The organism is Streptomyces sp. NPDC047117 (genome assembly GCF_040643545.1).
In the GTDB taxonomy this organism is placed as follows: Bacteria; Actinomycetota; Actinomycetes; order Streptomycetales; family Streptomycetaceae; genus Streptomyces.
Genome location: NZ_JBEYUN010000002.1, coordinates 514957 through 572445, shown reverse-complemented (window position 1 = coordinate 572445; position 57489 = coordinate 514957). Strand labels below are relative to the sequence as shown.

The window sequence follows — 57489 nt, the reverse complement described above, 5'->3', positions numbered from 1 at the left end:
TCGGCAATACAGGGATTTCCCACGAGATTGCCGAACTCACGCCAGAAGCGCAGGTCGTAGCCGATCAGTACGTCCAGGTCCCCACAGCGCGCCGACCGTTCCGCCTCCTCCGCACGGCGCCGGAGGGAGACCAGCGCATCGGACGTCACCCCGTGCATCAGCTCCTCCGCACGCGTACGGAAGACCCCCTCCACGACCAGCGTGCGGGCCTCGACCATGGCCCGGTAATCGGCCGCCGTGAACGTGTGTACGCAGAAACCGCGGTGCTGCTCCACGTCCAGCAGCCCCTGCGCGGCGAGGTCGAGCAGCGCCTCGCGCACCGGCGTCGCCGACACGCCGTACTGCTCGGCGATCTCCTTGACGGTGAACTGGTGGCCCGCGGGCAGCCGTCCGGCCAGCACCTCGTCCCGCAGCGCATCCGCGATCTGCTGGCGGAGCGTGCTGCGCTGGATGACTCCGCTGACCGGCCCGGCGGGCATCGTGTCCGTCTCCTTCCGCGACCGCGCGGCAGAAGCGCAGCCCTCGCTCTCACGATAGGCGAGCGGCGGGCGGGACGGGTGGGACGGTGGTGGTGAAAAGGGGTGGGGGCGGTGGTGACGGGTGGGCGTGAGAACGGGTGTGGGGTGGGGGGAAAGGCGCCGGGCCGGGCCGCCACCGAAAAAATGGTGGCGGGCCGGCCCGGCGGGGCGACTTCCGTCCGTGTGCGGTGCGGCGGGGCGTCAGACGGTGTGCGCGTCCGCCACCGTCAGGGCCTCGTCGAGGGCGGCCAGGCCCTCCTTCGCCTCCGTCTCCGTGACCGTGCACGGCGGAACCACGTGCGTACGGTTCATGTTCAGGAACGGCCACATGCCCCGCTCCTTGCACGCCGCCGCGAACTGCGCCATCGGGGCGTTGTCCGCGCCCGACGCGTTGTACGGCACCAGCGGCTCGTGCGTCTCACGGTTCTTGACCAGCTCGAGGGCCCAGAAGACGCCCATGCCGCGCACCTCGCCCACCGACGGGTGCCGCTCGGCGATGTCCTTCAGCGCCGGGCCGATGACGTTCTCACCGATCTCCGCCGCGTTCTCCACGATGCGCTCCTCCGCCATCGCGTTGATCGTCGCGACCGCGGAGGCGCAGGCCAGCGGGTGACCGGAGTACGTCAGACCACCCGGGTACGGGCGCCTGTCGAAGGTCGCGGCGATCTCCGCGGAGATCGCGACACCGCCCAGCGGCACATAACCGCTGTTCACGCCCTTGGCGAAGGTCATCAGGTCCGGCGTCACGTCGAAGTGGTCGGCGGCGAACCAGCGGCCCGTCCGGCCGAAGCCCGCCATGACCTCGTCCAGGATGAAGACGATGCCGTACCGGTCACAGATCTCCCGGACGCCGGCGAGGTAGCCGGGCGGCGGGACCATGATGCCGGCGGTGCCCGGAATGGTCTCCAGGATGATCGCGGCGATCGACTGCGGGCCTTCGAAGGCGATGGTGTCCTCGAGGTGGCGCAGCGCGCGCTCGCACTCCTGCTGCTCGTTCTCCGCGTGGAAGGGCGAGCGGTACAGGAACGGGCCCCAGAAGTGCACCACGCCGGCCGACGCGGTGTCCGAGGGCCAGCGTCGCGGGTCGCCCGTGAGGTTGATCGCCGCCGCGGTGGCACCGTGGTACGAGCGGTACGTCGACAGCACCTTGGACCGGCCGGTGTGCAGCCGCGCCATGCGCACGGCGTTCTCCACGGCCTCGGCGCCGCCGTTGGTGAAGAAGATCTTGTCCAGGTCGCCGGGCGTGCGCTCGGCGATCAGGCGCGCGGCCTCGGACCGCACGTCCACGGCGAAGCCCGGGGCGAGCGTGCACAGCTTGCCGGCCTGCTCCTGAATGGCCGCGACGACCTTCGGGTGCTGGTGCCCGATGTTGGTGTTGACCAGCTGCGAGGAGAAGTCCAGGTAGCGATTGCCCTCGTAGTCCCACATGTACGAGCCCTCGGCGCCCGCGATCGGCAGCGGGTCTATCAGGCCCTGCGCCGACCAGGAGTGGAAGACGTGGGCACGGTCGGCGGCCTTCACGGCCGCGCCGGCGGCGGGGTCTGGTTGCGTCGTGGTCACGGTCACTACCTCGGATCGCTTCGGGCCGCCAGGACATCGGGAACGCGGGAAAACGCCGTACCGGAGGACGCCGCGCTGCGCGGACGCCGTACCGCGAAGCCGCTGCATGCGCTGCCGGAGCGCTGATCAGCGAGACGCTGCACTGCGACCACCTGCGCGACGACCACGCCGTACTGCGAGAACGCGGGAACGTGGGGCGGCGGACGCTCACCAGCCTAAGGATCACCGCACCGACGCCGGTACCGACAGTGTGTATGGGTGTGGGGGGAGGCTCTGACAGGTTGTCGATGGGGGTGGGGGGCGGGGCTCGGCGGGGTGGGGGGCTGGGGGCCGGGGGCCGGGGGCCGGGGCCGTGGGGCGCTGAGCCGGGCCGGGGCCTGGGTGCCGGAGCCGAGCCGGGGCCAGCCGGGGGCCGAGGCGGGGCCGGGGGCCGGACTCGGCGGCCGAGGCGGGGCCCGGGGTCCAGCCTCGGCCCCTTCCCTACTGCCCGGGCCCGGGGGGCTCCCCTCCCTCCCCCTCCCCCACCCCGCCCCTCAGTCGTCAGTCATCCTCAGCAGTCGTCGGTCGTCCCCAGTAGTCGTCAGCCGCCCTCAGTCGTCATCGTCGTCGTCCTCATCGCTGTCGTGGTCGGCCACCGGTATGGCCTTCGGGTGGCCGTCGGTGCAGCGGATCGCGTACGTACGGTCGTCGCCGTCGTCGATCGGTTCGAACTCGATCGTGGCGGCGTCGGAGGGGCCGCGTTTCACGGTGTCCATGTGGTAGCCGGAGGCCGGGCTCCAGACAGTGAGGTAGACGGCACCGTCGGGCCGGCATTCGGCGGTGGCGCTGCCTCCGGTCACATTGACGGTGCCCACCTGCGCGGCGGAGCCGGAGGAGGTCCCGCCGGGAGTCTGCTCGGCGCCCTCGGTCGGGGTGCCGGATCCGCTCGCGTCCGGGGAGGCGGGGCCGGAGGCGTTGCCGCCGGGGTCCGGGGAGCCGTCGGGCCGGGCGGAGGTGCGCGCGGCCGCGAGCTTCTGGCGAACCCCGTCATCGTCCAGCGGCTCGGCCCGGCTGTTCCGCGACCCCATGTCGGTGTTGGCCAGGGACCATGCGCCCAGGCCGCCCGCTCCCGCGAACGCGCACACCCAGACTGCGGTCACCACCGCGCCTCGCCACTTCATCGCGCGTCCTCCTTTCCCATTCCTCTGTCCTGTGTTTTCTGATGCTGCCGGTTCGCCGGGGCCTCGTCCGGCCCCGGCGGCTGCCTGGTCCTCTGTGGTCTCGGTGGTTTCACTGTGCCTGCTCGGGCCGGCGTCGGGCGGTTTTCCACAGGGCGGATTTGCTGGGGGCCGGGCTCGATCGGGTGAGCCGGTTGTCCACAGCGTCCGCGCCCCGGCGGCGAAACCCTCCGCGACGTACGCATGGAATCCCTCGCAGCCCACCGGATCCCACCGGATCCCACCGGACCAGGCACGATCCAGACTCCCGCACCCTTCCCTAACGTCCGGTTAAGGCGGCCACAAAGCCTGTGGTCGATCGCCCGGGCGAGATCATCGCTGGTTACCGTGGCGTCATGTCCCACCTGCTCGTCGTCGAGGACGACCCCCAATTGCGCAGCGCGCTGGTGCGGGCGCTGCGGGACCGCGGTCATGCCGTGGCCACTGCCGCGACCGGGATGTCCGGCCTCGACGCCGCGGTCACCGACCGGCCCGACCTGATCGTGCTGGATCTCGGACTGCCCGACGTGGACGGCGCCCAGGTTCTGCGGATGCTGCGGGCGGTCAGCGACGTACCGATCATCGTGGCCACCGCGCGCGACGAGGAGGGCGACATGGTCGCGGTGCTCGACGACGGCGCGGACGACTACATCGTGAAGCCGTTCGGCGCCGCGCAGCTGGACGCGCGGATCAAGGCGGTGCTGCGCCGGCTGGGGACCGCCGAGCCGGAGGCGCCGCTTCGGGTCGGCGGGCTGGTCCTGGACACGGCTGCGCGCGAGGTCGTGCTGGACGGTGCGCCACTGGATCTGACGCCGCGGGAGTTCGACCTGCTGGTCTATCTCGCCCGCCGCACCGGTCAGGTGGTGTCGCGCCGGGAGCTGCTGGCGGAGGTGTGGCAGCAGCCGCTCGGCGGCGCGGACAAGACGGTGGACGTGCATCTGTCGTGGTTGCGCCGGAAGCTCGGGGAGACCGCGCAGCAGCCCCGGTACCTGCACACCGTCCGTACGGTGGGCGTCAAGCTCGCGGCCCCCGAGAGCGACGACGGCGGCGACGGTGACGGCAGTGGCGGCGGCGCGTCGCGGCGTCCGGAGTAGCTGCGATGCGTCTTCGGATTCTGCTGGTCACGGCTCTGACCACCGCACTCGTCCTCGCGGCCCTGCTGGTGCCGCTCGCGATCCTCACCCGTAGTCATGCCGCGGACCGGGCCACCGCCGATGCGACGGCCCGTGCGCAGTCGCTGGCGGCCGGTATCGGTACGGCGCTGGCGCACCCCGGCCCGGAGGGCAGTCGATCGACTGCCGCGTCGCTGGTCACGGCCGCCAATGGGCCGGATCTCCCGCAGACGTCGGTGATCCTTGCCGACGGGACGGTGCTGGGCCCGCCGTCGCGCGTCACGGATGCCGTGCGCCTGGCGCGTTACGGGCGTGCGTTCGCGTACGCGCCTCCTGGGGGCGGCCAGGTCGTGCTGGTTCCCGTGCAGGGCGCGTCGGGCGGTACCGCCGTCGTTCATGTCGCGCTGTCCGACGAGCAGTTGTACGCGGGGACGCTGCCGTCCTGGCTGGCGTTCGCCGGGCTCGGTGTCGGGCTGGTGCTGCTGGGGCTGCTGGTCGCGGACCGGCTGGGGGCCCGGCTGGTCGGTTCGACGCAGCGGCTGGCGAAGGTCGCGGACCGGCTGGCGGCCGGTGATCTGACGGCCCGTGCGGAGCCCGAGGGGCCGCCGGAGCTGCGTCTGGTGGCCGGCGAGCTGAACAATCTCGCGGGCCGCATCGAGGGCTTCCTCACCGCCGAGCGGGAGAACGCGGCGGACCTGGCGCACCGTCTCCGTACGCCGGTCGCCGCCCTGCGTCTGGATGCGGAGGGTTTGCGTGATCCGGGGGAGGCGGAGCGGATCGCGGCGGACGTGGCGGCGTTGGAGCGCAGTGTGGACGAGGTCATCCGTACGGCGCGCAAGCCGTTGCGGGAGGCCGCGGGGTACGGAGGTGCGGGTGGTCCGGGGCGTGCGGGGGCGGGTGCTCCGTGTGCCGATCTGGTGGCGGTGGCCCGTGAGCGGGCGGATTTCTGGCGGCCGCTGGCCGAGGACCAGGGGCGCACGCTGGACTTTCACGCTCCTGATGCGCCGGTGTCCGTACGGGCGGACGAGGCGGAGCTCGCGGCGGCGGTCGACGCACTCATCGGGAACGTCTTCGACCACACGCCGGAGGGTGTCGGTATGCGCCTCTCCGTGTCCGCTGCCGAGCACGGGCACGAGGGTGGGGCGGTCAGTGGCCGTATCGGGGGCGGCGGGGTGCTGGTCATAGAGGACGACGGGCCCGGCTTCCCCGAGGGGCACGTCCCGCAGCGGGGCAAGAGCGGCGGTGGTTCGACGGGGCTCGGCCTGGACATCGTGCGCCGTGTCGCGGAGGAGTCCGGGGGCCGCACGGTGCTGACCGCGGCGCGCCGGGCCGGTGGCCGGGACGCGGTTCCCGGCGACGGGGACGGGGGCCGTGGTGCCCGGGTGGAGGCGCACCTCGGCGGTCCGTCGGCGTGATGCCCGCCCGGGCCGTCCTCCCGCCGGGCCGTTGCCGTCACGCGGTCCCCGTCACGCCGCGTGCGGCTGGGCCGGGGCGAAGACCGTGCGGGTGGCGCGGCGCCAGGCGTTGGCGGTGAGGTCGGGGCGGAGGGCGGAGAGCGCGCCGCAGTACTTGGTGAACTCGGCCGGGCGGACGCCATAAGCGTGCAGCAGCCGGTCGGCTTCGGTCAGGTGGCCGTCGGTCTTGGACTCGACCAGGACGAGTCCGCTGTCGGCGCGGACGGAGCGGCCCGTGCGCGGGTCGTGGCAGACCATGCCGGCGTCGCAGGTGATGCGCTGGCCGTCGGCCACGAAGGTGGCCCGCTGGTAGTCGGTGACCAGTGAGGTGGCGAGCTCGGTGGGGGCCGCCAGGTCGTAGTTGCGGCGCAGCACCGAGGAGAGGAAGTCGCGCGGTGCCCGGTCCAGGGCGGTGTCGCCGGGGAGCATCGGCTGCCGGAACTTGACCGTTTCGCCGCGTCCGCTCTTCAGCTTGATCTCGAACTGCCGCTCGCCGGTGTCCTCGTAGAGCCGCTCCCGGATCTTGTAGCGGAGCCGCCGTCCCTGCCGGTGGTCGTGGAAGGCCCGCAGGTCGGGGGTGTCGTAGTAGAGGGAGTTGTACCGGAACCAGCGCCGGCCGTTGATGCACAGCGACTTGAAGGGGCCGCCGGGGCGCTTGGGGTCGGTGAGCCGGGCGGCGAAGTCGGCGAAGGTCTCGACGGGCACGAGGTAGCTGTTGTCGTGCCGGGCCAGCAGTTCGGCGCGGGCCTGGACCTCGGCGAGGGTGATGGGGTGGGCGGCCAGTGCGGCACGGGCGATGGCGCGTACGGCGGGGTTCACACGGTCTCCTTCGAGGCGTTGGCGGTACGTCCGGAGGGGAGTTCGGTGGTGCGGTCGGAGTGGTGCGCGGTGGTGCCGTGGTCGGGTACGTGGGGCGAGCGGTCGGCGCGGTACTGGGTTGCCGGTTCCCCGGGCGCCTGGTGGTCAGTCGCCTTGTGAGGCGTACGAGCGACGGCGAGCGAACGTTCCATCTCGCGGTAGCGGACGTCCACGACCGTCACGTCCCGGACGAAGTCGACCTGCTTGACGGTCCAGTTCAGCGGCTCGCCCACGCGGCGGGCCAGGTCGGCGCGGAGTGCGGCCGGGTCGGTGTGGACGACGTCCAGCGTGACGACCGTGCGGCGGCTCCGCGTGAGCAGCTTGGGGTGGTCGGCGCACCAGATGACGAAGAGCAGCAGCACGGTGAAGATCGCGGCGAAGCCCAGGTTCAGCTGCGGGAGCCCGCACAGCAGGCCGAGGACGAGGGTCGTGAAGTAGTACGCGACCTCTTCGTGCTGGATGGAGTCCGAGCGGAGCCTGATGATCGACAGCACGCCGAAGAGGCCGAAAGCCAGCGCTGTGCCGCCGCTGCCGTTGACCTCCGCGAGCGCCGCGACGACCGAGAAGAGCGCGACGTTCAGGGCCAGGTAGGCCGGTACCAGGTCGCGGCGCCGGTGCCGTGGGTAGTACACGGCGAAGGTGAGCACGCACACCGCGGCGAGATCGAGCCCGAGATGGGCGGCCAGCTGTCCGAGAGTAGTCATCGCTTCCTCGTCCGGTCACGGGTGGCCGACCCGTCCGGCGGCCACGTCTCCTGCGATTCGCTCCCGGGGCGCGGCGGGGGAGGCCGCGCCCCGGGAGGCACAGGAAAAACGTAGGAACCGGCGGGTTAAAGGCGCCCCCCATCGGCGTTAAGGAAGTCGAGCCGAGGGTCGACCACGGCAACGAGACGCCCCACGGGTTTCTTCAGTCCCGCCCGCCCCTGCTGTCGCTGCGGCTACTCTCCTGTTCACCACACGCAGCTCCGCCGCCGAGGCTCGTGCCGTGTGGTGCCGGGCCGCATGCCACTGGGAGGGTTCCGCATGCCCATCAGCCGTCGAGGGTTCGTCGCCGCGGCCATGGCCGGCTCCGCCACCGCTCTGCTCGCCGGGTCGCCCGCCCGGGCGCTCACGGCCCCGGCCGCCCCCGCGACCGGCCGCTCCGCCGCGGCGGTCGATCCCGCCCGGTGGATGTCCGCGCTGCCGGACGGCATCGCGCTGACCCGGCTGACGATCCCGGGGACGCACGACACCTGCGCCACGGACCCGATGAACGGTACGGAGTGGTCGCACACCCAGAACATGGGCATACCGGAGCAACTGCGGCGCGGCATACGGTTCTTCGACATCCGCCTCGGTACGCCGCCGCCGGACGTGCCCGGTGAGCTCGGCGTGTACCACGGGTCGTACTACCAGGACATCACGTTCAACACCATCCTCGATCAGTGCCGGGACTTCCTGCGGTCCTCACCGGGCGAAACCGTGCTGATGCGCGTCAAGAACGAGCACGGACTGACCGACGCCCAGCTCAGCGACGAGTTCGCCGAGTACCTCGGGCCGAAGGGGTACGGGGACCTCTTCGCCGTCCGGCCCACGCTGCCGGCGCTCGGCACGGCCCGCGGCAAGGTCGTGCTGATCACCCAGTTCGCCTCCGGGCTGAGCGCGCCCGCCTGGCCCGCCGGCGACAACGGCACCTTCTCCAACGAGTGGTTCGAGCTCCAGGACCACTACGCGACGTCGGTCGACACCAAGCGGCAGGACATCCTGCGGCACTTCGACGCCGCGACGGCCCATCAGGACTCCGGCCGGCTCTACCTGAACTTCACCAGCCTCGCCCCGGACGCGGCCAACGGCTTCCGCTGGCCCAAGCACCTCGCCGACGCGGTCATGCCCGCCGTCCTGGACTACTTGGCCGCCCCTCGGCCCGGCGTCCACCTCGGCGTCGTCATCATGGACTTTCCCGAATTCCACCCCCCTGCCGTGGAGTCGCTCATCGCCCGCAACTTCCCCCCGACCACGACTGCCTGACAACGAACCCGCCGGAGCGATCGTTCCCGCCTCGTGACGCCCCGGCTGCCCGCGTGCGATACCCGGCCGCCTACGCTCGGCTGACGATGCCGTAACGCCACAGGACGCGACGGCAACGGCAGAGCGAACGGGGAGGGTGCCGGGCATGGACGGTCTCAAGGGGCTGACGGCCGAGGACCCGCGGACGATCGGCGCCTACCGCCTGCTGGGCCGGCTGGGGGCCGGCGGCATGGGGCGGGTGTATCTGGCGCGCTCCGAGGGCGGCAGGACCGTGGCCGTGAAGCTGGTCAGGACCGAGCTGGCGGTCGAGCAGGAGTTCCGGGACCGCTTCCGGGCCGAGGTGGCGGCGGCGCGGCGGGTGGGCGGCCGGTGGACCGCGCCCGTACTGGACGCGGACACCGAGGCGGACGTCCCGTGGGTGGCGACCGGGTACATCGCGGGCCCGGCGCTGAGCGAGGTCGTGGAGAGCACGTACGGGTCGCTGCCGGAGTACGGGGTCAGGCGGCTCGCCTACGGGCTGTCCAGCGCGCTGCTCGACATCCACGGCGTCGGCCTGGTGCACCGCGACCTCAAGCCGTCGAACGTCCTGCTGACCATCGACGGCCCCCGCGTCATCGATTTCGGTATCGCGCGGGCGCTGGATGCGGTGAGCGAGCACACCCAGACGCAGGTGGGGATGGTCGCCGGCTCGCCGAGCTTCATGTCGCCCGAGCAGGTGCGCGGGGAGCGGGTCACGCCCGCCAGCGACGTCTTCTGCCTGGGTTCGGTGCTCGCGTACGCGGCGTCCGGGCAGATGCCCTTCGGGTCGCCGGCATCGGGCGTGCACGCGGTGATGTTCCGCGTCGCCGAGTCCGCGCCCGACCTGGCCTCCGTGCCGAAGCACCTGCAGGAGCTGATCGGCAGCTGCCTGGCGAAGAACCCGGAGGAGCGGCCGGCGCCGGAGGACATCGTCTCGGAGATCGGGCCGGTGAGCAGCGGTGGAGCGAGCTCGCCGTGGTTGCCGGCTCAGCTGGTCGCCCAGTTGGGGCAGCAGGCCGTCCGACTGTTGGACGCGGACACGCCGCCTTCGGGGCAGCCGGCGCGCGGACGTACGGAGGAGGCGGGTGGCGCGGCCCCTTCGGAGCGCTCGGACTCACGGACGACGGTCCTGCCGGCCGGCTCGGGAACGGCGTCGGGCAGCGCGTACGGGCCCGGCGGCGGGCCGGGCCCGGGTGGTCCGCACGGCGGCCCGGACGGCTCCGGGAGCAGCCCCGCGGTCCCCGCTCCGGCCGGGTCCCGGCGGCGCCGCTGGCCCCTGGCGCTGGGCGCTGTCGCCGTGGTGATCGCGGCCGCCGGTGTGGCGACGTTCACCGTGCCCGCGCTGGGCGGCGGCGGGCGGAGCGGCGGCGGCTCCGACATCCCGGCGGCCTACGTGGGCACCTGGACCGGTGCCGTGGAGCGGGACGGCGTGCCCACGGGGCAGCAGCGGCGGTTCGTGATCTCGCACGGGTCGGTGGGCGAGGTGGTCGCCAACAGCATCAGCCTCGGTGCCACGTACGAATGCAAGAGCGACGGGAAGCTCGTCTCCGTGTCGGACGCGGACGGGCTGCGGCTGGACACCACCGTGGTGGGCTCCGCGCCCGAGGGGCGCTGCTCGGCGCTGGGTGAGCACAGCCTGAAGCGCGGGCCCCGCGGCACCCTCGTGTGGAGCGCGGCGGGGCGTACGGCGACGCTGCGGCCCGCGGGCCACGAGGTGGTGCCGACGGCGTATCTGGGCACGTGGGAGCGGCCGAACGCCGATGGTGTGGGCACGCAGCGGGTGACGATCGAGCGCGTCCCCGTGGGCAGCGCCGCCGTGACCATCGAGGTGCGGGGCAGTGGCGGGCACTGCACGGCCCGTGCGGACTTCTACTCGGCCGACGGGAAGCTGACGGTCGGCCCCTCCGTGGTGCAGCGGCGCGCCCCCGGGTGCACGGCCAGCAGTTCCTCGTACTTCAGGATCGCGGGCGACGGCTCTCTGGTGCGCGAGTTCCGCGGCAACGACAAGCAGCCGCGTTCCTACACGAAGGTGCAGTGAACGCGGCTGCCGGCCGTCACTCCGGGGGTGGCCCGCCACGGGGCGCACGGCCCCCGTGGGGCAGGGGCCACGGGCCCCTTCGGGTGCCTCAGTCCAGGAACGAGTTGATCTGGATCGTCTCGTCGCGGCCCGGGCCGACGCCGATGGCGGAGATCGGGGCGCCCGACATGTCCTCCAGCGCCTTCACGTACGCCTGGGCGTTCTTCGGGAGCTCGGCGAAGGTCTTGGCCTTGGTGATGTCCTCGGACCAGCCCGGGAGCATCTCGTAGACCGGCTTCGCGTGGTGGAAGTCGCTCTGGTTGTGCGGCAGCTCCTCGACCCGCTTGCCGTCGATCTCGTACGCGACACAGACCGGGATCTGCTCCCAGCCGGTCAGCACGTCGAGCTTGGTCAGGAAGAAGTCGGTGAGGCCGTTGACGCGGGTCGCGTAGCGCGCGATGACCGCGTCGAACCAGCCGCAGCGGCGGTCACGGCCGGTGGTCACACCGCGCTCGCCACCGATGGTGCGCAGCGCCTCGCCGTCCTTGTCGAACAGCTCGGTCGGGAACGGGCCGGCGCCGACGCGCGTGGTGTACGCCTTCAGGATGCCGATGACCCGGTTGATCTTCGTCGGGCCGACGCCGGCACCGGTGCAGGCACCGCCGGCGGTCGGGTTCGACGAGGTCACGAAGGGGTACGTGCCGTGGTCGACGTCCAGGAGGGTGCCCTGGCCGCCCTCGAAGAGGACGACCTTGCCGTCGTCGATGGCGTCGTTGAGGATCAGGGTGGTGTCGGCGACGTAGCCCTTGATCTGGTCGGCGTAGCCGAGCATCTCCTCGACGACCTGCTCGGCGACCACCGCGCGGTGGTTGTAGAGCTTGGCGAGCACCTGGTTCTTGAAGTCGAGGGCCGCCTCGACCTTCTGGAGCAGGATCGACTCGTCGAAGAGGTCCTGCACCCGGATGCCGGTGCGGTTGATCTTGTCGGCGTAGGTCGGGCCGATGCCGCGTCCCGTGGTGCCGATCTTGCGCTTGCCGAGGAAGCGCTCCGTCACCTTGTCGACGGTGATGTTGTACGGCGTGATCAGGTGCGCGTTACCGCTGACCAGCAGCTTGGACGTGTCGACGCCGCGCTCGTTCAGTCCGCTCAGCTCGGAGAGCAGGACCGCCGGGTCGACGACGACGCCGTTACCGATGACCGGGGTGCACCCCGGCGAGAGGATCCCGGAAGGGAGCAGGTGCAGTGCGTACTTCTGGTCGCCCACAACGACCGTGTGGCCGGCATTGTTGCCGCCCTGGTAGCGCACTACATAGTCGACGGACCCACCGAGCAGGTCGGTGGCCTTTCCCTTGCCCTCGTCACCCCACTGAGCACCGAGCAGCACAAGTGCGGGCACAGGCGTACACCCCTTCCGGGCGGGGCATGTCCAACGTGCGAGCGGCTCACTGCCTGGTGCAGCCGCCGCGCGAGCCGTCGAACCGGTGCCCCGGATAGACGAAGCCCCTGGCGCAACAACGACAGGGGCTCTTGCACCGAGAGATTACCCAACATTTCTCTCGGGCGACGAACAGGACAGCCCCGGGGCGCCCGGCCGGCGCCGGGGCACGGGGGCCTGCGGCGGTCGCGACGACCGTTTTGCCCCCTTCCCGTCCGAGTCCGTTCCCCGAGAGAACGCAAGCCCTAGGAAGGACCGAGGTGTCGGCTCCAGACCTTGCCGGGCGCTCCCTGCTCGTGGTCATCGACCCGGTCGCCCGCCGTGTGGACGGCGAGTCCGTACGCATCGCCAAGGACGTCCTGTGTGCGGCCGCGACCACGAAGATCTGCTTCCCGGACGACCCCGGAGAATTCGCCCGGGTGCTCGCCCGAAGGGGGCATCGCCGCCCCGTGGTGATCGGCGACGACCGCGCCCTGATGCGCACCGTCGAGCTGCTCCACAAGGAGCGTGAGCTGGCCCGGGTGGCGCTGTCGCTGGTGCCTGTCGGGGCACCGGCCGGGGTGGCGCTGTGCCGGGCGCTGGGCGTCCCCACCGACACCGTGACCGCGGCGCGCGCCGTCCTGGACGGCCAGGAACGCGCCCTCGACCTGCTGTCCGACGACAGCGACGGGATCGTGCTGGGCGGGCTGCGCATCCCGGGCGGCGATCTGGCCGAGCAGCCGGCTCCGGAGCCGTGTGCGGCCGCTGAGGAGCCGGCCGTGCCCGCGCAGCGGTCCTGGTGGGTGCCGGCCGCGCGGACCGCGCGAGCGGCCCTCTCGCTGCTCACGACGCCCGTCCCCGGCGGCGGGGGCCGCGGCCGACGCGGTGAGCGGGTGCTGCCGCGGCTGCGGGTGGAGGCGGACGGCGTGGTGCTGGCGGATCTGGACCGGCCGGTGCACCGGGTGTCGGTCGCGCCGGTGGGGTGCACGGCGGCGCACGGCGCGGAGCCTGGCGACGGGACGGCGTGCGCGTCGCAGGAGCCGGAGGGGATGGCCGAGGTGATCGTGCAGTGGCAGGCAGCGGAGGCGCCGGTACGGGTACGGGCGCGGGCCGTGACGGTGTCCGGACCGGATTTCCGGTACCGGGCCGACGCGGTGATCGGCGGGCCGGTCAGGACGCGGACGTGGACGGTCCAGCCGTCCGCGTGGCGGCTGACCCTGCCCCGGACGTGATCTTGCGGCGGAGGTGACGCTTCTCACGCCCGGGACAGCGGCAACGGAGAGGCCCGAGCGCCCGGTCGCGGGCGCACGCCCTCACCGGGGAAGGCGGCCCTCGTCCTCGGCATCCTGCTGGGCGCGCAGCTGATCGCGGTGCGCCCGCCAGCGCTCCATCATCACCGTCAGCTCCTGCTGCATGAACTCGAAGAACGCGAGGGTCTCGCCGACCCGTCGCCCCGCCGGTGAGCTCTCGCCGAGGCTCTCCACACCCTCGCGCAGCGCGGTCTCCAGGCGGGTCATGTTGCTGTCCTTGCGGGTCAGCGCCTCGTGCCACTGCTCGCTGTGCACCCGGTACCGGTCCCGCCGGGAGCCGGGCTCGCGCTCCCGGCCGACCATGCCGACCTGCGAGAGGTAACGGATCGCACCGGAGACGGCGGCGGGGCTGATGTGCAGCCGCTCGCTGATCTCCGCGGAGGTGAGCACGCCGGAGTCCGAGGCGAGCAGGCAGGAGAACACCCGGGCGGGCATCCGCTGCATCCCCGCGTCCACGAGCTGCGCGGCGAAACGCTCCACGAACTGGGAAATGGCCTCGTCGTCCCGCCGTTCCACCCTCTGCTCCTCGCTCATCTGCTCATCCTCTCCCGAACCCCCGGCGACCGGCGTCGCGCACTCCGGCTCCGCCGCGCGTCCCTCAATTTTATACGCTTCCTTAACTTCACAAATTTGTGAAAGTAGCGTATGTTCAAAATCATGACCACAGCAACCGACCCAGCAGCGGCGGTCCACGTCGCCGGTCTCCACAAGTCGTTCGGGCGCACCCGCGCGCTCGACGGTCTCGACCTCACCGTCACCCCCGGCGAGGTACACGGCTTCCTCGGCCCCAACGGCGCCGGGAAGTCCACCACCATCCGCGTCCTGCTGGGCCTGCTGCGCGCCGACCGAGGAGACGCCCGCCTGCTGGGCAAGGACCCCTGGCACGACGCGGTCGCGCTGCACCGCCGCATCGCGTACGTACCCGGGGACGTGACGCTGTGGCGCAACCTCTCCGGCGGCGAGGTCATAGACCTGTACGGCAGGCTCCGCGGCGGACTCGACAACACCCGCCGGGCGAAGCTGCTGGAGCGGTTCGAGCTCGACCCCACCAAGAAGGGGCGCACCTACTCCAAGGGGAACCGGCAGAAGGTCGCCCTGGTCGCCGCCTTCGCCTCCGACGCCGACCTGCTGATCCTCGACGAACCGACCTCCGGCCTCGACCCGCTGATGGAGGAGGTCTTCCAGGAGTGCGTCCTGGAGGCACGCGACCGCGGGCGCACGGTCCTGCTCTCCAGTCACCTCCTGTCCGAGGTCGAGGCGCTGTGCGACCGGGTCAGCATCATCCGCAAGGGCCGGACCGTGGAGAGCGGCTCCCTCACCGACCTCCGCCACCTCACCCGCACCTCCGTCTCCGCCGAACTGGCCGGCCCGCCCAATGGGCTGTCCCGCCTCCCCGGGGTGCACGACCTCGACGTCCAGGGCAGCCGGGTCCGGCTCCAGGTCGACACCGACAAGCTCGACGCGGTGCTGCGCTCCCTCACCACCACCGGAGTGCGCAGCCTGACGAGCACGCCGCCGACGCTGGAGGAGCTGTTCCTGCGGCACTACCAGGACGAGTTGGGCGACGAACCGGGCAATGGGGGCCGTCCCGCCGCCGACGGCACGGCCGCTGCCGCCGAGGCCCCCGGCACCACCACGTCCGAAGCCGAAGGGGTGACCTCGCGATGACCGCCGTGCTCGCCGGGCCCACCACCCGGAGCGGGAGCCGCGACCTGGCCGGCACCGGCACCCTGCTGCGTCTCGCGCTGCGCCGCGACCGGCTGATGATCCCCCTGTGGGTACTGCTGCTCGGCATGACGATGGCCAGCCTCGGCGGCTCCTTCGAGGCGCTGTACGACACCGCGGCCAAACGCGCCGAGCTGGCCCACTCGATGAACGCCAACGCCTCGATGCGCGCGCTGTACGGGCCGGTGTTCGGCGACTCGATCGGCGGGCTGGTCGCCTGGCGGATGGCCGGCTTCGGGGCAGTGCTCGCCGCCGTGATGAGCCTGCTGATCGTCGTACGGCACACCAGGGAAGAAGAGGAGACGGGCCGTCAGGAGCTGCTGTCGGCCGCCATGGTCGGCCGCCGCGCGCCGATCACCGCCGCACTGCTGACCGCGCTCCTCGCCAACGCCGCGCTGACCCTGGTCATCGCCGCCGGACTCACCGCGTCCGGCCAGCCGGCAGCGGGATCGCTGGCACTGGGCCTGGCCGTCGGCGGCAGCGGCATCTTCTTCGCGGGCGTCGCCACCATCGCCGCCCAGCTCACCGAGAGCGCCCGGCTCGCCAAGGGACTGACGGGCGTGGTCGTGGGCCTCGCCTTCGTCCTGCGGGCCGCGGGCGATGCCGCGACCGCCGATGGCTCCTCGCCCCTGACCTGGATATCGCCGATCGGCTGGTCCCAGCATCTGCGTGCCTACGCCGGCGAACGCTGGTGGGTGCTGCTGCTGTTGGCCGCCGGCACCGTCCTCACGGCCTGCGCGGGGTACGCACTGACCGCTCGGCGCGACATCGGGATGAGCTTCCTGCCCGCACGACCGGGACCTGCCCGCGCGCCGGCTTCGCTGAACGGTGCGTTCGGCCTCGCCTGGCGGCTGCAGCGCATGACACTGCTCGGCTGGGCGGTCGGATTCGCGGTGGCCGGCGGGGTGTTCGGCGGGATCGCCGACGGTGCCTCCGACATGGTCGGCGACAACGAACAGACCCGCCGGATCCTGGAACGGATGGGCGGCGCCCAGGCGCTGACCGACACGTTCCTGGCCACGATGGTCGGCATGCTCGGGATGGTCGCGGCCCTCTACGCGACGGGCGCGGTGCTGCGGCTGCGCGCGGAGGAGACCGGCGACCGGGCCGAACCGGTACTGGCCTGCGCGGTCGGGCGGTTGCGCTGGACGGCGAGCCACCTGCTGATCGCTTTCCTCGGCACGGCCGTGGTGCTGGCGGCCGGCGGAGTGGGACTGGCGATCGGGTACGGGAACACCGTCGGCGACATGGGCGGACGGTTCGGCTCGATCATGGGTGCGGCGCTGGCACAGATACCGGCGGTCTGGGTCCTGACCGGGCTCGCCACGTTCCTGTTCGGCGTCCTCCCGAAGTGGACGACGGCGGCCTGGGGGCTGGTCGGCGCGTCCTTGGCCCTCGGCTGGATCGGCCCCGCGCTCGACCTCGCGCAGTGGGCGATGGACCTCTCCCCCTTCAGCCACCTCCCGAAGCTCCCGGGCGGCGACGTGACGGCACCCCCCTTCCTGTGGCTACTGCTGATCGCCGCCGTGAGCACGGCCATCGGCCTGGTGGGGGTGAGGCGCCGGGACATGGGGTGACGACGGGACGTGGGCGACCTTTGAGGGCGGCCCATGGGAGCGGCTCACGGGGGCGGCCCACGGGAGCGGCTCACGGGGGGAGGCCGGGGGCGGGCGCCCGGGGGAGGACGCAGGGGCGGGCCCGGGTACGGGGGTGGGGCCCCGCCCCTCATCGGCCTCTCCTTACACCTCCCACGGGTGCTCGCTCGCTGACCCACAGCGATATCCACACCCTGTGGATATCGTTCGAGGTTTCAGCGGCCGGCGGTCCCTGGAGGGGGCGCGAGTGGGGGGATGGGAGTGGGAGGCGGGAGTTGGGGAGGGGTGGGTGTGGGAGTGGGGGTGGCGGGGTGGGGGGGAGGGGGTGGGGGGAGGGAAAGAGGAAGGGTCGGAGTCCTGCGGCAGGGGGCGGCTCAGAGGCCCGGTGTCACCAGGCCGGTTTCGTAGGCGAAGACGGCGGCCTGGGTGCGGTCGCGGAGGCCCAGCTTCACCAGGATGCGGCTCACATGCGTCTTGATCGTGGATTCGGCGATGACGAGATGGGCGGCGATCTCACCGTTCGACAGGCCCTGGGCGACCAGTACCAGGACCTCCGTCTCCCGTTCCGTGAGGTCGCCGACGCGGTCCTGGGCGGGCGGCCGGGGCGTGCCCAGCCGGGAGAACTCCGAAATCAGCCGCTTGGTGACGGTCGGCGCGAGGAGCGCTTCGCCGGACGCGACGATCCGTACGCCCTCGGCCAGCTGGCCGGCGGAGGCGTCCTTGAGGAGGAAGCCGCTGGCTCCCGCGCGAAGCGCTTGGTAGACGTACTCGTCCAGGTCGAACGTGGTCAGGACCAGCACCTTGGCGTCCGCGTCGGCGGCGACGATCTCGCGGGTGGCGTCGAGGCCGTTGACCTCCGGCATGCGGATGTCCATCAGGACGACGTCCGGGCGGAGTGCGGCGACCTGTTCGACCGCGTCGCGGCCGTTCACCGCCTCGCCGACGACCTCGATGTCCGGCATCGCGTTGAGGAGGACCGAGAAGCCCTCGCGGACCATCACCTGGTCGTCGACGATCAGGACTCTGATCATTCCTGCGGCCTCTCCGGCGAGGTGTTGGTGTCCGGCTTGTTCAGCGACACGGTGGGCTGGGACGGGTCAGTGGGCTGGGAGGCAGCGGGTGGGCGAGCGGTGGGGTACCGCGGAGTGGGGCGCCGCATCGGGCGGGTGAGGGATGGCGACGGCTCCTTCGTATCAGAAGACGCGGGCGTTCCCGTCGCACCGAGGCCGGACGGTCCCCGTCCCTGGTCGCGAGTTTCTCCGGTCTCCCTCGGGGCTTTGGTCTCCCTTGGGACTCCGGTCTCCCTCGGGGCTCCGGTCTCCCTCGGGGCTTTGGTCTCCCTCGGGGCTCTGGTCTCCCTCAGGGCTCCGGTCTCCCTCGGGGCTCCGGTCGTCGCCGACGAGTCGGACGGTTCCGGGGTGGGGGCTGCCGGGAGGAAGACCGTGACCTCGTAGCCGCCGTCCTCTGTCGGGCCGTTGGTCATCTCGCCGTTGAGCATGCCGACGCGTTCGTGCATGCCGAGGACGCCGTGGCCCGCGCCGGGCGAGGGCTTGGCCAGGCGGTTCGCAGGGCCGTTGACGATACGGAGGCCGAGACCGCCGAGGACGTACGCGACTTCCACCCGGGCCTCGGCGCCCGGCGCGTGCCGCAGGGCGTTGCTCAGCGCCTCCTGGATGATCCGGTACGCCGACAGTTCGACGCCCTGCGGCAGTTGCCGTACCGCGCCGGTGACGACGGCCGTGACGTCGAGCCCCGTACCGCGCACGCTGTCCAGCAGTCCGTCCAGGTCGGCGAGGGTGGGCTGCGGGGCCTCGGGGCCGGCGAAGGCGTCCGGGTCCTCGGAGCGCACGACGCCGAGGATGCGCCGCAGTTCGGTGAGCGCGGCCACGGCGTTCTCGCGGATGGTCGAGAAGGCGGTGACCAGTTCGGGAGGCGTGTCGGTCACCCGGTACGGCGCGGCCTCCGCCTGGATCGCGATCACCGACATGTGGTGCGCGACGACGTCGTGCAGCTCGCGGGCGATGGTCGCGCGCTCTTCCAGCGTGGTACGCCGCGACCGCTCCACCGCGGTGACCGTACGGGTCTCCTCGACCTGCTGCCGTTCCTCGCGCCACGCGCGGACGGCCGCGGCCGCCAGCAGCACGACCCCGCTCGCCACCGCCACCTGCGGCAGCAGGGAGGTGTCGGAACCGAGGATGGCGGTGCCGGGCGTGAGCACGGCGAACGTCACCGTCCACATCGCCGCCGCCAGGCGGGGCCGGGTACGCAGGACGACCAGGGTCATCGTCGCGAGGTGCCCCATGACGGCGAGCCCCCAGGCGCCTCCGCCGCCGCCCAGCATCCCGAAGCACACGGCCAGCAGCGACACCCAGAACGCCCCCACCGGGCGGACGAGTGTCATCGCCGTCGGGCCCGCCACGAGCACGCCGAAGATCAGCGTGAACAGTGACGGCCCGATGGGGCTCACCTCCATGGCGATCATCAGCAGCACGAAGGCGTAGCCGAGAACCACCGCGTGCGGTGTCCAGCGCAGACAGCGGCCCACCCGGGGCGGCAGCCACGGCACCAGGGCCGCCACCCGGTCGGCGTCCAGCGGGGGCAGCGGGCGGAAGGCGAAGGGGTGGGAGAACAGGTCGCGGCGGAGGCCGCTCAGCACGCCGCTCACGATGCGCGCTTCGGGGTTCGGGCCGGTCCGGGCGTACCCGGCATCGCCCTGCTTCCGGCGGGTGCCGTCCACAAACTGAGGAGTCTCGTTCACGCACACCACCGTATGTACGGGGGCGGTCGGCGGCGTCCGGCCCGATGGGGATCTGTGCGGGTCCGTCTCAAGTACTACATGCCACCGGCGGCGCCCGGCCCGCCGCCTCAGCTCCCCTGACCCCTGCCCCTGACCCCTGCCCCTGGCCCCCGGCACCGGCGCCCGGAGGCCCGGCGCTCCCCCTCAAACCTCCACCAGGAGTTCCTGTACCCCCCTGATCACGAAGTTCGGCTTCCAGGTGGGCTCGGTGGTGAGGCGGAGGGTGGGGGCGGCACGGAGCAGGGCGCCGAAGGAGGCGGCCAGTTCGAGGCGCGCGAGCGGGGCGCCCAGGCAGTAGTGGATGCCCGCGCCGAGGGCGACGTGCGGGTTGTCCGGGCGGGAGAGGTCCAGCTCCTCCGGCCGGTCGAAGCGCGCCGGGTCGCGGTTGGCCGCGCCGAAGAGGAGGGCGACCTCCGCGCCGCGCGGGATGACCGTGCCGTCGAGCTCGATCTCGTCGAGCACCCAGCGTTCGAAGAGCTGGAGCGGAGTGGCGTACCGCAGCAGTTCCTCGATGGCGGTGGGGAGCAGCGCGTCCGGGGCCGCGCGGAGTGCGGCGAGCTGTCCGGGGTTCCGGAAGAGGGCGAGCCAGCCGTTGGTGGTGGTGTTGACGGTGGCTTCGTGGCCGGCGTTGAGGAGCAGCGCGCAGGTGGAGATCATTTCCTGTTCGGTCAGCCGGTCGCCCTCGTCGTGGGCGGCGATCAGGCCGCTGATCAGGTCTTCGCCCGGCTCCTTGCGCCGGGCGGCGATGAGTTCGCGGAGGTAGGCGGAGAATTCGAGGGACGCCTCCACCGCGCGGTGTGCCGTCTCCTCCGGCGGGTTCAGCTCGTACATGCCGCAGATGGCACCGGACCAGGGGCGCAGCAGGTGGCGGTCGGCCTCGGGGATGCCGAGCATCTCGGCGATGACCGCGACCGGGAGGGGTTCGGCGACCGCGGTCAGCAGGTCACCGCCGCCCGCCGCGACGAAGTCGTCGACGAGTCCCTCGGCCAGTGCACGGACGACAGGGACCAGCTGCTCGACGGTGCGGGGCGTGAACGCCTTGGACACCAGACGGCGCAGCCGGGTGTGGTCGGGGACTTCCGTGTCGAGCAGGGAGTTGCTGTTGAGGGCGTGGAAGGGCTCGTGTGCGGGTGGGGGCGGGGTGCGGCCGAATTCCTCGTGGGTGAAGCGGTGCAGGTAGGTGCGGCCGAGGCGGCGGTCCCGCAGGAGTGCGCCGACGTCGGCATGGTGCGGTACGAGCCACTGGTCGGAGGGCGGGAAGTAGTGCACGCGGCCGGCGGTGCGCAGTTCGGCGAGGCCGGGGTAGGGGTCGGCGACGAACTCGGGTGACCAGGGGGCGAATGCGGCTACGTCTGCCATGGGGGGACGGTACCGCCGGGGGCGGCCCGCGGGTCAGGGGCCGTACAGCCGGATTCCCCGCCGGTCAGGGGCCGGTACGGCCGGATTGCCCGTCGGTCAGGGGCCGGTACGGCCGGATTGCCCGTCGCGCGGGGCGACTTCCGGGGCGGCTCCCGGAGCTGCTCGCGCGGCGGTGCGCAGCGCCTCGCGCAGTGCTTCGCGCAGCGCGGCGAAGGCGTCCGTGCCCGGTGTGACGGCGGCGTAGTGCCCCACGCCGGGCAGTTCACGCAGCTCGACGAGGGCCGCGCCGTCGGCGTGCGCCGCCACGTACCGCCGCGACAGTTCCACCGGTACGTCGGGGTCGTCCGTGCCGTGCAGGAGCGTCACCGGTACGCGGGGTGTCAGCCGTACGGGGTCGGTCTCGGCGATGCGCGCCGTCAGCTCCGCCGACGTGAGCGGTGCGGGCATGCCGCTGCTCAGGAACTCCGCCACCGCGCCGTCGCTCAGGCCCAGTTCGTGGGCGCGGGCGAGGTCGGCGACCGGGGCGAGGGCGACGGCCGCGGTGATGGGGCCGGGGCGCGCGGCGGCCCAGAGGGCGAGGTGGCCGCCGGCGGAGTGGCCGGCGACGAGCACGGGGGTGCCCGCGGGAACCTCGGCGGCCGCCGCTCGTACCGCGTGGGTCACGTCGTCGAACGTCTGCGGGAGGCCGCCGCCTCCGCCCGCGCGGCGGTACTCGGCGAGCGCGACGTACAGGCCGTGCCGGGCCAGCGCGGCGGCCGCCGGGGACAGGTGCGTACGGTCGTAGGCCACGCGCCAGAAGCCGCCGTGCAGCAGCACGACCAGCGGCGCGGCCCGGCCGTCGGCCGGCAGAGCAGGCACCGTGGCCGACGCGTCGGATGCCGTGGCCGGCGGCCGGTACAGGTCGACGACCTGGTCCGGATGGCCGCCGTAGACGAGGCGGTCGTCCGGCGCGACGGGCAGGAGGCCCAGCAGCGCGGCCTCCTCACCCCCCGCCAAGCCCTCCACGGCTTCCCCGTCCACCGCCACGGCCTCGTCCCGCGCCGGGTCGTTCATGTCGTGACCGGCCCCTGTTCCGAATCGCTCATGTCGTGACCGGCCCCTGTTCCGGGCCGCCCGCGGCGACCGCGGAGGCGCTGCCGTCGCCGGGGACGTACGCCACGATCTCGGCGAGGGTCCGGGCGGCGTGTTCCGCGTCGGCGAAGGAGGTGTAGAGCGGGGTGAAGCCGAAGCGCAGCACGTCGGGGTGGCGGAAGTCGCCGATCACACCGTGCCGGATCAGTTCGCCCATCACCTCGGCGGCCCCGGCGCACTCCAGCGCGACCTGGCTGCCGCGTTCGTCGTGCCGTTCCGGGGTCACCGACCGCACCCGGCCGCGGGGCACGTAGGCCCGTACGCAGGCGAGGAAGAAGTCGGTGAGCGCGAGGCTCTTGGCGCGTACGTCCTCGATGGCGACGCCCTCCCAGACCTCCAGCGCGGCTTCCAGGGCGAGCAGCGAGAGGATGTCCGGGGTGCCGACGCGGCCGCGTTCGACGCCCGGTGCGGGGGTGTACTCGGGGTCCATGCCGAAGGGGTCGGCGTGGGAGTTCCAGCCGGGGAGCGGTGAGTCGAAGCGCGGCTGGTGCTCGGCCCGGATGTACAGGTAGGCGGGGGCGCCGGGGCCGCCGTTGAGGTACTTGTACGTGCAGCCGACCGCGAGGTCCACGCCGTGCGCGTCCAGGTCGACGGGCAGGGCGCCCGCGCTGTGGCACAGGTCCCAGACGGCGAGGGCGCCCGCTTCGTGCAGGGCGGCGGTGATGCCGGGCAGGTCGTTGAGCCGCCCGCTGCGGTAGTCGACGTGGTTGACCAGCGCGGCGGCGGTACGGTCGGACGCTTCGACGGGCATCAGCGCGGCTTCGACGGGGCGCAGCGTGCAGCCGGTGAGGCGGGCGGCGGACTGGGCGATGTAGCCGTCGGTCGGGAAGGTCGCGGCGTCGACGAGGATCTCGTCCCGCCGTACGCCGTTGGCCGCCGGGCCGGCCTCGTCCGCCATGCGTACGGCGGCGACCAGGGCCTTGAAGACGTTGATGCTGGTGGAGTCGCCGACCACGACCTGGCCGGGGGCGGCGCCGAGGAGCGGGGCGATACGGTCGCCGATCCGTTCGGGCGCGGTCCACCAGCCGGATTCCGACCAGGAGCGGATGCGCAGCTCGCCCCATTCGCGGGAGATGACCTCGCGGACCCGCTCGGGGACCGCGTGCGGGAGCGCGCCGAGGGAGTTGCCGTCGAGGTAGACCGCCTCGTCGAGCACGAACTCCGTGCGCTTGCCGCGCAGCGGGTCGTCGGCGTCCATGCGCGCGGCGTGGGCGGCGAAGTCGTCGCGGACGGCTGCCGCGGCCACGGCGTGGCCGGACAGGGTGCCGGCGATGTCTGCCATGTCGGCCGAGGCGGGCGGATCGATTCTGTTGGTGGTCGCGCCACCCTCGGTGCTCTGGTTCTGCTGCACGTCGTCACCCTCCGCCGCTGCCCGGCCGTATCGCTGTGTGGTGCGGGGCCGCTCGTCTCCGGTCTCCTCGCGCTGTCGTGCGGGGCCCGGCCGCGTCGCTGTGTCCTGGGGGCCGGGGCCGTTCGGGCCCGGTCCGCCGGAGCGGTTCGAGCCCCGTCCATCCGGGCCCGGCCCACCCGGCTCCTCACCGGTCGCGCCGGGCCGGCCGATGGCGGCCGACCCGTCGATGGCAACCGGCCGCTCGGTCACGGGTGCCCCGTCCGGCGGGGTCGAGTACCGCTGTCGGGCGGTCGGCCGGTCAGACATGGCTCCGGGCCGTCCACAGCTCCGGGAAAACGTTCTTGCGGGCCCGCTTCTCCAGCCAGGCCACACCGGCCGAACCGCCGGTGCCCATCTTCGCGCCCATCGCCCGGCGGGTGGCGACCAGATGGTCGTTGCGCCATCGCCACACCAGTTCGGCGACGTCGGTGAGGACCTCGCCGAGCGCGATCAGCTCGCTCCGCGGGTCGCCCGCGTAGACCTCGGCCCAGGCGGCCTCGACGGCGGCGTTCGGCTCGTACTTGAGCGTGGGGTCGCGGTGCAGGACGGACACCGGGACGGCGTATCCGCGGCGGTCCAGCAGCCGCAGCACCTCGTCCCACAGGCTCGGCTCGTGCAGCGCCTTCTCCAGCTCGGCGTACTCACGGGGCGCGCCGCGGTGCGGGACGAGCATGGACGCGGACTTCTCGCCGAGCAGGAACTCCAGCCGCCGGTACATCGCGGACTGGAAGCCGGAGCCGTCGCCGAGGGCGCCGCGGTAGGCGTTGAACTGCGCGGGGGTCAGCCGGGCCAGCGGCTTCCACGCGGCGTTGAGCGCTTCCAGCTCGTACGTGGAGCGGCGCAGCGCGTCGATCGCGGTGGGCAGGTCGTCGCCGCGCAGGGCCTGGGCCGCGGTGTGCCACTCGTGGACGATGACGGTGAACCACAGCTCCATGACCTGGGTGGTCACCAGGAAGGCCATCTCTCCGGGGTCGTCGGAGAGCAGGTGCTGGGAGTGCGTGAGCAGCTCCGCCTGGACATAGTCCTCGTACGGCGTGGTGCCCGCGAAGTCGAGATTCGGGTCCGCCTCGGCCCGGCCGCCGACCGGGCAGCGCGGGGCCGGCTCCGGGGACGGGGACGCCTGGGACGCTGATGACGAGTACGACATCAGGAACTCCTCGTGATGCATGCCTCCGGGTAGCGGTCCGCCCCTTCCTGTCGGCATCGGAGCCCCGGTCCCCTCGTCAGGTCCGGCTCACCGGACCTGTTGCGCATCTTCCGCAACTCTCCAGGGTTTGGCAAGGGCAGCCCCGGCCGACTCGCGGGGCCCGAACCGGCTCGGGACCGGCCGGAAAATGGCGCCGGCCGGTCCCGAGCGGGTCGTCTCCCGGGTGGGTACCTCAGGAGAGCGTGTCGGCGGCGGTCGGCGAGGACTCGCGCAGGAAAGTCGTGCAGCGCTCGTACTCCTCCTGCTCGCCGATCGCCTGGGCGGCGCGGGCGAGCGCGTGCAGCGCCCGCAGGAAGCCGCGGTTCGGCTCGTGCTCGAACGGGACCGGGCCATGGCCCTTCCAGCCGGCCCGGCGCAGCGAGTCCAGGCCGCGGTGGTAGCCCGTGCGGGCGTACGCGTAGGACTCGACGGTCCGGCCGGCCTGGAAGGCGTCGTCCGCCAGCTGTGCCCAGACCAGCGAGGACGCCGGGTACTTCGCGGCGACGTCGGCCGGAGCGGTGCCCGCGGCGAGCAGCTCGCGGGGCTCCGGGTCGTCGGGCAGATGGGTCGGGGGCGGTCCCCCGAGCAGGTTCTCGTGAATGGCCATGAGTCCAAGTCTGCCTGGTCCGTGCGGCGGGCGGTGCCTCGGAGGTGGCCGTTCGGCCGGGCGCACGGAGGATCGTCCACGCGCGCAGCGGCCCCGGCCGCACCACCGTGTGCGGCGCCCGGCCCCCAGGGCCCCGGCACGCCGAAGGGCCCCGTACGCATGATCCTCTGCGTACGGGGCCCTTCGCTGCTCTTCGGCGTGCTCTGCCGCAGGCGCCGGTGCTGTGCGGCGCCGCGCCGGAGTTACTTGATCTTGGTGCCGGTGGAGCGCAGGTTGGCGCAGGCCTCGGTGACGCGCTTGGCCATGCCGGCCTCGGCCAGCTTGCCCCAGCTGCGCGGGTCGTAGACCTTCTTGTTGCCGACCTCGCCGTCGACCTTCAGGACGCCGTCGTAGTTGCGGAACATGTGGTCCGCGATCGGGCGGGTGAAGGCGTACTGGGTGTCGGTGTCGAGGTTCATCTTCACGACGCCGTTCTCCAGCGCGGTGGCGATCTCCTGCTCGGTGGAGCCGGAGCCGCCGTGGAAGACGAAGTCGAACGGGGCCTGCTTGCCGTACTTGGCGCCGACGCCCTCCTGGAGGTCCTTGAGGAGCTCGGGGCGGAGGACGACGTTGCCCGGCTTGTAGACGCCGTGCACGTTGCCGAAGGAGGCGGCGAGCAGGTAGCGGCCCTTCTCGCCCAGGCCCAGCGCCTCGGCGGTGCGGATCGCGTCGTCGACGGTGGTGTACAGCTCGTCGTTGATCTCGTGGGTGACGCCGTCCTCCTCGCCACCGGTCGGGGTGATCTCGACCTCAAGAATGATCTTGGCGGCGGCGGCCTTGGCCAGCAGCTCCTGGCCGATGGAGAGGTTGTCGGCAAGGTTCTCGGCCGAGCCGTCCCACATGTGGGACTGGAAGAGCGGGTTCTCGCCCTTGGCCACGCGCTCGGCGGAGATGTCGATCAGCGGGCGGACGTAGCCGTCCAGCTTGTCCTTGGGGCAGTGGTCGGTGTGCAGCGCGACGGTGATGCCGTACTTCGCGGCCACGACGTGCGCGAACTCGGCCAGGGCGACGGCGCCGGTCACCATGTCCTTGCTGTACTGGCCGCCCAGGAACTCCGCACCGCCCGTGGAGATCTGGATGATGCCGTCACTCTCGGCCTCGGCGAAACCGCGCAGCGCCGCGTGCAGCGTCTGGGTCGAGGTCACGTTGATGGCCGGGTAGGCGAACTTGCCTGCCTTCGCCCGGTCGAGCATCTCGTTGTAGATCTCGGGGGTTGCGATGGGCATCTGTCCGCTCCTTGTGTGTGCGGGTACCGGGTACGTTCTGGGCCCTGACCAGGGGGCGACGTCATCGTCGCGGCCCATCTTCCCAGACTTGCCGGATACCTCCACATCGCGCCGCCACCCGGACGGCGCAAAGGGCGGGCTGTTTCACGTGAAACAGCCCGCCCCGTGGCGAAACCGCAGGTCACCGCGCGCGCCACCGAAAAACTCGGTCCGGCGCCGACCTCGCCGGCGTGACCGCCGGACCTCTCAGGCGAGATCCAGGTCGGTGAGCTGGTAGCCGGTGATGTACTTCAGGCCGGCCCCGGCGATGGCCGACTCGGCACCGCGGTCGACGATCGTCGCGACGGCGACGACCTCGGCGCCCGCCTCACGGGCCGCCTCGACGGCGGTCAGCGGGGAGCCGCCGGTGGTGGAGGTGTCCTCGACCACGAGGACGCGGCGGCCCTTGATGTCCGGGCCCTCGATACGGCGCTGCATGCCGTGGGTCTTCTGGGACTTGCGGACCACGAAGGCGTCCAGCTTCTGCCCGCGCGCGGCGGCGGCGTGCAGCATCGACGTCGCGACCGGGTCGGCGCCGAGCGTGAGCCCGCCGACCGCGTCGTAGTCGAGGTCGGCGGTGATGTCCAGCATCACCTGGCCGACCAGCGGCGCCGCCTCGGCGTCCAGGGTGATCCGGCGCAGGTCGATGTAGTAATCGGCTTCCTTGCCGGAGGAAAGCGTCACCTTGCCGTGCACCACGGCCTTGTTCTTGATCTGCCGCAGCAGCTCGCCACGTACGTCGTCGGTCATGCGCACGAGCTTAGGACAGCGCGGGGACCGGTTCCGGACACGGCTCCGCGACGCCCGCCGGAGCCGGTCCCGAAACGCTCCCGGCCCCGGACGGCGTCCGGTAGGAGCCGGCGGATCAAGCCGACGAACGCATGCCGGTCAGGCCAGCGAGCGCCAGGTCCAGGTCGTGGAGATCTCCAGCGGGTCGATGGGTGTGACCAGGCGCGGCAGGGTGTTCAGCCCGTTGGGCGGGCCGGACTGCGGCTCCACGCACACGGCCTCCTCCTGCTCGTCGTACACCACCACCCACTCGGCACGGCTGGTGACCTTCAGCTCCAGGCGGCCCGGCCAGGTGAGGGTGACGTCCACCCCCTGCGGCATGCCGAAGCAGTCGTCCCAGGGGCCGGGGCGGGGGTCGACGCGCTGCCCGGTCGGGAGGTGGTCGGGCCCGCGCTCCTCCTGCCACTCGGGGTCGAAGTCGATGCGGACGCCCTCGCCGCCGTCGCCGAGGTCGCGGAGGAACCAGGGGTGCCAGCCGGCCTGCGCCGGGAAGGAGTCGCCGTACGTCTCGACGCCCATGCTCAGCGTCAGCGAACCGCCGTCCTCGGCCAGCTCCACCAGCTGGGTGACCTTGCCGGGGTACGGCCAGGGCGCGGCCGGGTCGTCCAGGTCGTACGTGAAGGCCCCGGTGGTCCCGGTCGTGCGCGCGGTGCGCCAGGAGAGGTTGCGGCCGTTGCCGTGGATGGCGTGCGGCGGGGAGTTCACCGGCATCTGGTGCGTCTCGCCGCCGTTGCGGAACCGGCCGTTCTCGATCCGGCCGCACCACGGCACCATCGGGAAGCAGCCGTACTTGTCGCCCTGCCTGAGCAGCTCCGTGCCGCCGATCCGCAGACTCTCGATGCGGCAGCCGTTGTCCGGACGGACGGCCACCTCGGTGTCTCCGGCGGCCAGCCGTACGGTGCGCGCCACGCGCGGCTTGCGGGCGGGCTCTGTGCGGTTCTCAGTGCTCACGGCTCGACCTTAACGGTGCGGCGGGCGAGCGGCGGGCCGGGCACGCGGGCCCGGATCCACGGTCACCAGCAGGCCGGGACGCGGACCCCGGCGCCGCAGGCCGCAGTCAGCAACAGAGCGGACACGCAGGCCCCGGAGCCACAGTCAGCAGCAGACCAGGCAAACGCACCCCGGAACCACGCTCAGCGGCGGCGGCGCAAAACCCGGCCGACCACCACGGCGGAGGCCAGGACTACGGCCGCCGCGGGGGCCGCCCAGCGGAGGGTGGCCGAGGCGGTGGAGGCGTCGGGGGCGGGCACGGGGGCGTAGCGGCCGCGCGGCGGGGCGTGGTCGACCTCCTCCGCGCTGCGGCCGATCATCGTCCGGCGGGCGTGCGCGGCCTCGGCGGGCGGCTCGGCCGGGATGCCCAGCTCCTCCTCGGCGAGCGGGTCCAGCGAGGAGGGCGGGATCTCGGTCTCGAAGACGCCGGACCGCGGCGGCGCGTCCACCAGGTCGCCCACCTCGTCCACGTCCTCCGCGTCGGCGTCGTCCACTCCGGTGACGTCGTCGGGGTCGTCCTCGGCGCCCGGTTCCCTGCCCCCGTCCACCCCGCCGAGGGCGTCGACGGCGTCGTCCTCGGCGAGCACGTCGTCCTCGTCACCGGCCGGGTCCGCACCGGCCGCGCCGGACTCCTCGGGCACGTCCGCCGGCTCGCCCCCGAAGACCGCCACCCCGTCGGCGGCCGTCGTGGCCCCGGCCGCCGGCCCCGCACCCGGGGCGGCCTGCGCGTCGGGCCCGTCCGGCTCCCCCGCGGCGACCGGCCGGAGCGACAGGTCCTCGGTGAGAGTGGTGGCGAAACGCTCCAGGAGGCGGCGCCCGGCCGAACGGACGGTGTCGTCCGCGGCGCCCGCGAGACGTCCCCCGGACCGCAGGACCGCGGTGCAGGAGAGCGTCGTGCCCTTGCCGCCCTCGTCGGACGCCACCCGGACGGTGACGTCCAGCTCGGCGAAGCCTTCGCCGCGCACCTCCGTGCCGCGCAACGCGGCGTCGAAGGCGTCCGGCTCGCCGTCGCGCGGGGTCACTTGCAGCGATCCGCGGTAGGTGATGGTGGAGCCGCCGACCCGCAGCCGCAGCCGGCCCTCCGGAACTCCGGGCGCGTGGTCCGCGTCGAGCTGGGCGCCCGGGACACAGCGAGCCAGGCGTTCCGGCTCGGTGAGCGCCTGCCGCACCGTGCCAACGGGAAACGGAACGTACACCTCATGCTCCATGACATCGGAGCCTACCCAGCACGCCCCGCACCGTGCCTGCTCCCGCGCAACTTTCTCGGCATGCCGTCGCTGCCCGGGACGCGGTCATCCGCCGTACCGCGGATGCACCAGGGTCGACGGCGGCAGGCCCGGCGGGCGGGACGCGTCCAGGGCGAGACGGCCGGAACGCAGGGCGGCCGGGGTCAGCGCGCGCACCGGCGGCGCGGCGGGCGAGAGGGCCGGTACCGGGGTGGCACGGGCCGCCAGGACGAAGCCCCAGTCCCGGGCGGACCCGGGGGCCGTACCGCCGGTGCCGGACTGGCCGCGGTCGGGCCCGCCCGAGAACGCGTGGCGGCGGCCCTCCATCCGGTACGCGGCGGTGCGCAGACCCGCGGCGCGCACGGTCGCCTCGACCGTCCAGAAGTTGCGCGGCCGGGCGCCGGGCGGGCCCGCGTGCACCGCCAGCCGGCCGTCCGGGGCCAGCACCCGGGCCGCGAGCCCGTAGAACTCCTGGGAGTACAGCTTGGTGCCGGCGGTGATGGCGGGGTCCGGCAGGTCGGAGAGGATCACGTCGTACGGGCCGTCCCGGCGCGCCTCGTGCCGGGCGTCCCAGCGCAGCCAGTCGAAGACGTCGGCGGTCACCACGCGCACCCGCGGGTCGTCGAGCGCGTGGCGGTTCAGCCGGGCGAGGCCGGGGTCGGTGCGGGCCAGCCGGACCAGGGCGGCGTCGCGTTCGACGACGGTGACGGACTCGACGCCGGCGTAGCGGAGCAGTTCGCGCGCGGCGAGGCCGTCGCCGCCGCCGAGGACCAGCACCCGGCCGTGCGGACCGCCCGCCATCGCCGGGTGGACGAGCGCTTCGCGGTACCGGAACTCGTCGATGGCGCTGGCCCGCAGCCGGCCGTCGAGATAGAGCGCGAGGGGCGTACGGGCGGCCTCGCCGCCGCTGCGGCCCGCGCGCCCGCCGCCCGTGCCGCCGGTCAGCACGACTTCCTGCACCTCCGTCCGGAGGGCGACCCGCGGCTCGGTGGCGTACACCGCTTCGCGCGCTGCCCGTTCGAAGGAGCCGGCCAGCACCGTGCACGTGGCGAGCAGGGCGAGCACCAGGACGTTGGCGGCCAGCAGCGACCGGCGGGCCCGCGGGGAGAGGTCGCGGCCGAACAGGCCGAGGACGAGCGCGCCGCCCGCGACGGCGTTCACCCCGCCGGTGACCAGGGCGCCCGTGAGCTGGCCGAGCACCGGCAGCAGCAGGAAGGGGAAGGCGAGCCCGCCGACCAGCGCGCCCACGTAGTCCGCCGCGAAGAGGTCGGCGACCGCGCCGCCCGCGTCCTGATTGCGGATGCGCTGGATGAGCGTCATCAGCAGCGGCACCTCGGCGCCGATGAGCACGCCGATCAGCAGTGAGAAGCCGACCAGCACGGGCCGGGACTGGCCGAACCACGCGAAGGAGGCGTACAGCGCCATCGCCGAGACGCCGCCGACCAGGGCCAGCGCCGCCTCGACCGCGCCGAAGCCGACCGCGGCCCGGCAGCGCAGCCGTTTGGCCAGCAGCGAGCCGACGCCCATCGCGAAGACCATCACGGAGAGCACGACGGAGGCCTGGGTCACGGAGTCGCCGACCAGGTAGGAGGAGAGGGCGACCAGCTCCAGTTCGTACACCAGTCCGCAAGCGGCGCAGAGGAAGACCACGGTGAGGACGAGGAGACGGCCGATTCCGGCCGGTACCGGCAGCCTCGGTGGTCTGACGATCTCCGGCGGCTTGCGGGCGCCGGAGGTGAGGGCCGCTGGCGGATCGATCATGTTGCGAACGCTACGTGACGCCCCTGTCGCGCCTCGTCACCCACAGGAGTGCATTGGATTCGCGCGGACCGGACGCCGAGCCACCGCCGCGCTCCCGCTCACAGCGCCGCCACCGCCCGTACGCCCACGCGCGTACGGGTCGCCACCAGCCGGCCTTCCTGGGGGTAGGCGTGCCAGGTCCGCCAGCGCACCTGGCCGCCGTCGCGTTGCGCAAGCATCGCGGTGAAGGCGTGCGGCGCACCGGGGAACGTCCCGGCAAGCCCGTACGGATGCTCGGCCACCAGTGCGAGCAACTCCTGTGCCCTGCCTGCGAACGAGCCGCGGGAGAGCGTCTCCACATGCGCGGCGAATTCGTACTCCCAGTCGCCGACGCGCTTCGCCACACCGAGCGGGAGCGGGGTGCTGCTGCCGGGCATGCACGCCACCGTCTCCGAACAACTGCCGTGCTCCTCCTGGAGAAGCACCTGGTGCGAGGCGCCGAGCAGCCTCAACTGAACACTGGAGTCACCCAATTGCAGGTCGAGGACGGCGAGGGCGGGCAACGGCTCCCGGCCGAGTGCCCAGGCGAGGTCGGCTGCACGGGTGTCGGTGTAGGCGGTCTTGATGGTGGTGAGCATGGGTCGGCTCCGCAAGCACGCAGTGGATGGTGGGCCGGCCCGCCCCGGAGGAGGACCAGGGATACGACTTACCGGCTGCCGGCTCGTGACCACGTGGGGTCCGAGAACTGGTGGATTCTCACAAGAGAGGGAATCATGAAACTCGCGGGGCCCACAGCCTTTTTACCCATCTTCGCCGGGTTTCCATCCCTCAGAGGGCCTCTCAGTTCAGTTGTTCAACAGGCTTGCGCCCGGCGGTTGTTGAGAACCGTCGGGCGCATATGCTGTGGGGCATGAGCCGGTTGCATGTTCCATACCGGCCAACCGTGCGACCGCTTCAGGACGCGCGGGGGAACCGCTCAGGAACCGCCGCCTCCGCCTCCACCGCAGCCGCCACCGCCGCCGCCCCCGCACGACGAGCCGCCCCCGCAGGACGAGCCCCCGCCGCACGACGAGCCGCCGTGATGACCGTGGTGGCCGCCGCCCGAGCCGTTGTCACCGGCCCACCAGGACCCGGACGAGGAGCCGCCGCCCCCCGCGGCCCACCCCCGCCTCTTGTTGCGGCCCCGCGGCGACTCGTTGGCCGCGGCCGTCTTCGCCATCCAGACCACGGCCGCCACAAAAGCGCAGATCACCAGGAAAATCACAAAGCCTGCCATGTGCCTCACCCCCGTACATCGGTTCTTGCGTGCGGATCACATGCCCGGCCTCGCTGATCCCAAAAGCGGAGTTGAGGAACTCCAGAGGTTCGGCGGAGGATGACGCCCATGGGACGACCGCTGCTCAACCGCCGCCTGGCCGAATTCGGAACGACGATCTTCGCCGAGATGTCCGCGCTCGCCGTGCGGACCGGCTCCATCAACCTCGGCCAGGGCTTCCCCGACACCGACGGCCCCGAAGAGGTCCGTGAAGCGGCGGTACGCGCGCTGCGCGACGGCCGCGGGAACCAGTACCCGCCGGGCCCCGGCATCCCCGAGCTGCGCACCGCCGTCACCGCCCACCAGCAGCGCTGGTACGGCCTCACGTACGACCCCGACACGGAGGTGCTGGTCACCGCGGGCGCCACCGAGGCCATCGCCGCGTCCCTGCTGGCGCTGCTGGAGCCCGGCGACGAGGTGATCGCGCTGGAGCCGTACTACGACTCGTACGCCGCGTGCATCGCGATGGCCGGCGCCACCCGCGTGCCGGTCACCCTGCGCCCCTCCGTCGAGGGCGCTTGCTACCGCCTCGACCTGGACGAACTGCGCGACGCGGTCACCGACCGCACCCGCCTGATCCTCCTGAACACCCCGCACAACCCCACCGGCACCGTCCTCACCCGCGACGAGCTGGCCGCCATCGCCGAGCTGGCGTGCGAGCGCGACCTCCTGGTCGTCACGGACGAGGTCTACGAGCACCTGGTGTTCGAGGGTGAGCACGTGCCGCTGGCGTCCTTCCCCGGGATGCGCGAGCGCACGGTCTCCATCGGCAGCGCGGGCAAGACCTTCTCCTTCACCGGCTGGAAGGTCGGCTGGATCACCGGCTCGCCCGAACTGGTGAGCGCGGTCCGCTCCGCCAAGCAGTTCCTCACCTACGTCTCGGCCGGCCCCTTCCAGTACGCCGTCGCCGAGGCGCTCGCGCTGCCGGACGACTACTTCCACGGCCTGCGCGAGGACATGCGCCGCAAGCGGGACATCCTGGCCGACGGGCTGGCGGAGGCGGGCTTCCGGGTCTACCGCCCCAGCGGCACGTACTTCATCACCACCGACATCACCGCGCTCGGCGAGCAGGACGGCCTGGCGTTCTGCCTGGGCCTGCCCGAGCGCTGCGGCGTGGTCGCGGTGCCGAACGCCGTCTTCTACGACGACAAGGCGGCGGGGCGCAGCCTCGTACGGTTCGCCTTCTGCAAGAAGGACGAGGTGCTGCGCGAGGCGGCAGCCCGGCTCAAGCAGCTGTCCGGCAGCTGATCCCGCACGCGCGAGGGCCCCGGAGCACAGTCCGTGCTCCGGGGCCCTCGCGCTGCCGTACGGGAGGCCTCAGGCCTCGTCGTCCGGCTTGGCGTCGTCGACGTCGGCCTCCAGGCCGAGCTGCTCGACGAGCCACTTGTCGAACTCGATGGACGCGCGGATCCAGCTGACCGTGCTGGAGACGAAGTGCTCCAGCGAGACGCCGGTGCCGACCAGCATCGACGCCTCACCGATCAGACGGACCGTGCCGTCGTCGTGGGTGTGGGTGTAGGCCTTGGGCCACAGGGTGCGGCGGTTCCAGTCGTCGATCGCCTCCAGCAGCTTGGGCTTGAGCTCGATCGCGTGGGGCCGGTCGTAGAAGGTACGGACGGAGAAGATCTGCTGCTCTTCCTCGCCCCGGAACATGAAGTACGTGCGGAACTGCTCCCACGGGGCGGCGAGGTCGCCCTCGTCGTCGACGACGTACTTCAGCTCCATCTGCTCCAGAAGCTGCTTGACCAGTTCCTGGTCAGGCACGATGGGACCCTCCGGCCCCGTCGGCTGCGGTTCGGGCTGGCCCCCGAAATTCGGAATCGAGGACGGGTCGATAGTCACCGTGGAAGTCCCTTCGTATGGTCCCCGCCATCCTCCCCCACACCCGCCCCGTCCTGGCAAGCGGACGGGGCGGGTCGGGTAGCGGGCGCCGCGGCGCGGTACGGGGCGGGCGCAGGTCAGGCCGCCGCCACCGGTTCACGCTCCGCCGTCACCGACAGATGGTCGCCGTCGACGTCCACCCGTACGGTGTCGCCGTCGTGCACGTCGCCCGCCAGGATCGCCCGCGCGAGCTGGTCGCCGATGGCGGTCTGGACGAGGCGGCGCAGTGGCCGGGCGCCGTAGGAGAGGTCGGGCCCCGGAGAAACGGCCTGGTCCGGCTGGTCGATCACCGGCTCCTGGCCGAGCCAGGCCAGCCAGGTCAGCGCCGCGTCCGAGACGTCCAGCGTCAGCCGCCGGTCGGCGAGGCGCTTCTGCAGGTGGTCGATCTGGATCTGTGCGATCCGCTGGAGCTGGTCGGTGCCGAGCGGGTGGAAGACCACCGTGTCGTCCAGCCGGTTCAGGAACTCCGGGCGGAAGGCGGAGCGGACCGTCTCCAGCACCTTCTCCTTCTTCTGCTCCTCCTTCAGCAGCGGGTCCATCAGGAAGTTGGAGCCGAGGTTGGAGGTCAGGATCAGGATGGTGTTCCGGAAGTCGACCGTGCGGCCCTGGCCGTCGGTGAGCCGGCCGTCGTCCAGCACCTGGAGCAGGATGTCGAAGACCTCGTGGTGGGCCTTCTCCACCTCGTCCAGCAGCACGACGCTGTACGGGCGGCGGCGGACGGCCTCGGTGAGCTGGCCGCCCTCCTCGTACCCGACGTAGCCGGGAGGCGCGCCGACCAGGCGAGCGACGGAGTGCTTCTCGCCGTACTCGCTCATGTCGATGCGGACCATCGCCCGCTCGTCGTCGAACAGGAAGTCCGCGAGCGCCTTGGCCAGCTCGGTCTTGCCGACGCCGGTCGGGCCGAGGAAGAGGAACGAGCCGGTGGGCCGGTCCGGGTCGGCGATCCCGGCACGCGTACGGCGTACCGCGTCGGAGACCGCGCGCACGGCCTCGGTCTGCCCGATCAGCCGCTTGCCCAGCTCGTCCTCCATGCGCAGCAGCTTCTGCGTCTCGCCCTCCAGCAGGCGGCCGGCCGGGATGCCGGTCCAGGCGGCGACCACGTCGGCGATGTCGTCCGGGCCGACCTCCTCCTTGACCATGGATTCCTTGGAGCCGCCGGCCCCCTTGGCGGCCTCCTGCTCGGCCTCGGCCGCGGCCGCCTCCTCCAGCTCCCGCTCCAGGCCCGGAATCTCGCCGTACAGCAGCTTGGAGGCGGTGTCGAAGTCGCCGTCGCGCTGGGCGCGCTCGGCCTGGCCGCGCAGCTCGTCGAGCTTCTCCTTCAGCTCACCGAGGCGGTTCAGGCCCTGCTTCTCCTTCTCCCAGCGGGCGGTGAGGCCGCGCAGCTCCTCCTCCTTGTCGGCGAGGTCCTTGCGCAGCTTCTCCAGGCGCTGGACGGAACCTGCGTCCGTCTCGTTCTTCAGCGCCAGCTCCTCCATGCGGAGCCGGTCCACGGACCGCTGCAGCTCGTCGATCTCCACGGGCGAGGAGTCGATCTCCATGCGCAGCCGGGACGCCGACTCGTCGACCAGGTCGATGGCCTTGTCGGGGAGGAAGCGGGAGGTGATGTACCGGTCGGAGAGGGTGGCGGCGGCGACCAGCGCGGAGTCCGCGATCTGCACCTTGTGGTGCGCCTCGTACCGGCCCTTGAGGCCGCGCAGGATCGCGACGGTGTCCTCGACGGTCGGCTCGGCGACCAGCACCTGCTGGAAGCGACGCTCCAGCGCCGGGTCCTTCTCGATCCGCTCGCGGTACTCGTCCAGCGTGGTCGCGCCGACCATCCGCAGCTCGCCGCGGGCCAGCATCGGCTTGAGCATGTTGCCCGCGTCCATGGCGGAGTCGCCGCCGGCGCCCGCGCCGACGACCGTGTGCAGCTCGTCGATGAACGTGATGATCTGGCCGTCGCTGGACTTGATCTCCGCCAGGACGGTCTTCAGCCGCTCCTCGAACTCACCGCGGTACTTCGCGCCCGCGACCATCGCGCCCAGGTCCAGCGCCACCAGCCGCTTGTCGCGCAGCGACTCGGGCACGTCGCCCTTCACGATGCGCTGGGCCAGGCCCTCCACGACGGCGGTCTTGCCGACGCCGGGCTCGCCGATCAGCACGGGGTTGTTCTTCGTACGCCGCGACAGCACCTGCACGACGCGGCGGATCTCCTGGTCCCGGCCGATGACCGGGTCGAGCTTGCCCTCGCGCGCGGCCGCGGTGAAGTCCGTACCGAACTTCTCCAGCGCCTTGTACGTACCCTCCGGGTCGGCGTTGGTCACCCGCTGGCCGCCGCGCGCCTTCTCGAACGCGTCCAGCAGCTTCTTGGCGGAGGCGCCCTGCTGGTCCAGCAGCTCGCCGGTGGCACCGCCCTTGGCGGCGATGCCGATCAGCAGGTGCTCGGTGGAGATGTAGTCGTCGCCCAGCTCCTTGGCGCGCTGCGCCGCGTCCGCTATCACCGCGAGCATCTCGCGGTCGGGCTGCGGCGGGGCGACGGTCGAGCCCTGGATGCTGGGGAGCGCGGCGATCCGGCGCTCGGCACCGGCACGCAGCGCGGCGGCGTCCGCGCCGACGGCGGCCAGCAGGTCGGTGATGTTCTCGTTGTCCTGCCCGGCGAGCAGCGCGAGCAGCAGGTGGGCGGACGTCATGTCCGCGTTGCCCCCGGTCACGGCCCGCTCGTTGGCGGCGCTCAGCGCCTCCCGGCTCTTGTTGGTCAGCTCGGCGTCCACGTGCTCGCGCTCCTCCTCGTACTCGGTGGCCGTAGTCTCGCAGGCTCCGCTCGATCCTGCTCATACCAACGTGCGATAAGTTGAGTCTATTCCACTCAAGGCAAAAACGCCGACCGTTGCCGGGCGCCGGGGCCCGGGTTCCCGTCGGCGGCGCACTCCACTCGTGCCGGGCGACGGGGTCGCCGGACCGCGCCGCACACCCCCGTAAAGTGCGGGCATGGCTCAAGACCTGCGGAATCCCGACCCCGAGTACCTCGCCTTCTGGCGCGAGCGGCATGTGTGCACCCTGACCACCATGCGGCCGGACGGGACACCGCACGTCGTGCCGGTGGGCGTGACGTACGACCACGAGCAGGGGGTGGCCCGCGTGATCACGAGCAAGGGCGGCACCAAGGTCCGCAACGTCCTGGCGGCGGGCGACGGCGGTGCGCGCGCCGCGGTGTGCCAGATGCAGGGGCGGCGCTGGGCGACTCTGGAGGGCCTGGCCACGGTCCGTACGGACGAGGCGAGCGTGCGGGACGCGGAGGTCCGGTACGCCGTGCGGTACGAGCGGCAGCCGCGGCCCAACCCCGAGCGCGTGGTCATCGAGATCCGCGTGACGAAGATGCTGGGGCGGGGCTGAGGTTCCGGGCCCGTACGCCGGCCGTGCGTGGCCGATATCGGATCGCGTTCTTCCGAATCTTCAGTTGGGCCTGCTAGTGAATATGTGACCAGGCCCGCGCGCTATTCGATCCATTACGGGCCGAATACGTCAGCTGGAGGCCAGATGAGGTCAGCAAAGCGCACCAGCACGACACACGGGAAAGCCTCCCCCACTCCGGACCGCAGCGCCCGCGCCGAATCGTGCCCGCGCTGCGGCGGCCAACTGGCCGTCAACCAGGACGGATGGAAGATCTGCCACGCCTGCGGCTACGCCTCACCGCCCGGCACAGCGCCGCAGCCGCGCTCCGCTCACAGCGGTATCGTCACTCCCACAGTCGCCGGGTCCCGGGGGGCAGGATGAATGCGGTGCGAGTGACGGCGATCGCGTGCTTGATGCCGCTCGCCGAGCTGGACGACGATCCGTTCCTGGTGGACGACCGCAGCCAGCACGAGATGTGCGCCCGCTGGGCCGAGGACCACGACTACCGCCTCACCTGCCGGCTGAGCCTGCACCACCTGCGCGTCGACCACTGCGCCCTGTGGCAGGACGTGGAGGCGGGCCTGGTCGACGTCTTCGTCGTACCGAACCGCCGCGCCCTGGAGAACGCCGTCGACTCCGCCGACGAGTTCACCGCCCGCTGCGCCGCTGCCGGCATCCGCGTGGAGACCGCCGACGGCACCGAGCCGGTCTACACCACGGAGATGAAGTCCCGGGTGCACCGGCGGCTGTCGATGCCGACGGCCGGGTACAACGGCTGCTGACCCGGCCGACCGCTCGTCGTACAGCGGCTACTCGGACGTCCGCTTCGGCCGCCACACGACCAGCGCGCTGGTCTGCTGCACGTCCTGGTACGGCACCAGGTCCCGGCGGTAGCTGGCGTGCACCGCCGCCTCCCGCTGCTGGATCGCCGCGGCGGCACCCTCCACGGCGCTCTGCAGCTCGGCGACGCGCTGCTGCAGCGCCGTGACCTGGTTCTCCAGTTCGATGATGCGCTTGATGCCCGCGAGGTTGATGCCCTCGTTCTGCGACAGCTGCTGCACCTGGCGGAGCAGCTCGATGTCACGCGCCGAATACCGCCGGCCGCGCCCGGCCGTACGGTCCGGGGAGACCAGACCGAGCCGGTCGTACTGGCGCAGGGTCTGCGGGTGCAGGCCGGAGAGCTGAGCCGCGACGGAGATGACGTACACCGGCGACTCATCGGTCAGTTCATATGGATTACGACTCCGACGCCCGCCCCGGCTGTCCATCATCAAGCTCCCTTCGCGGCCTGGAAGAGCTCCGACCGTGGGTCCTCACCCGCGGTCGCCTCGCGATAGGACTCCAAAGCGTCCTTCGCCTTGTCGCTGAGGTCCTTGGGCACGACCACCTCGATGGTGACCAGGAGGTCGCCCCGTGTGCCGTCCTTGCGCGCCGCACCCTTCCCGCGTGCACGCATCGTCCGGCCGTTAGGTGTCCCGGCCGGTATCTTCAGCGTGACCGGCGGACCGCCCAGGGTCGGCACCTTCACCTCGCCGCCGAGCGTGGCCTCCGGGAAGGTGACCGGCACGGTGACGGTGAGGTTGTCGCCCTTGCGGCCGAACACCGGGTGCGCGTCGACGTGCACGACGACGTACAGGTCACCGTTGGGCCCGCCGCGCTCGCCCGGAGCGCCCTTGCCGCGCAGCCGGATCCGCTGGCCGTCGGAGACGCCCGCGGGGATGCGCACCTGCATCGTGCGCGCGCTGGTCGCGCGGCCGCTGCCCTTGCACACGTCGCAGGGGTGCTCCGCGATCAGGCCGCGGCCCTTGCAGTCGGCGCACGGGTCGGTGAGCGAGAAGCCCCCGCCCGCGCCCCGGCTGACCTGGCCGGTGCCCACGCAGGTCGGGCAGACCCGCGGGGTGCCGTTCTTGTCACCCGTGCCGGAACAGGCCTTGCAGGGGGCCTGGCTGGACATCCGCAGCGGGACCGTGGCCCCGTCCACCGCCTCGGTGAAGCTGAGCGTCACCTCGGACTCGACGTCCTGGCCGCGCCGGGGCTGCGTACGCGTACCCGCGCCGCCGCCCCTGTTGAACAGGCCGCCGAAGACGTCCCCGAGGCCGCCGCCGAAACCGCCGGCACCGGCACCGCCGGCGCCGCCCTGGGCACCCCCGAAGAGGTCACCCAGGTCGAAGTTGAAGCTGCCGCCGCCGGCGCCGCCGGGGCCGGCCCGGAAGCCGCCGTTGCCGAACAGCGCCCGCGCCTCGTCGTACTCCTTGCGGCGCTTGGGGTCGCCCAGGACGTCGTTCGCCTCGGAGACCTCCTTGAAGCGCTCCTCGGCCTTGGGGTCGCCCTTGTTGGCGTCGGGGTGGTTCTCCCGGGCCAGCTTGCGGTACGCCTTCTTGATCTCGGCGTCGGTGGCGTCCTTCGGGACGCCGAGGACCTTGTAGTAGTCCTTCTCGACGAAGTCCTTGGTGCTCATCCCCGACGTCCCTCCTCCCGTACTGTCCTGCTTCTCACGTCAGCCCTCGTCCGGGCCACCGCTCTCCTCGTCCGACGTCTCATCGGACTTGGCGGGCTGGGCTCCCGGCTGCGGCTCGGCGACGGCGACCCGCGCGGGGCGAATCGTTCGCTCGCCGATCCGATACCCCGGCTGCAGGATCGCGACGCACGTCGTCTCCGTGACGTCCGGTGCGTACGAGTGCATCAGCGCCTCGTGGATCGTCGGGTCGAAGGGCTCGCCCTCCTTGCCGAACTGCTGCAGACCGAGCTTGGCGACGACCGTCTCCACCGACTCGCCGACCGACTTGAAGCCGCCGACCAGCTCGCCGTGCTCGCGGGCCCGGCCGATGTCGTCCAGCACCGGAAGGAGCTCGGACAGGAGGTTCGCCGCGGCGATCTCCTTGACCGTCACCCGGTCCCGCTCGACCCGCCGGCGGTAGTTCTGGTACTCGGCCTGGAGTCGCTGGAGGTCCGCGGTGCGCTCGTTGAGCGCGGTGCGCACCTGGTCCAGCTGGGCCACCAGACCGGCGTCCTGGTTCGCGTCCCCGGCCGGGGCCGGGCCCGCCTTGTCGGCGGACCCGGCGCCCTGCGCCGCATCGTCAGGGGCTGCGGCGTCAGAGGGGACGTCAGGCTTCTCGTCAAAGCCCGGGGTCTCCTCCGTCACGCGGCACCGTCCTTCTTGGGCTTCTCGTCGTCCACGATCTCGGCGTCGACGACGTCGTCGTCGGCCTTGGGCTGCTCGCCCTCGGCACCGGCGTCGGCACCGCCCGCGGCCTGCGCGCCCTGGGCGTCGGCGTACATGGCCTGGCCCAGCTTCTGCGAGACGGCCGCGACCTTCTCCGTCGCGGTACGGATCTCGGCCGTGTCCTCGCCCTTGAGCTTCTCCTTCAGCTCGCCGACGGCGGTCTCGACCTCGGTCTTCACCTCGGCGGGGACCTTCTCCTCGTTGTCCTTGAGGAACTTCTCCGTCTGGTAGACGAGCTGCTCGCCCTGGTTGCGGGTCTCGGCGGCCTCGCGGCGCTTGTGGTCCTCGTCCGCGTAGCGCTCGGCCTCCTCGCGCATGCGGTCGACCTCGTCCTTCGGCAGCGAGGAGCCGCCGGTGACGGTCATCTTCTGCTCCTTGCCCGTGCCCAGGTCCTTCGCGGTCACGTGCATGATGCCGTTGGCGTCGATGTCGAAGGAGACCTCGATCTGCGGGACGCCACGCGGGGCCGGCGGCAGACCGGTCAGCTCGAACATGCCGAGCTTCTTGTTGTACGCCGCGATCTCGCGCTCGCCCTGGTAGACCTGGATCTGCACGGAGGGCTGGTTGTCCTCGGCGGTGGTGAAGATCTCCGAACGCTTGGTCGGGATCGTCGTGTTCCGCTCGATGAGCTTGGTCATGATGCCGCCCTTGGTCTCGATACCAAGGGACAGCGGGGTGACGTCCAGCAGGAGGACGTCCTTGACCTCACCCTTGAGGACACCGGCCTGGAGGGACGCGCCGATGGCGACGACCTCGTCCGGGTTGACGCCCTTGTTGGCGTCCTTGCCGCCGGTCAGCTCCTTGACGAGCTCGGCGACGGCCGGCATACGGGTCGAACCGCCGACCAGGACCACGTGGTCGATCTCGGACAGCTGGATGCCGGCGTCCTTGATGACGTTGTGGAACGGGGTCTTGCAGCGGTCGAGCAGGTCGCTGGTGAGCTGCTGGAACTGCGAGCGCGTGAGCTTCTCGTCCAGGTGCAGCGGGCCCTCGGCCGAGGCGGTGATGTACGGCAGGTTGATCGTCGTCTCCGTGGAGGAGGACAGCTCGATCTTCGCCTTCTCAGCGGCCTCGCGCAGGCGCTGCAGCGCCATCTTGTCCTTGGACAGGTCGACGCCGTGGCCGTTCTGGAACTGCTTGACCAGGTAGTCGACGACGCGCTGGTCCCAGTCGTCACCACCGAGCTGGTTGTCACCGTTGGTGGCCTTCACCTCGACGACACCGTCGCCGATCTCCAGCAGCGAGACGTCGAAGGTACCGCCACCGAGGTCGAAGACCAGGATGGTCTGGTCGTCCTTCTCCAGGCCGTACGCCAGCGCCGCGGAGGTGGGCTCGTTGACGATGCGCAGGACGTTCAGGCCCGCGATCTCGCCGGCCTCCTTGGTGGCCTGGCGCTCGGAGTCGTTGAAGTACGCCGGGACGGTGATGACCGCGTCCGCGACCTTCTCGCCGAGGTAGGACTCCGCGTCGCGCTTCAGCTTCTGAAGGATGAACGCCGAGATCTGCTGCGGGTTGAAGCTCTTGTCGTCGATGTCCACCTTCCAGTCGGTGCCCATGTGGCGCTTGACCGACCGGATGGTCCTGTCGACGTTCGTGACCGCCTGACGCTTGGCGACCTCGCCGACGAGCACCTCACCGTTCTTGGCGAAAGCGACGACGGACGGCGTGGTCCTGGCGCCCTCGGCGTTGGTGATGACGGTGGGCTCACCGCCTTCGAGAACACTGACGACGGAGTTCGTCGTGCCCAGGTCGATGCCGACCGCACGTGCCATTTCGATTCCTCCAGCTGACATTGAGTGGAACTGGCTCAAGGGTGCACCAGAGATCCGGCGCTGTCAAAGGACCTGAGTCGTACGCACTCAAGTCTTCTGCCGGATATCTGCGCACGGCGGCATTCACGCAGGTCAGCGAGGTGTCGATGAGAAAGAAGAGAGGGCTCTCGTCCGGCGGCGGGCGCGGCGCCAGCACCCCCACCCTCCCGCGCACGGACGTCCGGCGCATCTCCGGCGTGTCGCGCTCGCGCCCCGACAGCGACGCTTACGGCACCCTTAGGTCACCCTCAGCGACACAGATCACCGCCGCAGCTGCTACAGGACGGCATGAATAGTGGGTACCCTCAGCACGGATTGACTAAGTTACTGCTTAGTAGTTGCCCACCCCGTCCCTCACAGAGACCTTCTGGATTCCCCGCTCACGCAGGCCCGAGGAGCCCCCATGCAACTCGCCGCGATCATCGTGTCGCTGGTCCTAATCGCGGTCGGCGTCGCACTGTTCGGCCGCGCAATCGTGCAGCTCTTCCGCTTCATGCGGCTGGGCCAGTCCGTACCCGCCGGCCTCCGGACCAACGACCCGACGCAACGCACCGTCACGGTGGTCAAGGAGTTCCTCGGCCACACCCGCATGAACAAGTGGGGCATCGTCGGCGCGGCGCACTGGTTCGTGGCGGTGGGCTTCTTCTCGCTGCTGCTGACGATCGTCAACGCCATCGGCCAGCTCTTCAAGGCCGACTGGCTGCTGCCCGTCATCGGTGAGTGGGCGCCGTACAACGTCTTCGTCGAGTTCATCGGCACGATGACGGTCCTCGGCATCCTGGTCCTGATCGGCATCCGGCAGCTGAACCGGCCGGGCGGCGCGGGCCGCAAGTCCCGCTTCGCCGGCTCCAACTTCGGCCAGGCGTACTTCGTCGAGGCCGTCATCCTCATCGTCGGCGTCTGCATCTTCATGCTGCACGCGCTGGAGGGCGCCCAGCACCACGTGGACGGCTACGAGGCCTCGTTCTTCATCTCGTACCCGGTCGTCTCGTGGCTGGAGGGTATGGACGTCTCGACGCTCCAGAACCTCACCTACTTCTTCGCGGGCCTGAAGATCGCGACCTCCTTCATCTGGATGATCACGGTCGCCCTGAAGACCGACATGGGTGTCGCCTGGCACCGCTTCCTGGCCTTCCCCAACATCTGGTTCAAGCGCGAGTCCGACGGCGACGTCGCGCTCGGCGCGCTGCAGCCGATGACCTCCGAGGGCAAGGAGATCGACTTCGAGGACCCGGGCGAGGACGACCAGTTCGGCGTCTCCCAGATCGAGCACTTCTCCTGGAAGGGCCTGCTGGACTTCTCCACCTGCACCGAGTGCGGCCGCTGCCAGTCGCAGTGCCCCGCGTGGAACACCGGCAAGCCGCTCTCCCCGAAGCTGCTCATCATGGCGCTGCGCGACCACAGCCACGCCAAGGCCCCGTACCTGCTCGCCGGCGGCGGCAAGGACATGGAGGGCAACGAGCAGGCCACCGAGGAGCAGCTGAAGGACGTGCCCGCGGCCGCGCTGGCCGAGGCCGAGCGCCCGCTGATCGGCACCCTCGAAGAGAACGGCGTCATCGACCCGGACGTCCTGTGGTCCTGCACCACCTGCGGCGCCTGCGTCGAGCAGTGCCCGGTGGACATCGAGCACATCGACCACATCGTCGACATGCGCCGCTACCAGGTCATGATCGAGTCCAGCTTCCCCTCGGAGGCGGGCACGATGCTGAAGAACCTGGAGAAGAAGGGCAACCCCTGGGGTCTGGCCAAGAAGCAGCGCCTCGCCTGGACCAAGGAGGTCGACTTCGAGGTCCCGGTCGTCGGCAAGGACGTCGAGGACCTCACCGAGGTCGACTACCTGTACTGGGTCGGCTGCGCCGGCGCCCTGGAGGACCGCGCCAAGAAGACCACCAAGGCCTTCGCCGAGCTGCTGCACATCGCGGGCGTCAACTTCGCCATCATGGGCGGCGACGAGAAGTGCACCGGTGACTCCCCGCGCCGCCTGGGCAACGAGTTCCTCTTCCAGCAGCTGGGCGCGGAGAACGTCGCCACGCTGAACGCCGCCTTCGGCGAGGACGACGAGGACCCGGAGACCAAGAAGCCGAAGTCCAAGAAGAAGATCGTCGCGACCTGCCCGCACTGCTTCAACACGATCGCGAACGAGTACCCGCAGCTGGGCGGCGAGTACGAGGTCATCCACCACACCCAGCTGCTGCAGCACCTCATCGACGAGGGCCGTCTCACCCCCGTCACCCCGGTCGAGGGTCTGATCACCTACCACGACCCCTGCTACCTGGGCCGCCACAACAAGGTCTACACGCCCCCGCGCGAGATCATCGCCAAGGTGCCGGGCCTGCGGAACGAGGAGATGCACCGCCACAAGGAGCGCGGCTTCTGCTGCGGCGCCGGCGGCGCCCGGATGTGGATGGAAGAGCGCATCGGCAAGCGCATCAACAACGAGCGCGTGGACGAGGCACTGTCCCTCAACCCGGACATCGTCTCCACCGCCTGCCCGTTCTGCCTGGTCATGCTCACCGACTCGGTCAACGGCAAGAAGAACGACGGCAAGGCCAACGAGAACATCCAGGTCGTCGACGTGGCCCAGCTCCTGCTGGACTCCGTGAAGACCCCGGCCGACCCGGCCGGCGAGGCCGAGACCGCCGACGAGCCGGAGCCCGAGCCGGTCAAGTAACCACGCTGCGCGTCCCTTCGACGGCCGGTCCCGCATCCCGCGGGGCCGGCCGTCGCCGTTCGCCCGGCCCGCCGCGCGCCGGTGTCCAAAACCGGATGAACGTACGGCCGCACGACGTATGTCCGTGCGACCATGAGGCGCCGGATACGGGTGGGGCGCTGGGGGGCGAAGTGCGGTACCGAGGGTCACGAGCGGCACGGGCGGCGGGAGCCGGGCTGTGCTGCGCACTGCTGGCGGCGGGCTGCGGCCTGCTGTCGGCGGGCGGCGCCGACAGCCGGCCGGGCGCCCGGCACACCGCTTCCGGCCCGCCGCTCCGGCCCGTCCCGCACGGCAAGGGCAGCGAAACCGCCGACGACTTCAACGGCGACGGCCACCCCGACCTGGTGCTGGACACCCTGCTCAACCCCGACGACAGCCACGACGACGATCCCGGCATCGGCATCGTCTACGGCTCGGAGCACGGCCTCGACCCCGCGGTACGCCGGCTCCTCACCCCGGCCCGGCACGCCGCCGCCACGAAGGGCGTGGCGCCGGCCGTCTTCGACGCCGAGGCCGCCTGCGACCTGGACGGCGACGGCTTCACCGACCTGGTGGTCAGCACGGACCCGCCGTACGACGGCCAGGGCCGGCCGCCGGTCCCCGTACAGATCCTGTTCGGCTCCCCGGCCGGACTGACCGCGCGCGCCGTGAAGCTGCGCATCCCGGACCGGGCCCGGTTCGGCAACGAGTGGCCCGACCAGCCCGTCTGCGGCGACTTCGACGGCGACGGCGCGCAGGACCTGGCCGTCACCGCGTCCGGGCCGCGGGCGAGCTTCCTGCGCGGCCCGTTCACGCGGCAGGGCGCGCCCAAGGGGGCCGGCGCGCCGCTGGACATCCCCGGCACGGTGCTCGCCGGACTTCCGGCCCCCGTCGACGTGGACCGGGACGGCGCCGACGACCTGCTCGTACGGTCGGGAGCCGCGGGCCGCAACGCGAAGGGCCGGCTGGCCCTGGGCGGCGCACAGGGGCCGGACACGGCGGGCGCCGCGCTGCCGGCGGGGTTCGGGACGGCGTTCGGCCGATTCGACGGCGGCGCCCCGGTCGACGCGGTGGTCGCCACGGGCGACCGGCTCGCCGTGCGCTACGGCATCGGCACGGGCGCCCCGCGCAGCGCGTCCGTGGCGGTGGCGGGAGAGTCGGTCGCCGCCGGGGACGTGACGGGCGACGGCCGCACGGACCTGGTCGTCTCGGGCGGCACGACCCGCCCCGTGTTCCTCCCGGGCTCTGCCACCGGCCTCCGCCCGGACCGCAAGCAGCCCGTACCGAAGCCCCCCGGCATGCCCGCCGACGCCCGCCCGGCAGTGGTCCGGCTGGCCGACTTCGACGACGACGGCCGTGCCGACCTGGTCCTCCGCACCGTCCACGGCACCCGCGACACCCTCACCGTCCACCGGGGCACGGCCACCGGCTTCGCGACCGACCCGACGGTGACCTTCAGCACGGCCGCCTTCACGGAGTGAGCAGGGCGCCGCGGCCCGCACGGCCCCGGCGCCGCGTAATCGGCGTGCAACCCTCGCGCCCCCTCGCGGGTCTTGTGATCACCAACTGCCGTCGAACTCCCGGGAAATGGCCGGTGACGTACGACGGCGGACGGCCCTCATCCGGACGGGACGCGGCTGCGTCCCGCATGCAGCAGGAGAACAGCGTGCCCAAGCACCTTCGTACGGCTCTGGCCGCCGCGACCGCCGCGGCCCTGGCCGGCGGTCTGCTCACCCTCACCGCCGGCCCCGCGGCCGCCGCCGGCAGCGGCCTGCAGGGCGACTTCAACGGCGACGGCTACCGCGATCTCGCCGTCTCCGCGCCCGGAGCCACCGTCGCGGGCCACAAGGACGCCGGCGCGGTCACGATCCTGTACGGCTCGGCCACCGGCGTCTCCGCCGGCCGGCACGCCACCTTCACCCAGGACACCACGGGCGTCCAGGGCGCCGCGGAGACCGGTGACATGTTCGGCCTGGCCACCTCCGCCGGTGACTTCAACTCCGACGGTTACGCGGACCTCGCCGTCAGCGCCCCGTACGAGGACGTCTCGGGCGACGCCGACGGCGGCACCGTGCAGATCCTGTGGGGCGCGGCCGGCGGCATCACGCGCACGGCCACGGTCCCCGACCCGGCCCCGACCAAGCACGACCGCTTCGGCAACGCACTGGCCGCGGGCGACTTCGACGGGGACAAGAAGAGCGACCTGGCTGTCGGCACCACGTCCGCGACGCTCCGTGTGCTCAAGGGCGGGTTCAGCACGGCCGGCGTCCCGGCCGCCAAAGCGGCGGTGAAGCTCCCGATCCTCGGCCGGTCCGATGCCGGGATCCGCACCCTCACCGCGGGCCTGGTCAACGGGGACGGGCGTACGGACCTGGTCGTCAACGGCTTCCAGGAAACCCCGCAGGGCGACAACCACTACGACGCCAACTACTACCTGCCCGGGTCGGGCAGCGGCCCGTCCACCTCCGGCATGCGCAAGCTGCCCGCCGGCATCATCACCGCCATCGGGGACACGGACGGTGACGGCTACGGCGACCTGGTCACCGGCGTGCACTGGGACGACTCCGTACCCGGCAGCACGAAGGGCGGCAAGGTCAACGTCATCTACGGCTCGGCGAGCGGTCCCACCAGCCGGATGGACACCATCACCCAGGAGACCGGCGCGGTGCCCGGCAACTCGGAGCGCGGTGACGTCTTCGGGTACGAGGTGTCGCTCGGTGACATCGACGGCGACGGCAGGCAGGACCTGGCGATCGGCGCGGGCGGCGAGGACATCGACGGCGTCGCCGACACCGGTGCCGTCACCGTGCTGCGCGGCTCCCCGTCCGGCATCGACACCGCACACGGCGTCCAGTACTTCCACCAGGACACCCCGGGCGTTCCTGGCGCCTCTGAGAAGACGGACTTCTTCGGCGGCGAAGTCTTCCTCTCCGACATCGACGGGGACAGTAAGGCCGATCTGACGGTCGGCGCCAGTTATGAGAACGACGGCAATGGATCGGTCGTCTCGCTGCTGTCCGACGGGTCCCGTATCGGTACCGCGGGTGCCCGGTCGGTGGCTCCGAGTGCGGTGGGTGTGCCGACCACGGGACAGCCGCAGTTCGGTTCCTTCGTGACGGGTTGAGCCCGCGCCCCTGCCCCGCCGGGGAGCCCCTAGGGGATGTCACAGGTCGGCAGCAATGCCCGTCCTGTCCGCTCTCTCCCGCCTGCGGGCCGTCGGGACCAGGTACGTTCGAACCGTGGCTGGATTCAGGATGGGTCGCGGGCGGAACTCCGGCACCGCGCAGCAGGGGCAGCAGGGCCAGGCCCCGTACGGTCAGCAGGCTCCTTACGGTCAGCCTGCCCCGTACGGCCAGGCGCCGTACGGTCAGCAGCAGGCACCGTACGGCCGGCAGGCGCCGCCCCCCGCTCAGGGACAGTGGCAGCAGCACGGCGCGCACAGCGGCGGCCAGGGCACCGGGCCGCACGGCGAGCCCGAGTACTTCGGCGACCCGGGGCACGCCCCGCAGCAGTCGCCCTACGGCAGCGCCCCGCGCCCGGACGCGCCGGGCCACACTCAGCAGTTCAGCGTGGGTGAGGCACCGGACGCGTACGGCGACCAGTACGGCAACGACGCGTACGGCGACGGCCAGTACAGCGGCGGCCACACCTACCAGGCCGGGCAGACGGCGACGCCGCCGGCCGGTCCGCGCCTGCCGTGGAAGGAGCTGCTGACCGGCATCGTCCGCCGGCCCGACGCGACCTTCTGGCAGATGCGCGACTACGCGGTGTGGGTCCCGGCCCTCATCGTGACCTTCATCTACGGCCTGCTGGCGGTCTTCGGCTTCGACACCGCCCGCGAGGACGTGCTCAACGCCACGCTCTCCCAGAGCATCCCGTGGGTGCTGATCACCGGCGTGATGTTCGTGATCGGCGGGCTGATCCTGGGTGCCGTGACGCACACCCTCGCGCGGCAGCTCGGCGGCGACGGCGCCTGGCAGCCGACCATCGGCCTGTCCATGCTGATCATGTCGATCACGGACGCGCCGCGTCTGCTCTTCGCGATGTTCCTGGGCGGCGACAGCACGTTCGTGCAGGTCATCGGCTGGCTGACCTGGCTCGCCGCCGCCTACCTCTTCACCACGATGATCCGCCGGTCGCACGACCTGACCTGGCCGAAGGCGCTCGGCGCCTCCGCGATCCAGCTGGTCGCGCTGCTGGCCCTGGTGAAGCTGGGCACGCTGTAGCGGCAGCGGCGACCGCCGCCCGCGGCGGCGACACATCCTGAGACAGGGCCCCGTTCCCGAGGGAACGGGGCCCTGTCGCGTACCGTCCGGCGCTCAACCGTGCTGAACTCCCGCCCGGTCCGCGTTGTTTCACGTGAAACGCTGCGTAGCCGCGCCCTCACACTTCTGCAGTCGCAGCGCGTCCTTCGCCGAGGCCAGCGTCAGACACAGATCGCGGGCGGCCTCCGGACGGAGAGTCTGCCCGTCCTTCACGAATCGCTGGTTCGCCGCGCCCGAGCAGTTCCACAGCACCAGACCGGCCCCGGCCTGGTACTTCGCTCCCGGTACGTCCAGGCACCGGTCCTGCGTCAGCTCCACGTGCACCGACTGCCGGCCGCTGTCGTACCACCAGCCCTGGTTCCGCTGGCCGTTGCAGTCCCAGCCGCCGACGCTCGTACCGTTGCGCGAGCTGCCGCCGGTCGCGTCCACACAGCTCCCCGTACCGGCGTTCTTCAGCGGCCTGAAGGCGTCGTCCCACGCCCCGGCATACAGCTCGGGCTTCCCCGTGCCCACCGGGTCGGAGCAGGACGCCTCGCGCAGACCGGAGGCGTAGAGCTGGGTCAGGCAGGAGGCGAAGGCCGCGTGCCCGCGCGCGTTCGGGTGGAAGGACTGCCGTACGGAGTTGGAGTCCGGCGGGAACGGTTTCGAGAGATCGACGTAGAGACCGCGCGCCCAAGGGTTCTCCATGCACACCTCGTGCCCGTGGAAGAGCCGCGAGTTGTCCAGGTACACGGCTCCCGAGTCCCGCGCCGCCTTCCGCATGCCTTTCTCGAAGGCCGGCACAGCGGCGTTCCGCCCCCAGGCCGAGTCGGAGGTGTACCCCGTGCACCCGCCCGGGAGCTTGCCCGGGAAATCCGGGTTGTCCTCGATGTCAGGCCCGATCGGGCTCGGGTAGCCCATCACCACGAGCTTGTAGTCGCCGTCCGCGTACCCGGCGTCCCGCATCACGGTCCGCAGGTCACCGACGGTCTGCTCGACCTTGGGCACCAGCCCGTCCACCCGCGCCTGCCACCCCGGCGCGTACTTCGGCTCGCAGGTCCCCTGCAGCGTCAGCCAGCGGGTGACGCAGTCCGTCATCACCGGCCCAAACTGCAGGTCGTCGTTGGCCCCGGCCACCAGTACGACCATCTTCAGCCGGGTGTTCCGGGCCTTGATCGCGAGGCTGTCGCTCTGCACCAGCTCATCGGCGTACTGCTTGCTGCCACCGGCTTTGATGTTCCCGGTGTACGCACCCGAGCAGGAGACGTTGTACGTCACGTCCGCGGCGATGCCGGTCCGGTGGATGGCCGCGTCCGGCGACCGGTGGCACCAGTTGTCCGGCCCGTCGGTCCCCGGCTCGTACGTCCCGACGCCCTCGCCCGAGATCTCGCTGTCGCCCAGCGAGATCAGCGAGGTCTTGCGCTGGTCCAGGGGCCGTTCGGCCGGGTCACCGTAGAGTTCGGCGGCCTCCTCGGCCCTGATCTTCTCCAGCTCGGGCGGCAGCGGCTTGCTCTCCGCGACGGCCCGCGCCCCGTACGGCGGCTGCGCCGCCATGCTCGTCCCCGTACCGGCGACGGCCGTACCGCCGGTCAGCACCATCACGGCGGCGGCTGCGGTCACCAGCCGCCGCCCTCGTCTCGCACGCACCATTGGGCCTCCCCTCCGGTCTGCTGTTACCGCCGGTTTCTACTCGTAGGTAGACCCCGGCGGAACACCCGGCACAGGATTGGCCCGAATTCGCCATGCACCTCAACCGGCACACGGGAGGGGGTAGTTGGCCCTCAAGAAAAGAGCGATACCCCGGTAAGAAGGAAGGGTTTCTCAGGCGTCGAGAACCTGACCCTCGCGCCGGACGACCGGCGGCTCGACGCTCCACGGGAAGTTGATCCAGTCGTCCGTGCGCTGCCAGACGTACTCGCACTTCACCAGCGACTGCGACTTCTCGTAGATCACCGCGCTGCGCACCTCGGCCACGTTCCCCTGGCAGAAGTCGTGCACCAGCTTCAGCGTCTTCCCGGTGTCGGCGACGTCATCGGCGATGAGCACCTTCTTGTCGGAGAAGTCGATCGCGTTCGGCACCGGAGCCAGCATGACCGGCATCTCCAGCGTCTCGCCGACGCCCGTGTAGAACTCCACGTTCACCAGGTGGATGTTCTTGCAGTCCAGCGCGTACGCCAGACCGCCGGCGACGAACACGCCACCGCGCGCGATGCTCAGCACGATGTCGGGCTCGTACCCGTCGTCGGCGATGGTCTGCGCCAGCTCGCGGATGGCGACACCGAAGCGCTCGTACGTCAGATTTTCCCGGACGTCAGTCACGTATCTCTCTCAGCCCTCTAGCGATCCCGCCCCGCGGCGCGGCTCCCCTGCGAGCGCACCGCCGGGCCACTGCTCTCCCCCGCCGCCGTACGGATCATCAGACCTGCGTACGGTGGAAATTCTTGTACGACCGCGAGGGCGTCGGCCCGCGCTGCCCCTGGTAGCGGGAGCCGTAGCGCTCCGACCCGTACGGGAACTCGGCCGGCGACGTCAGCCGGAACATGCACAGCTGCCCGATCTTCATGCCCGGCCACAGCTTCATCGGCAGCGTCGCGACGTTGCTCAGCTCCAGCGTGACGTGGCCGCTGAAACCGGGGTCGATGAACCCGGCGGTCGAGTGCGTCAGCAGCCCCAGCCGTCCCAGCGAGCTCTTGCCCTCGAGCCGGGAGGCGATGTCGTCGGGCAGCGTGATGACCTCGTACGTCGACGCCAGCACGAACTCGCCCGGGTGCAGGATGAAGGACTCGTCCCCCTCGGGGACGACCTCGCGCGTCAGGTCGGGCTGCTCGACGGCGGGGTCGATGTGCGGGTACCGGTGGTTCTCGAACACTCGGAAGTACCGATCGAGGCGCACATCAATACTCGACGGCTGGACCATCGACTCGTCGTAGGGATCGATACGCACCCGGCCCGCGTCGATCTCGGCCCGGATGTCCTTGTCTGAGAGAAGCACGCCACGAGGATACGCGTCCGGTACCCGGGGCTCCGCATCCCGCTTCCGCCCCGCCTTCCCGCCCCGTGCCGCCCCGGCCCGTCCAGCCCCGTCCCGCCCCGGGACAGCCCCCGGACAGCCGTGAGGGCCCGGCCCCTCCAAGGGGGCCGGGCCCTCACGTCCTCTTTAGCGCTTCTCCATCTGCACAGGGACCGCGTGACGCAGCCGCGCACAGCGCGGGCACCGCAGCAGCCGACCGGGACCGAGCCGGTCGGTGGTCTGCATGGGGAACGAAGCGGTGCTGAACACGTGCCCCTCGGCACAACGGACGACGGTGCGCTCCATCAAGTCCCTCTCCCAAACGCATGGACAACAAAAGCCACATTAGGGGATGAACTGGGCGCACTCCCAGGCGGCATGCCGAACGCGGGAAGAGTCCCCACCGTACGCCTCAACTCCCGCGGCCCGCACCCCGCATACGCCCCCCGCGCCACCCCCGGACATGACAAAAGCCTCACGGCCAAATGCACCGGAGGCGAGGGATGGGGTACAGTGTGCGACGATGCACCGCCCTGCAAGATCAGGCGGTCACGCGGGTGTAGTTTAATGGTAGAACATGAGCTTCCCAAGCTCAGAGCGCGGGTTCGATTCCCGTCACCCGCTCCAGTGGTCAAGGCCCAGCACAGGGGGATTCCCCTCGGCTGGGCCTTTGTGTTGTTCGGGGTGAGGGCGGTCAGTGGGGGTTGGACGGCTTCCAGTTGGGGTGGGTGGGCATGGGGGGTGTGGTTTTGCCGTGGAGCCAGGACTTGACGTACGGGGTGAGGTCTTGGCCGGAGACGCGGTTGGCGATGTCGATGTAGTCCTGGGTGGTGGCTGAACGGCCCTGGTAGGTGCGGAAGAAGGTGGTCTCGATCTTTCGGAAGGTCGACTCGCCGACCTTGTTCCGGAGGCCGTAGAGCATCAGGGCGCCGGGGGCGTCCGTGTTGAAGAGCAGGCTGGTGGCCTTCTTCAGACGGGCGGGCGGGCCGCCCGTGGAGCGCTGCTCCGCGTCTCCCGCGTACTCCTTCTTCATCGCGGCGTCGAGGGCGTCTCCGCCGTGGGAGGCGGCGTAGAGCATCTGGTAGTAGGTCGCGTGGCCCTCGCTGAGCCACATGTCGTCCCAGCTGCGTACGGACACGGCGTCGCCGAACCACTGGTGCGCGAGCTCGTGCACCATGATCGGGGTGAGTTTCGACGGCTCCACCGTCAGGGCGTGAGCGGAGAAGGTGGAGAGCGTGGCGGTCTCCAGGGCCACGCCGTTGTAGTCGCTGTCGACGCCGAGGACGCCGTACCGGTCGAAGGGGTAGCGCAGGCCGAGCGCCTTCTCCAGCCAGGAGATCTGGCCTGCGGTGCGCCGTGCGTTCGAGACGGTCTTGTCGTACTGGTCGGCCGGCACCCAGCTGCGGACGGGCAGGCCGTGCGGGCCCCGCTGGTCGACGGCGCGGAACTTGCCCACCGCGAGCTGGGTGACGTGCGTGGGGATCTCGTCGCGGGTGGTGTACGTGTACTCGTCGCGGGAGCCCGCGAGCCGCCGGTGCCGTACGAGGTCGCCGTTGGCCACGGCCTTCGTGCCGCGCGGCACGGTGACGCCGAAGGTGATGCGGGCCTTGTCGGACGGCACGTCGTTCGAGGGGAAGAAGAGGTGGGCCCGGTCCGGCTGGCCCATGAAGGCGAAGCCGTCCTTGGTGTTGATCCAGCTCTTGACCGGCCACTCGATGCCCTTGGGAAGGTGATAGGCGGGCGAGACCGGGTCCTTGGCACGGTCGGCGGTGTAACGGATCCTCACGCGGAAGGCGTTGCCGTCGCCCACCGGCCTCTCGGGCACGACGTGCAGCTTCTCGCGCTTGGCGTCGGTACGGAAGCGGGCCGGACGGTCGTTGACGGTGACCTTTTCGATGTCCTTGACCGCCGAGTCGAGGCTGAAGCGGGAGAGGTTCTGCGTGGCGATGGCGTCCATCACGGAGTCGGCCCGCATCCGGGTCGTGCCGGCGCGGTAGTCGAAGTGGACGTCGTAACTGTGCGCGTCGTAACCGCCGTTCCCGAGGCCGGGTAAGAGGCGCTCGTTGCCGTGGTCGGCGCCGGGCCGGGCATCCGCCGCGCCGGCGCCCGCCGGGTAACAGCCGGTGGCCGTGAGCGGTACGAGGAGCGCGAGGGCCACAACCGAGGCTCTCTTCTTCACGGACCCGGCCGCGGCGTTGACGGGTCCGGCCCCGGCGTTGACGGACCCGGCCGCGGCGTGTGCACCGGTCTTTCGGAGCGGTACGAAGGGCATCGTGGGGGGCTCCTTCCTCCCCGTCCGGCGGGCCGGTCGAGAGCGGCGCCGCTGGACGGGCCGCCGGTGGACGTGCCGGTACGGAGACGGTGCGCGAGAGTCGTTTCCCGGCGGACGTGACGTCCGGCAGGACCGCGGAGGCAGGGCACTGCGCCCTGCCTCGTGCGACGACTCCGAGGCTATGCAGGGGCCAAATACCGGCACGTCGCCTTCGGGAGGTACTTCCGACACCTGCCGTCACACCGGGGCATGACGTTCCGGTAAGCCCGGAGGGCGATAGGTGTGATCCTCGAGAGGTACGCCTCATCGTGGGAGCGGGGCGAGGGCAGGCTCGTACTCTGTCGCTCCCGCCGCACCCAGCACATTGGGCCACGTCCCCTGCGGTGGAGGGGGGTTACCCCCGGCGCGTGGTGCGCCCCGCCGGGCCGGCCTCCGCTTACCGTCCTGCCCTGCGGGCCACGTCGCGGGCCCACAGGACGAGCGGGGCCTGGAGCGGGAGGCGCGCGAAGGCCGCGTTCCGGAGCGGGGCGGGGCGGTGGCGCCAGTCGACGGCCATCTGGACGTTCGCGGGGAAGACGCCGACGAAGAAGGCGGCCGTGGCCAGCGCCGCCACCCGCCGGGTCCGCGGGTGGGCCACGCCGGCCGCCAGGGCCAGCTCGGCCACGCCGCTCGCGTACGTCCAGCCGCGCGCCGAGCCGGGCAGGGCGCGCGGCACGGTCGTGTCGAACGGCTTCGGCGCGGCGAAGTGCAGCACCCCCGCACCGGCCAGCAGGCCCGCGAGCAGCTTGGGTGAACGAGCGGTGCGGTCGGCGGTGCGGGACATGACGCCTCCTGTGCGGGCCGGGGTGCGGCCGGAAGTACGGGCCGGGGCGCGGCCGTAGGTGCGGGCCGGGAGACGCGACGTTACTCCGGAGTAAGTTGGCTCGTAAGAGGTTCCGACCCCGCCGTGACCGGTGTCACCGCTCGTGGATGTGCTGGTCCCGGCCCGCCTGATAGACCCGGGCCGAGCCGGACGCGGTGGCGTGCTGGGTGATCACCGGTGCCGCCGGGGCCACGTCGGGGGAGACCTCGTCGAGCAGCGCGCGCAGGTCGTCGGCGACGTCCGGGCGGGCGGCGAGGAGGCGGCGGATGCGGCCCTGCCAGTCCCGGCGCAGCTCCTCCTCGGTCTCCTCGTCGGCGGAGTCGCGGGCCGCGAGCAGGTCCTCGCGGGCGGCCTCCAGCTCGGCCGAGACGGCGTCGGCACGGTCCGGGCGGGCCCGCCGCCACAGGCCGACGACCCCGTCGCGTACGCCCTGCCAGGCCTCGGTGGCCATCAGCGTGACGAGCGTCGTGCCGGCGGTGCCCGCCAGCGTCGCGATCTCCGGATCCATCCGCGCTCCCCCTTCGCGTACGGCGGCCGTCCGCCGCCTTCCCTGCCCGCACGGTACGTGACGTGCCCACCTTCCGCAGGACGTCCGTAGGCATCGCTCCTCCGGCCCCCTTCCGCAGGGCATTCGCGGGCATCGCTCCCCCGGTCCGCCTTCCGCCGGGCGTCAGCCGCCATGCCCCTTCCGATTCACCTTCCGTCGGGCATCCGCCATCACCCCACCCCCCGATTCCCCATCCGCAGACCGTCCGCCGGCATCTCTCTTCCGGTCACGGGTACCGCGTACCCCGGCCGATCCTGCGTTGCCGGGTGGCGCCCCCGCTCCCAGCATGGAAAGGGTCGGTTCGACGGGTAGGCCGGAGAAGGGTTGATTCATGCGGGATGCACCGGGGACCGGGACGGCGGTGGCCGGCGGCGAGCGGGGCGCCGGCACGCTGTCCGACGAGGACGTACGGGCACTGGACGCCCACTGGCGGGCGGCGAACTACCTCGCAGCGGGCCAGATCTACCTGCTGGGCAACCCCCTGCTGCGCGAACCGCTGGCGCCCGAGCACATCAAGCCCCGGCTGCTGGGCCACTGGGGCACCTCGCCCGGCCTCAATCTCGTCTACACCCACCTCAACCGGGTGATCGTCGAGCGCGACCTGGACGCGATGTGCATCTGGGGGCCCGGGCACGGCGGGCCCGCGGTGGTCGCCGGGTCCTGGCTGGAGGGCAGCTACTCGGAGATCTATCCGGACGTCGCGCAGGACGAGCCGGGCATGGCGCGGCTGTTCAAGCAGTTCTCGTTCCCGGGCGGGGTGCCGAGCCATGTCGCGCCCGAGACGCCGGGCTCGATCCACGAGGGCGGCGAGCTGGGGTACTCGCTGGCGCACGCGTACGGAGCCGCCTTCGACAACCCCGACCTGGTCGTGGCCTGCGTCATCGGCGACGGCGAGGCGGAGACCGGCCCGCTGGCCACTTCCTGGCACTCGAACAAGTTCCTGGACCCGCGGCACGACGGC

General features: G+C 71.8%; 46 protein-coding genes, 1 tRNA gene and 1 pseudogene (2 of these 48 cut by a window edge). 16 read left to right on the top strand and 32 right to left on the bottom strand.

Going from position 1 to position 57489, the window contains the following annotated elements:
* The 3 genes from ABZ840_RS05630 to ABZ840_RS05620 form a co-directional block, all read right to left on the bottom strand.
* On the bottom strand, positions 1-479 hold the 5' portion of the coding sequence (locus ABZ840_RS05630) for a GntR family transcriptional regulator (protein WP_361553736.1). The gene continues 199 nt to the left of window position 1, outside the view; 479 of the gene's 678 nt are visible here — the first part of the coding sequence; the start codon lies at positions 477-479; its stop codon lies off the left edge, out of view.
* A 240-nt stretch (positions 480-719) separates the two neighbouring features.
* On the bottom strand, positions 720-2078 hold the full coding sequence (locus tag ABZ840_RS05625) for an aspartate aminotransferase family protein (RefSeq protein ID WP_361553733.1): 1359 nt from the start codon (positions 2076-2078) through the stop codon (positions 720-722).
* A gap of 590 nt (positions 2079-2668) precedes the next feature.
* Positions 2669-3238, bottom strand: coding sequence for a hypothetical protein (locus tag ABZ840_RS05620; protein WP_361553729.1), 570 nt, complete (start codon positions 3236-3238; stop codon positions 2669-2671).
* Positions 3239-3630: 392 nt separating this feature from the next.
* Here ABZ840_RS05620 and ABZ840_RS05615 point away from each other — a divergent pair, with 392 nt between their 5' ends.
* Positions 3631-4368 carry a response regulator transcription factor gene (locus ABZ840_RS05615; RefSeq protein WP_361553726.1) on the top strand — a complete coding sequence of 246 codons (738 nt, stop codon included), beginning with the start codon at positions 3631-3633 and terminating at the stop codon, positions 4366-4368.
* 5 nt (positions 4369-4373) lie between these two features.
* The gene (locus ABZ840_RS05610) at positions 4374-5801 is read left to right on the top strand and encodes a HAMP domain-containing sensor histidine kinase (RefSeq protein WP_361553724.1); all 1428 of its coding nucleotides are present in this window, start codon (positions 4374-4376) and stop codon (positions 5799-5801) included.
* 51 nt (positions 5802-5852) lie between these two features.
* Here the strand turns inward: ABZ840_RS05610 and ABZ840_RS05605 are convergent, their stop codons facing one another.
* Both ABZ840_RS05605 and ABZ840_RS05600 read right to left on the bottom strand, forming a co-directional pair.
* Complete coding sequence (locus ABZ840_RS05605) at positions 5853-6659, bottom strand: polyphosphate polymerase domain-containing protein (protein WP_361553721.1); 807 nt, start codon at positions 6657-6659, stop codon at positions 5853-5855.
* Complete coding sequence (locus tag ABZ840_RS05600; RefSeq protein WP_361553718.1) at positions 6656-7402, bottom strand: DUF4956 domain-containing protein; 747 nt, start codon at positions 7400-7402, stop codon at positions 6656-6658. Before ABZ840_RS05600 ends, ABZ840_RS05605 begins: the two co-directional genes overlap by 4 nt.
* 318 nt (positions 7403-7720) lie before the next feature.
* Between ABZ840_RS05600 and ABZ840_RS05595 the strand changes: the two genes are divergently transcribed.
* Positions 7721-8704, top strand: a complete 984-nt coding sequence (locus ABZ840_RS05595; RefSeq protein ID WP_361553715.1) for a phosphatidylinositol-specific phospholipase C — start codon at positions 7721-7723, stop codon at positions 8702-8704.
* Between the two features lie 145 nt (positions 8705-8849).
* Positions 8850-10760: a serine/threonine-protein kinase gene (locus tag ABZ840_RS05590; RefSeq protein ID WP_361553712.1), complete on the top strand. Its 1911-nt coding sequence runs from the start codon at positions 8850-8852 to the stop codon at positions 10758-10760.
* A gap of 88 nt (positions 10761-10848) precedes the next feature.
* Here ABZ840_RS05590 and ABZ840_RS05585 read toward each other — a convergent pair whose 3' ends face one another.
* Complete coding sequence (locus ABZ840_RS05585) at positions 10849-12135, bottom strand: adenylosuccinate synthase (protein ID WP_361553709.1); 1287 nt, start codon at positions 12133-12135, stop codon at positions 10849-10851.
* 299 nt (positions 12136-12434) lie between these two features.
* Between ABZ840_RS05585 and ABZ840_RS05580 the strand changes: the two genes are divergently transcribed.
* Complete coding sequence (locus tag ABZ840_RS05580) at positions 12435-13385, top strand: hypothetical protein (protein WP_361553706.1); 951 nt, start codon at positions 12435-12437, stop codon at positions 13383-13385.
* Between the two features lie 81 nt (positions 13386-13466).
* On the opposite strand, the gene ABZ840_RS05575 is transcribed toward ABZ840_RS05580, so the two are convergent.
* Positions 13467-13997, bottom strand: coding sequence for a MarR family transcriptional regulator (locus ABZ840_RS05575; protein WP_361553703.1), 531 nt, complete (start codon positions 13995-13997; stop codon positions 13467-13469).
* A 123-nt stretch (positions 13998-14120) separates the two neighbouring features.
* On the opposite strand from ABZ840_RS05575, the gene ABZ840_RS05570 reads away from it, so the two are divergent.
* Both ABZ840_RS05570 and ABZ840_RS05565 read left to right on the top strand, forming a co-directional pair.
* Positions 14121-15131, top strand: coding sequence for an ABC transporter ATP-binding protein (locus ABZ840_RS05570; RefSeq protein ID WP_361553700.1), 1011 nt, complete (start codon positions 14121-14123; stop codon positions 15129-15131).
* Positions 15128-16765 (top strand): ABC transporter permease, encoded by a 1638-nt coding sequence (locus ABZ840_RS05565; protein WP_361553697.1) that lies wholly within the window; start codon positions 15128-15130, stop codon positions 16763-16765. Before ABZ840_RS05570 ends, ABZ840_RS05565 begins: the two co-directional genes overlap by 4 nt.
* Positions 16766-17157: 392 nt before the next feature.
* Here the strand turns inward: ABZ840_RS05565 and ABZ840_RS05560 are convergent, their stop codons facing one another.
* The 13 genes and pseudogenes from ABZ840_RS05560 to ABZ840_RS05500 all read right to left on the bottom strand — a co-directional run bounded on the left by ABZ840_RS05560 (position 17158) and on the right by ABZ840_RS05500 (position 31940).
* The gene (locus tag ABZ840_RS05560) at positions 17158-17814 is read right to left on the bottom strand and encodes a response regulator transcription factor (RefSeq protein WP_361553694.1); all 657 of its coding nucleotides are present in this window, start codon (positions 17812-17814) and stop codon (positions 17158-17160) included.
* Positions 17815-18212: 398 nt separating this feature from the next.
* A pseudogene (locus tag ABZ840_RS05555) lies at positions 18213-19439 on the bottom strand (histidine kinase); the annotation flags it as partial.
* A gap of 285 nt (positions 19440-19724) precedes the next feature.
* Positions 19725-20939 carry a cytochrome P450 gene (locus tag ABZ840_RS05550; protein WP_361553691.1) on the bottom strand — a complete coding sequence of 405 codons (1215 nt, stop codon included), beginning with the start codon at positions 20937-20939 and terminating at the stop codon, positions 19725-19727.
* A gap of 96 nt (positions 20940-21035) precedes the next feature.
* On the bottom strand, positions 21036-21992 hold the full coding sequence (locus tag ABZ840_RS05545; protein ID WP_361553688.1) for an alpha/beta hydrolase: 957 nt from the start codon (positions 21990-21992) through the stop codon (positions 21036-21038).
* Positions 21993-22020: 28 nt separating this feature from the next.
* Positions 22021-23268, bottom strand: a complete 1248-nt coding sequence (gene kynU / locus ABZ840_RS05540) for a kynureninase (RefSeq protein ID WP_361553945.1) — start codon at positions 23266-23268, stop codon at positions 22021-22023.
* Between the two features lie 451 nt (positions 23269-23719).
* Positions 23720-24607, bottom strand: coding sequence for a tryptophan 2,3-dioxygenase family protein (locus ABZ840_RS05535; RefSeq protein ID WP_361553685.1), 888 nt, complete (start codon positions 24605-24607; stop codon positions 23720-23722).
* A gap of 232 nt (positions 24608-24839) precedes the next feature.
* Positions 24840-25253 (bottom strand): DUF3151 domain-containing protein, encoded by a 414-nt coding sequence (locus ABZ840_RS05530; protein WP_361553682.1) that lies wholly within the window; start codon positions 25251-25253, stop codon positions 24840-24842.
* A 242-nt stretch (positions 25254-25495) separates the two neighbouring features.
* Entirely contained in the window at positions 25496-26518 is a 1023-nt protein-coding gene (gene fbaA / locus ABZ840_RS05525) for a class II fructose-bisphosphate aldolase (RefSeq protein WP_361553679.1), read from the bottom strand.
* Positions 26519-26764: 246 nt separating this feature from the next.
* Positions 26765-27307 (bottom strand): orotate phosphoribosyltransferase, encoded by a 543-nt coding sequence (gene pyrE / locus ABZ840_RS05520; protein WP_361553676.1) that lies wholly within the window; start codon positions 27305-27307, stop codon positions 26765-26767.
* 138 nt (positions 27308-27445) lie between these two features.
* Entirely contained in the window at positions 27446-28297 is an 852-nt protein-coding gene (locus tag ABZ840_RS05515; RefSeq protein WP_361553673.1) for an aldose 1-epimerase, read from the bottom strand.
* Positions 28298-28479: 182 nt separating this feature from the next.
* Entirely contained in the window at positions 28480-29544 is a 1065-nt protein-coding gene (locus ABZ840_RS05510; protein WP_361553670.1) for an SRPBCC domain-containing protein, read from the bottom strand.
* An 84-nt stretch (positions 29545-29628) separates the two neighbouring features.
* On the bottom strand, positions 29629-31323 hold the full coding sequence (locus ABZ840_RS05505; protein WP_361553668.1) for a polyamine aminopropyltransferase: 1695 nt from the start codon (positions 31321-31323) through the stop codon (positions 29629-29631).
* 98 nt (positions 31324-31421) lie between these two features.
* Positions 31422-31940 (bottom strand): DUF2617 family protein, encoded by a 519-nt coding sequence (locus ABZ840_RS05500; protein ID WP_361553665.1) that lies wholly within the window; start codon positions 31938-31940, stop codon positions 31422-31424.
* Positions 31941-32677: 737 nt separating this feature from the next.
* Between ABZ840_RS05500 and ABZ840_RS05495 the strand changes: the two genes are divergently transcribed.
* The gene (locus tag ABZ840_RS05495) at positions 32678-33865 is read left to right on the top strand and encodes a pyridoxal phosphate-dependent aminotransferase (RefSeq protein WP_361553662.1); all 1188 of its coding nucleotides are present in this window, start codon (positions 32678-32680) and stop codon (positions 33863-33865) included.
* Between the two features lie 69 nt (positions 33866-33934).
* On the opposite strand, the gene ABZ840_RS05490 is transcribed toward ABZ840_RS05495, so the two are convergent.
* Complete coding sequence (locus ABZ840_RS05490) at positions 33935-34459, bottom strand: YbjN domain-containing protein (RefSeq protein WP_361553659.1); 525 nt, start codon at positions 34457-34459, stop codon at positions 33935-33937.
* Positions 34460-34575: 116 nt separating this feature from the next.
* On the bottom strand, positions 34576-37248 hold the full coding sequence (clpB, locus tag ABZ840_RS05485) for an ATP-dependent chaperone ClpB (RefSeq protein WP_361553656.1): 2673 nt from the start codon (positions 37246-37248) through the stop codon (positions 34576-34578).
* A gap of 217 nt (positions 37249-37465) precedes the next feature.
* Here clpB and ABZ840_RS05480 point away from each other — a divergent pair, with 217 nt between their 5' ends.
* Both ABZ840_RS05480 and ABZ840_RS05475 read left to right on the top strand, forming a co-directional pair.
* Positions 37466-37870, top strand: a complete 405-nt coding sequence (locus tag ABZ840_RS05480) for a TIGR03618 family F420-dependent PPOX class oxidoreductase (protein ID WP_361553653.1) — start codon at positions 37466-37468, stop codon at positions 37868-37870.
* Positions 37871-38247: 377 nt separating this feature from the next.
* Positions 38248-38652 carry a hypothetical protein gene (locus tag ABZ840_RS05475; protein WP_361553650.1) on the top strand — a complete coding sequence of 135 codons (405 nt, stop codon included), beginning with the start codon at positions 38248-38250 and terminating at the stop codon, positions 38650-38652.
* A 27-nt stretch (positions 38653-38679) separates the two neighbouring features.
* Here ABZ840_RS05475 and ABZ840_RS05470 read toward each other — a convergent pair whose 3' ends face one another.
* The 4 genes from ABZ840_RS05470 to dnaK are packed head-to-tail and all read right to left on the bottom strand — an operon-like array spanning position 38680 to position 42865.
* Positions 38680-39138: a helix-turn-helix domain-containing protein gene (locus tag ABZ840_RS05470; protein WP_361553942.1), complete on the bottom strand. Its 459-nt coding sequence runs from the start codon at positions 39136-39138 to the stop codon at positions 38680-38682.
* Positions 39139-39140: 2 nt separating this feature from the next.
* A complete protein-coding gene (dnaJ, locus tag ABZ840_RS05465; RefSeq protein WP_361553646.1) occupies positions 39141-40328 on the bottom strand; it encodes a molecular chaperone DnaJ in 1188 nt (395 codons plus the stop codon).
* A 39-nt stretch (positions 40329-40367) separates the two neighbouring features.
* A complete protein-coding gene (gene grpE / locus ABZ840_RS05460; protein ID WP_361553643.1) occupies positions 40368-41012 on the bottom strand; it encodes a nucleotide exchange factor GrpE in 645 nt (214 codons plus the stop codon).
* On the bottom strand, positions 41009-42865 hold the full coding sequence (dnaK, locus tag ABZ840_RS05455) for a molecular chaperone DnaK (RefSeq protein ID WP_361553640.1): 1857 nt from the start codon (positions 42863-42865) through the stop codon (positions 41009-41011). Before dnaK ends, grpE begins: the two co-directional genes overlap by 4 nt.
* A gap of 442 nt (positions 42866-43307) precedes the next feature.
* On the opposite strand from dnaK, the gene ABZ840_RS05450 reads away from it, so the two are divergent.
* The 4 genes from ABZ840_RS05450 (at position 43308) to ABZ840_RS05435 (ending at position 49819) form a co-directional block, all read left to right on the top strand.
* Positions 43308-45575 (top strand): (Fe-S)-binding protein, encoded by a 2268-nt coding sequence (locus ABZ840_RS05450; RefSeq protein ID WP_361553637.1) that lies wholly within the window; start codon positions 43308-43310, stop codon positions 45573-45575.
* A gap of 170 nt (positions 45576-45745) precedes the next feature.
* Positions 45746-47074 carry a VCBS repeat-containing protein gene (locus tag ABZ840_RS05445; protein ID WP_361553634.1) on the top strand — a complete coding sequence of 443 codons (1329 nt, stop codon included), beginning with the start codon at positions 45746-45748 and terminating at the stop codon, positions 47072-47074.
* A gap of 185 nt (positions 47075-47259) precedes the next feature.
* Positions 47260-48717, top strand: coding sequence for an FG-GAP-like repeat-containing protein (locus ABZ840_RS05440; RefSeq protein ID WP_361553631.1), 1458 nt, complete (start codon positions 47260-47262; stop codon positions 48715-48717).
* A gap of 130 nt (positions 48718-48847) precedes the next feature.
* A complete protein-coding gene (locus ABZ840_RS05435; RefSeq protein ID WP_361553939.1) occupies positions 48848-49819 on the top strand; it encodes a YIP1 family protein in 972 nt (323 codons plus the stop codon).
* A 129-nt stretch (positions 49820-49948) separates the two neighbouring features.
* On the opposite strand, the gene ABZ840_RS05430 is transcribed toward ABZ840_RS05435, so the two are convergent.
* The 3 genes from ABZ840_RS05430 to dcd all read right to left on the bottom strand — a co-directional run bounded on the left by ABZ840_RS05430 (position 49949) and on the right by dcd (position 52829).
* Positions 49949-51391, bottom strand: coding sequence for a ricin-type beta-trefoil lectin domain protein (locus tag ABZ840_RS05430; RefSeq protein WP_361553936.1), 1443 nt, complete (start codon positions 51389-51391; stop codon positions 49949-49951).
* A gap of 267 nt (positions 51392-51658) precedes the next feature.
* Positions 51659-52156: a phosphoribosyltransferase gene (locus ABZ840_RS05425; RefSeq protein ID WP_361553628.1), complete on the bottom strand. Its 498-nt coding sequence runs from the start codon at positions 52154-52156 to the stop codon at positions 51659-51661.
* Between the two features lie 97 nt (positions 52157-52253).
* Positions 52254-52829: a dCTP deaminase gene (dcd, locus tag ABZ840_RS05420; protein ID WP_361553625.1), complete on the bottom strand. Its 576-nt coding sequence runs from the start codon at positions 52827-52829 to the stop codon at positions 52254-52256.
* A gap of 571 nt (positions 52830-53400) precedes the next feature.
* Between dcd and ABZ840_RS05415 the strand changes: the two genes are divergently transcribed.
* Positions 53401-53474, top strand: a tRNA-Gly gene (locus tag ABZ840_RS05415).
* Positions 53475-53541: 67 nt separating this feature from the next.
* Here the strand turns inward: ABZ840_RS05415 and ABZ840_RS05410 are convergent.
* The 3 genes from ABZ840_RS05410 to ABZ840_RS05400 all read right to left on the bottom strand — a co-directional run bounded on the left by ABZ840_RS05410 (position 53542) and on the right by ABZ840_RS05400 (position 56489).
* Positions 53542-55119: a M1 family metallopeptidase gene (locus tag ABZ840_RS05410; RefSeq protein WP_361553622.1), complete on the bottom strand. Its 1578-nt coding sequence runs from the start codon at positions 55117-55119 to the stop codon at positions 53542-53544.
* A gap of 436 nt (positions 55120-55555) precedes the next feature.
* On the bottom strand, positions 55556-55942 hold the full coding sequence (locus ABZ840_RS05405; RefSeq protein WP_361553619.1) for a hypothetical protein: 387 nt from the start codon (positions 55940-55942) through the stop codon (positions 55556-55558).
* Positions 55943-56075: 133 nt separating this feature from the next.
* A complete protein-coding gene (locus ABZ840_RS05400; protein WP_361553616.1) occupies positions 56076-56489 on the bottom strand; it encodes a hypothetical protein in 414 nt (137 codons plus the stop codon).
* A 370-nt stretch (positions 56490-56859) separates the two neighbouring features.
* Here ABZ840_RS05400 and ABZ840_RS05395 point away from each other — a divergent pair, with 370 nt between their 5' ends.
* Positions 56860-57489, top strand: partial view of a phosphoketolase family protein gene (locus ABZ840_RS05395; RefSeq protein ID WP_361553614.1) — the 5' portion only. It continues 1791 nt past the right edge of the window; the window shows 630 of its 2421 coding nt (coding positions 1-630); its start codon is at positions 56860-56862; its stop codon lies beyond the right edge, outside the window.

What these genes read in the sequence shown, in the direction of transcription:
- ABZ840_RS05575 (WP_361553703.1), bottom strand. Translation starts at nt 13,997, where the DNA reads ATGAGCGAGGAGCAGAGGGTGGAACGGCGGGACGACGAGGCCATTTCC.
- ABZ840_RS05620 (WP_361553729.1), bottom strand. Translation starts at nt 3,238, where the DNA reads ATGAAGTGGCGAGGCGCGGTGGTGACCGCAGTCTGGGTGTGCGCGTTC.
- ABZ840_RS05470 (WP_361553942.1), bottom strand. Translation starts at nt 39,138, where the DNA reads ATGGACAGCCGGGGCGGGCGTCGGAGTCGTAATCCATATGAACTGACC.
- ABZ840_RS05435 (WP_361553939.1), top strand. Translation starts at nt 48,848, where the DNA reads ATGGGTCGCGGGCGGAACTCCGGCACCGCGCAGCAGGGGCAGCAGGGC.
- ABZ840_RS05545 (WP_361553688.1), bottom strand. Translation starts at nt 21,992, where the DNA reads ATGAACGACCCGGCGCGGGACGAGGCCGTGGCGGTGGACGGGGAAGCC.
- pyrE (WP_361553676.1), bottom strand. Translation starts at nt 27,307, where the DNA reads ATGACCGACGACGTACGTGGCGAGCTGCTGCGGCAGATCAAGAACAAG.
- ABZ840_RS05505 (WP_361553668.1), bottom strand. Translation starts at nt 31,323, where the DNA reads ATGATCGATCCGCCAGCGGCCCTCACCTCCGGCGCCCGCAAGCCGCCG.
- ABZ840_RS05405 (WP_361553619.1), bottom strand. Translation starts at nt 55,942, where the DNA reads ATGTCCCGCACCGCCGACCGCACCGCTCGTTCACCCAAGCTGCTCGCG.
- ABZ840_RS05500 (WP_361553665.1), bottom strand. Translation starts at nt 31,940, where the DNA reads ATGCTCACCACCATCAAGACCGCCTACACCGACACCCGTGCAGCCGAC.
- dnaK (WP_361553640.1), bottom strand. Translation starts at nt 42,865, where the DNA reads ATGGCACGTGCGGTCGGCATCGACCTGGGCACGACGAACTCCGTCGTC.
- dnaJ (WP_361553646.1), bottom strand. Translation starts at nt 40,328, where the DNA reads ATGAGCACCAAGGACTTCGTCGAGAAGGACTACTACAAGGTCCTCGGC.
- ABZ840_RS05430 (WP_361553936.1), bottom strand. Translation starts at nt 51,391, where the DNA reads ATGGCGGCGCAGCCGCCGTACGGGGCGCGGGCCGTCGCGGAGAGCAAG.
- ABZ840_RS05615 (WP_361553726.1), top strand. Translation starts at nt 3,631, where the DNA reads ATGTCCCACCTGCTCGTCGTCGAGGACGACCCCCAATTGCGCAGCGCG.
- fbaA (WP_361553679.1), bottom strand. Translation starts at nt 26,518, where the DNA reads ATGCCCATCGCAACCCCCGAGATCTACAACGAGATGCTCGACCGGGCG.
- ABZ840_RS05610 (WP_361553724.1), top strand. Translation starts at nt 4,374, where the DNA reads ATGCGTCTTCGGATTCTGCTGGTCACGGCTCTGACCACCGCACTCGTC.
- ABZ840_RS05535 (WP_361553685.1), bottom strand. Translation starts at nt 24,607, where the DNA reads ATGTCGTACTCGTCATCAGCGTCCCAGGCGTCCCCGTCCCCGGAGCCG.
- ABZ840_RS05475 (WP_361553650.1), top strand. Translation starts at nt 38,248, where the DNA reads ATGAATGCGGTGCGAGTGACGGCGATCGCGTGCTTGATGCCGCTCGCC.
- ABZ840_RS05450 (WP_361553637.1), top strand. Translation starts at nt 43,308, where the DNA reads ATGCAACTCGCCGCGATCATCGTGTCGCTGGTCCTAATCGCGGTCGGC.
- ABZ840_RS05530 (WP_361553682.1), bottom strand. Translation starts at nt 25,253, where the DNA reads ATGGCCATTCACGAGAACCTGCTCGGGGGACCGCCCCCGACCCATCTG.
- ABZ840_RS05590 (WP_361553712.1), top strand. Translation starts at nt 8,850, where the DNA reads ATGGACGGTCTCAAGGGGCTGACGGCCGAGGACCCGCGGACGATCGGC.
- ABZ840_RS05565 (WP_361553697.1), top strand. Translation starts at nt 15,128, where the DNA reads ATGACCGCCGTGCTCGCCGGGCCCACCACCCGGAGCGGGAGCCGCGAC.
- ABZ840_RS05495 (WP_361553662.1), top strand. Translation starts at nt 32,678, where the DNA reads ATGACGCCCATGGGACGACCGCTGCTCAACCGCCGCCTGGCCGAATTC.
- ABZ840_RS05600 (WP_361553718.1), bottom strand. Translation starts at nt 7,402, where the DNA reads ATGACTACTCTCGGACAGCTGGCCGCCCATCTCGGGCTCGATCTCGCC.
- ABZ840_RS05560 (WP_361553694.1), bottom strand. Translation starts at nt 17,814, where the DNA reads ATGATCAGAGTCCTGATCGTCGACGACCAGGTGATGGTCCGCGAGGGC.
- ABZ840_RS05570 (WP_361553700.1), top strand. Translation starts at nt 14,121, where the DNA reads ATGACCACAGCAACCGACCCAGCAGCGGCGGTCCACGTCGCCGGTCTC.
- ABZ840_RS05400 (WP_361553616.1), bottom strand. Translation starts at nt 56,489, where the DNA reads ATGGATCCGGAGATCGCGACGCTGGCGGGCACCGCCGGCACGACGCTC.
- ABZ840_RS05480 (WP_361553653.1), top strand. Translation starts at nt 37,466, where the DNA reads ATGGCTCAAGACCTGCGGAATCCCGACCCCGAGTACCTCGCCTTCTGG.
- ABZ840_RS05510 (WP_361553670.1), bottom strand. Translation starts at nt 29,544, where the DNA reads ATGGAGCATGAGGTGTACGTTCCGTTTCCCGTTGGCACGGTGCGGCAG.
- ABZ840_RS05410 (WP_361553622.1), bottom strand. Translation starts at nt 55,119, where the DNA reads ATGCCCTTCGTACCGCTCCGAAAGACCGGTGCACACGCCGCGGCCGGG.
- ABZ840_RS05595 (WP_361553715.1), top strand. Translation starts at nt 7,721, where the DNA reads ATGCCCATCAGCCGTCGAGGGTTCGTCGCCGCGGCCATGGCCGGCTCC.
- kynU (WP_361553945.1), bottom strand. Translation starts at nt 23,268, where the DNA reads ATGGACGCCGACGACCCGCTGCGCGGCAAGCGCACGGAGTTCGTGCTC.
- ABZ840_RS05550 (WP_361553691.1), bottom strand. Translation starts at nt 20,939, where the DNA reads ATGGCAGACGTAGCCGCATTCGCCCCCTGGTCACCCGAGTTCGTCGCC.